At 62.9% G+C, this 57671-nt stretch carries 47 protein-coding genes and 1 tRNA gene (2 of these 48 cut by a window edge); 24 read left to right on the top strand and 24 right to left on the bottom strand.

The window, feature by feature from the left end; translation table 11 throughout:
• Both OGV19_RS06740 and OGV19_RS06735 read right to left on the bottom strand, forming a co-directional pair.
• On the bottom strand, positions 1 to 1794 hold the 5' portion of the coding sequence (locus OGV19_RS06740) for a DNA polymerase II (protein WP_264312660.1). 567 nt of this gene lie to the left of the window's left edge; only the first 1794 of its 2361 coding nucleotides appear in the window; its start codon is at positions 1792 to 1794; its stop codon lies off the left edge, out of view.
• Positions 1795 to 1841: 47 nt separating this feature from the next.
• A complete protein-coding gene (locus tag OGV19_RS06735; RefSeq protein WP_264312659.1) occupies positions 1842 to 3032 on the bottom strand; it encodes an MFS transporter in 1191 nt (396 codons plus the stop codon).
• 120 nt (positions 3033 to 3152) lie between these two features.
• Here OGV19_RS06735 and OGV19_RS06730 point away from each other — a divergent pair, with 120 nt between their 5' ends.
• A complete protein-coding gene (locus OGV19_RS06730) occupies positions 3153 to 4058 on the top strand; it encodes a LysR family transcriptional regulator (protein ID WP_264312658.1) in 906 nt (301 codons plus the stop codon).
• Here the strand turns inward: OGV19_RS06730 and OGV19_RS06725 are convergent.
• A complete protein-coding gene (locus OGV19_RS06725; RefSeq protein WP_264312657.1) occupies positions 4043 to 4963 on the bottom strand; it encodes a LysR substrate-binding domain-containing protein in 921 nt (306 codons plus the stop codon). The two genes, OGV19_RS06730 and OGV19_RS06725, sit on opposite strands and share 16 nt — an antisense overlap.
• Before the next feature lie 160 nt (positions 4964 to 5123).
• Between OGV19_RS06725 and OGV19_RS06720 the strand changes: the two genes are divergently transcribed.
• From OGV19_RS06720 to OGV19_RS06690, 7 genes are all read left to right on the top strand, one after another.
• Entirely contained in the window at positions 5124 to 5900 is a 777-nt protein-coding gene (locus OGV19_RS06720; RefSeq protein WP_264312656.1) for a YqcI/YcgG family protein, read from the top strand.
• A 2-nt stretch (positions 5901 to 5902) separates the two neighbouring features.
• A complete protein-coding gene (locus OGV19_RS06715; protein ID WP_264312655.1) occupies positions 5903 to 6529 on the top strand; it encodes a LysE family translocator in 627 nt (208 codons plus the stop codon).
• 25 nt (positions 6530 to 6554) lie between these two features.
• Positions 6555 to 7649, top strand: coding sequence for a hypothetical protein (locus tag OGV19_RS06710; RefSeq protein WP_264312654.1), 1095 nt, complete (start codon positions 6555 to 6557; stop codon positions 7647 to 7649).
• A gap of 150 nt (positions 7650 to 7799) precedes the next feature.
• Entirely contained in the window at positions 7800 to 8501 is a 702-nt protein-coding gene (locus OGV19_RS06705) for a sel1 repeat family protein (protein WP_264312653.1), read from the top strand.
• Between the two features lie 102 nt (positions 8502 to 8603).
• Positions 8604 to 9305 carry an AzlC family ABC transporter permease gene (locus tag OGV19_RS06700; protein ID WP_264312652.1) on the top strand — a complete coding sequence of 234 codons (702 nt, stop codon included), beginning with the start codon at positions 8604 to 8606 and terminating at the stop codon, positions 9303 to 9305.
• Positions 9302 to 9616 carry a branched-chain amino acid transport AzlD family protein gene (locus OGV19_RS06695; protein WP_264312651.1) on the top strand — a complete coding sequence of 105 codons (315 nt, stop codon included), beginning with the start codon at positions 9302 to 9304 and terminating at the stop codon, positions 9614 to 9616. The genes OGV19_RS06700 and OGV19_RS06695 overlap by 4 nt, the downstream gene beginning before the upstream one ends.
• On the top strand, positions 9613 to 10515 hold the full coding sequence (locus OGV19_RS06690; protein ID WP_264312650.1) for an AraC family transcriptional regulator: 903 nt from the start codon (positions 9613 to 9615) through the stop codon (positions 10513 to 10515). Before OGV19_RS06695 ends, OGV19_RS06690 begins: the two co-directional genes overlap by 4 nt.
• Before the next feature lie 75 nt (positions 10516 to 10590).
• On the opposite strand, the gene OGV19_RS06685 is transcribed toward OGV19_RS06690, so the two are convergent.
• On the bottom strand, positions 10591 to 11805 hold the full coding sequence (locus OGV19_RS06685; protein ID WP_264312649.1) for an MFS transporter: 1215 nt from the start codon (positions 11803 to 11805) through the stop codon (positions 10591 to 10593).
• Between the two features lie 524 nt (positions 11806 to 12329).
• Between OGV19_RS06685 and OGV19_RS06680 the strand changes: the two genes are divergently transcribed.
• Positions 12330 to 12557 (top strand): hypothetical protein, encoded by a 228-nt coding sequence (locus tag OGV19_RS06680; protein ID WP_027593874.1) that lies wholly within the window; start codon positions 12330 to 12332, stop codon positions 12555 to 12557.
• A 35-nt stretch (positions 12558 to 12592) separates the two neighbouring features.
• Here OGV19_RS06680 and OGV19_RS06675 read toward each other — a convergent pair whose 3' ends face one another.
• From OGV19_RS06675 to OGV19_RS06655, 5 genes are all read right to left on the bottom strand, one after another.
• Complete coding sequence (locus OGV19_RS06675) at positions 12593 to 13081, bottom strand: copper chaperone PCu(A)C (RefSeq protein WP_264312648.1); 489 nt, start codon at positions 13079 to 13081, stop codon at positions 12593 to 12595.
• Positions 13081 to 13689: an SCO family protein gene (locus OGV19_RS06670; RefSeq protein WP_264312647.1), complete on the bottom strand. Its 609-nt coding sequence runs from the start codon at positions 13687 to 13689 to the stop codon at positions 13081 to 13083. Before OGV19_RS06670 ends, OGV19_RS06675 begins: the two co-directional genes overlap by 1 nt.
• A 246-nt stretch (positions 13690 to 13935) precedes the next feature.
• Positions 13936 to 14520 carry a Fe-S biogenesis protein NfuA gene (gene nfuA / locus OGV19_RS06665; protein ID WP_264312646.1) on the bottom strand — a complete coding sequence of 195 codons (585 nt, stop codon included), beginning with the start codon at positions 14518 to 14520 and terminating at the stop codon, positions 13936 to 13938.
• Between the two features lie 58 nt (positions 14521 to 14578).
• Positions 14579 to 15613, bottom strand: coding sequence for an acyltransferase family protein (locus tag OGV19_RS06660; protein WP_264312645.1), 1035 nt, complete (start codon positions 15611 to 15613; stop codon positions 14579 to 14581).
• Positions 15614 to 15803: 190 nt separating this feature from the next.
• The gene (locus OGV19_RS06655) at positions 15804 to 18104 is read right to left on the bottom strand and encodes a fatty acid cis/trans isomerase (RefSeq protein ID WP_264313898.1); all 2301 of its coding nucleotides are present in this window, start codon (positions 18102 to 18104) and stop codon (positions 15804 to 15806) included.
• Positions 18105 to 18270: 166 nt separating this feature from the next.
• Between OGV19_RS06655 and metH the strand changes: the two genes are divergently transcribed.
• Positions 18271 to 21978 (top strand): methionine synthase, encoded by a 3708-nt coding sequence (gene metH / locus OGV19_RS06650; RefSeq protein ID WP_264312644.1) that lies wholly within the window; start codon positions 18271 to 18273, stop codon positions 21976 to 21978.
• Between the two features lie 171 nt (positions 21979 to 22149).
• Positions 22150 to 22368 carry a DUF2970 domain-containing protein gene (locus tag OGV19_RS06645; RefSeq protein ID WP_264312643.1) on the top strand — a complete coding sequence of 73 codons (219 nt, stop codon included), beginning with the start codon at positions 22150 to 22152 and terminating at the stop codon, positions 22366 to 22368.
• Positions 22369 to 22668: 300 nt separating this feature from the next.
• Here OGV19_RS06645 and OGV19_RS06640 read toward each other — a convergent pair whose 3' ends face one another.
• The gene (locus OGV19_RS06640) at positions 22669 to 23745 is read right to left on the bottom strand and encodes an ABC transporter substrate-binding protein (protein ID WP_264312642.1); all 1077 of its coding nucleotides are present in this window, start codon (positions 23743 to 23745) and stop codon (positions 22669 to 22671) included.
• Between the two features lie 214 nt (positions 23746 to 23959).
• Between OGV19_RS06640 and OGV19_RS06635 the strand changes: the two genes are divergently transcribed.
• Complete coding sequence (locus OGV19_RS06635; protein ID WP_264312641.1) at positions 23960 to 25612, top strand: nitrite/sulfite reductase; 1653 nt, start codon at positions 23960 to 23962, stop codon at positions 25610 to 25612.
• Entirely contained in the window at positions 25596 to 26090 is a 495-nt protein-coding gene (locus OGV19_RS06630; RefSeq protein ID WP_264312640.1) for a DUF934 domain-containing protein, read from the top strand. Before OGV19_RS06635 ends, OGV19_RS06630 begins: the two co-directional genes overlap by 17 nt.
• Positions 26091 to 26139: 49 nt before the next feature.
• Here the strand turns inward: OGV19_RS06630 and OGV19_RS06625 are convergent, their stop codons facing one another.
• Both OGV19_RS06625 and OGV19_RS06620 read right to left on the bottom strand, forming a co-directional pair.
• The gene (locus OGV19_RS06625) at positions 26140 to 31200 is read right to left on the bottom strand and encodes an NEL-type E3 ubiquitin ligase domain-containing protein (RefSeq protein ID WP_264312639.1); all 5061 of its coding nucleotides are present in this window, start codon (positions 31198 to 31200) and stop codon (positions 26140 to 26142) included.
• 69 nt (positions 31201 to 31269) lie between these two features.
• Entirely contained in the window at positions 31270 to 35319 is a 4050-nt protein-coding gene (locus OGV19_RS06620) for a leucine-rich repeat domain-containing protein (protein ID WP_264312638.1), read from the bottom strand.
• Positions 35320 to 35582: 263 nt separating this feature from the next.
• On the opposite strand from OGV19_RS06620, the gene dkgB reads away from it, so the two are divergent.
• Both dkgB and OGV19_RS06610 read left to right on the top strand, forming a co-directional pair.
• A complete protein-coding gene (gene dkgB / locus OGV19_RS06615; RefSeq protein ID WP_264312637.1) occupies positions 35583 to 36386 on the top strand; it encodes a 2,5-didehydrogluconate reductase DkgB in 804 nt (267 codons plus the stop codon).
• A 184-nt stretch (positions 36387 to 36570) separates the two neighbouring features.
• Complete coding sequence (locus OGV19_RS06610) at positions 36571 to 37035, top strand: nuclear transport factor 2 family protein (protein ID WP_264312636.1); 465 nt, start codon at positions 36571 to 36573, stop codon at positions 37033 to 37035.
• A gap of 13 nt (positions 37036 to 37048) precedes the next feature.
• On the opposite strand, the gene OGV19_RS06605 is transcribed toward OGV19_RS06610, so the two are convergent.
• Positions 37049 to 38404, bottom strand: coding sequence for a sensor histidine kinase (locus tag OGV19_RS06605; protein ID WP_264312635.1), 1356 nt, complete (start codon positions 38402 to 38404; stop codon positions 37049 to 37051).
• A complete protein-coding gene (locus OGV19_RS06600; RefSeq protein ID WP_264312634.1) occupies positions 38401 to 39111 on the bottom strand; it encodes a response regulator in 711 nt (236 codons plus the stop codon). Before OGV19_RS06600 ends, OGV19_RS06605 begins: the two co-directional genes overlap by 4 nt.
• A gap of 168 nt (positions 39112 to 39279) precedes the next feature.
• Between OGV19_RS06600 and OGV19_RS06595 the strand changes: the two genes are divergently transcribed.
• On the top strand, positions 39280 to 40059 hold the full coding sequence (locus OGV19_RS06595) for an MlaA family lipoprotein (RefSeq protein ID WP_264312633.1): 780 nt from the start codon (positions 39280 to 39282) through the stop codon (positions 40057 to 40059).
• Positions 40052 to 40288, top strand: coding sequence for a hypothetical protein (locus OGV19_RS06590; protein WP_264312632.1), 237 nt, complete (start codon positions 40052 to 40054; stop codon positions 40286 to 40288). The genes OGV19_RS06595 and OGV19_RS06590 overlap by 8 nt, the downstream gene beginning before the upstream one ends.
• A 9-nt stretch (positions 40289 to 40297) precedes the next feature.
• Here OGV19_RS06590 and OGV19_RS06585 read toward each other — a convergent pair whose 3' ends face one another.
• On the bottom strand, positions 40298 to 40585 hold the full coding sequence (locus tag OGV19_RS06585) for a DUF3303 domain-containing protein (protein ID WP_264312631.1): 288 nt from the start codon (positions 40583 to 40585) through the stop codon (positions 40298 to 40300).
• 271 nt (positions 40586 to 40856) lie between these two features.
• On the opposite strand from OGV19_RS06585, the gene OGV19_RS06580 reads away from it, so the two are divergent.
• Together OGV19_RS06580 and OGV19_RS06575 are read left to right on the top strand one after the other, a co-directional pair.
• The gene (locus OGV19_RS06580) at positions 40857 to 42092 is read left to right on the top strand and encodes an MFS transporter (protein ID WP_264312630.1); all 1236 of its coding nucleotides are present in this window, start codon (positions 40857 to 40859) and stop codon (positions 42090 to 42092) included.
• A gap of 36 nt (positions 42093 to 42128) precedes the next feature.
• Entirely contained in the window at positions 42129 to 42902 is a 774-nt protein-coding gene (locus OGV19_RS06575) for an AraC family transcriptional regulator (protein WP_264312629.1), read from the top strand.
• Positions 42903 to 42909: 7 nt separating this feature from the next.
• On the opposite strand, the gene OGV19_RS06570 is transcribed toward OGV19_RS06575, so the two are convergent.
• On the bottom strand, positions 42910 to 43875 hold the full coding sequence (locus tag OGV19_RS06570) for an ABC transporter substrate-binding protein (protein WP_264312628.1): 966 nt from the start codon (positions 43873 to 43875) through the stop codon (positions 42910 to 42912).
• 212 nt (positions 43876 to 44087) lie between these two features.
• Between OGV19_RS06570 and OGV19_RS06565 the strand changes: the two genes are divergently transcribed.
• Positions 44088 to 45236: a M14 family metallopeptidase gene (locus OGV19_RS06565; protein WP_264312627.1), complete on the top strand. Its 1149-nt coding sequence runs from the start codon at positions 44088 to 44090 to the stop codon at positions 45234 to 45236.
• A 136-nt stretch (positions 45237 to 45372) separates the two neighbouring features.
• Here OGV19_RS06565 and OGV19_RS06560 read toward each other — a convergent pair whose 3' ends face one another.
• The 7 genes from OGV19_RS06560 to OGV19_RS06530 all read right to left on the bottom strand — a co-directional run bounded on the left by OGV19_RS06560 (position 45373) and on the right by OGV19_RS06530 (position 51711).
• The gene (locus tag OGV19_RS06560) at positions 45373 to 46341 is read right to left on the bottom strand and encodes a Csu type fimbrial protein (RefSeq protein ID WP_264312626.1); all 969 of its coding nucleotides are present in this window, start codon (positions 46339 to 46341) and stop codon (positions 45373 to 45375) included.
• Complete coding sequence (locus OGV19_RS06555; RefSeq protein ID WP_264313897.1) at positions 46338 to 48581, bottom strand: fimbria/pilus outer membrane usher protein; 2244 nt, start codon at positions 48579 to 48581, stop codon at positions 46338 to 46340. The genes OGV19_RS06560 and OGV19_RS06555 overlap by 4 nt, the downstream gene beginning before the upstream one ends.
• A gap of 162 nt (positions 48582 to 48743) precedes the next feature.
• A complete protein-coding gene (locus OGV19_RS06550) occupies positions 48744 to 49520 on the bottom strand; it encodes a fimbrial biogenesis chaperone (protein ID WP_264312625.1) in 777 nt (258 codons plus the stop codon).
• A gap of 39 nt (positions 49521 to 49559) precedes the next feature.
• Complete coding sequence (locus OGV19_RS06545) at positions 49560 to 50063, bottom strand: Csu type fimbrial protein (RefSeq protein WP_264312624.1); 504 nt, start codon at positions 50061 to 50063, stop codon at positions 49560 to 49562.
• A gap of 3 nt (positions 50064 to 50066) precedes the next feature.
• Positions 50067 to 50600, bottom strand: a complete 534-nt coding sequence (locus tag OGV19_RS06540) for a Csu type fimbrial protein (protein ID WP_264312623.1) — start codon at positions 50598 to 50600, stop codon at positions 50067 to 50069.
• A gap of 18 nt (positions 50601 to 50618) precedes the next feature.
• Positions 50619 to 51155, bottom strand: a complete 537-nt coding sequence (locus OGV19_RS06535; protein WP_264312622.1) for a Csu type fimbrial protein — start codon at positions 51153 to 51155, stop codon at positions 50619 to 50621.
• A gap of 28 nt (positions 51156 to 51183) precedes the next feature.
• The gene (locus OGV19_RS06530; RefSeq protein ID WP_264312621.1) at positions 51184 to 51711 is read right to left on the bottom strand and encodes a Csu type fimbrial protein; all 528 of its coding nucleotides are present in this window, start codon (positions 51709 to 51711) and stop codon (positions 51184 to 51186) included.
• A gap of 293 nt (positions 51712 to 52004) precedes the next feature.
• Between OGV19_RS06530 and OGV19_RS06525 the strand changes: the two genes are divergently transcribed.
• The 3 genes from OGV19_RS06525 to OGV19_RS06515 are packed head-to-tail and all read left to right on the top strand — an operon-like array spanning position 52005 to position 57133.
• A complete protein-coding gene (locus OGV19_RS06525) occupies positions 52005 to 54254 on the top strand; it encodes an ATP-binding protein (protein ID WP_264312620.1) in 2250 nt (749 codons plus the stop codon).
• 15 nt (positions 54255 to 54269) lie between these two features.
• Positions 54270 to 54731 (top strand): response regulator, encoded by a 462-nt coding sequence (locus tag OGV19_RS06520; RefSeq protein ID WP_264312619.1) that lies wholly within the window; start codon positions 54270 to 54272, stop codon positions 54729 to 54731.
• A 14-nt stretch (positions 54732 to 54745) separates the two neighbouring features.
• Entirely contained in the window at positions 54746 to 57133 is a 2388-nt protein-coding gene (locus OGV19_RS06515) for a PAS domain-containing hybrid sensor histidine kinase/response regulator (protein ID WP_264312618.1), read from the top strand.
• Positions 57134 to 57240: 107 nt separating this feature from the next.
• Here the strand turns inward: OGV19_RS06515 and OGV19_RS06510 are convergent.
• Positions 57241 to 57315: transfer RNA gene (locus OGV19_RS06510), tRNA-Gln, on the bottom strand.
• A 309-nt stretch (positions 57316 to 57624) separates the two neighbouring features.
• On the opposite strand from OGV19_RS06510, the gene zapE reads away from it, so the two are divergent.
• Positions 57625 to 57671, top strand: the start of a protein-coding gene (zapE, locus tag OGV19_RS06505) for a cell division protein ZapE (protein ID WP_264312617.1). The gene runs 1039 nt beyond the window's last position; the window shows 47 of its 1086 coding nt (coding positions 1-47); the start codon lies at positions 57625 to 57627; its stop codon lies beyond the right edge, outside the window.

Raw genomic sequence — 57671 nt, 5'->3', positions numbered from 1 at the left:
GGTTTCGAACTGCAACTCAAGGGCGCTCTCCAGGCCCATGGAGTCGTGCAGATGTTGGCGCCACCAGAGGTTGACCTCTGCCACCAGCTCACGGCCTATGCGCGCTGCGGCGTCCTCGTCATGGGCGCCCTTGAGCCAGACGAAGGTAGAGTCGGTATCGCCGTAGATCACATCAAAGCCACGCGCTTCGATCAGCTCACGGGTCTGGCGCATGATCTGGTGCCCACGCAGGGTGATCGACGATGCCAGGCGCGGGTCGAAGAAGCGGCAGCCACTGGAGCCCAGAACGCCGTAGAAGGCGTTCATGATGATTTTCAGTGCCTGCGACAGCGGCGCGTTACCCGCGCGTTTGGCCGCCTCCCTGCCTTGCCACACACGTTCGACGATCGCTGGCAGGCAGTGCCGGCTGCGCGAGAAGCGCCCACCCCGAAAACCTGCCACCGAATGTTGGTCATCGGGCTGGCGCAGGCCTTCGGCCAACCCTACCGGGTCGATCAGGAAGGTACGGATGATCGAGGGGTACAGGCTCTTGTAGTCCAGCACCAGTACCGAATCGTAGAGACCGGGGCGTGAGTCCATGACGAAGCCACCGGGGCTGGCCTCGTCGGGGCGGCTGCCGAGATTGGGTGCGACAAAGCCCAGGCGGTGCATCTGCGGCATGTACAAATGGCAGAACGCCGCCACCGAGCCACCGCTTCGGTCCACGGCCAACCCGGTGACGGAGGCACGTTCGAGCAAAAAGTCGAGCAGCCGGGTATGGGCGAATATGCGCGTGACCAGTTCGCAGTCCTTGAGGTTGTAAAGCGCCAGCGACGGCTTGTCCTCGGCGAACATGCGGTTGATTTCGTCCATGCGCTGATAAGGCGTGCTGATGGCCTTGCCCTCGCCCAGCAGCGTCTGGGCAACGTTCTCCAGGCTGAACGAGGGGAAGCTCCAGGTGGCCGAACGCAGTGCTTCGATGCCATCGATCAGCAGCCGCCCAGGGGCATCGGCAAACACATGGCCACCGCTGGCGTGAGCGCGCAGGGTCATGAGCGCACCCTTGCGCCCTATGGCCAAAGGCACCTGCAGTTGCCTGGCGTGCTCGTGTAACAGACGCAGGTCGAACTGCACCAGGTTCCAGCCGATGATCGCATCCGGATCGTGCCGGGCCATCCATTGGTTGAGGCATTCGAGCAGCGCGGCACGGTCGTCGCAGTACTGCAGGTCGAAGTCCACGGCGCTGCTGTCACCGTTTGCCGGGCCAAGCATGTACACCTGGCGCTGGCCGCAGCCTTCAAGGGCAATACTGTAGAGCTCACCGCGCTCGCTGGTCTCGATATCCAGCGACACAAGACGCAGTGGCGGACGGTAATCCGGCAGTGGCTTGAGCTGGGCATCGCAGACCACGCCATGGGCATCCGGCTGGCCGGTGAACTGCACGGGGGCCGTGATGAAGCGCTCCATCAGATAGCGTTCGGGGGGGCGGATGTCCGCTTCGTAAACCTCGACGCCGGCGTTGCGCAAGCGTTGCTCCAGTTGCATCAATTGACGATGCTGGCGGCAGTACAGGCCCAGCACCGGGCGTTGATCGAAATCGCGCAGTTGCAAGGGTTTGAGCTCGACACCCGGCTCGTTGGCCAGCAGCACCCGAGCATGCGCGGCGTGCGCCTGAGGGATGAACGCCACCGAGACCTGCGGCGCCAGGCGAAGTTGACGCGGCCCCTGGTCCGTAGCCAGCCACAACTCCACGCACGTGCCTTCGGGTGTGTCATGCCAATGCCGGGTCAGGACAAAGCCCTGCTGCAAATCCACCGCGTCGACCTCTGATCGTCAATTGTGCCTAATGCGACGATTCTACTCTAGCGCGAGCCTGCCACGAACCCGCTACGCCGCCCTGCCCAGGCGAATAGCCACGCCAGGCCAATCAGCACCAGCGCCACAGGGCCAAACCACGCCACACCAGCCCCCGTCAGCAGCAGCCCGCCAATGATCCCCCCCAAGGCGATAGCACTGTTCCACACCGTCACCAGCATCGACTGCGCCACATCACCACCCTCGCCCGCCGTGTCCGCGCAGGCCGTCTGCAGTAACGTCGGCGCGCCACCGTAGGTCAGGCCCCACAGTGCGATGCTCAGGTACATCGCCCAGGAGGACGCCTGCCCCAGCACCAGCGTGGCCAGGGCAAAACCGGCAAGGCTGAGCAAGACCAGCGTGCGCAGATGCCGATCGATCAACAGCCCGACCAGCCCGATACCCGCCAGCGCCGACAGGCCGAATACCATCAACACCTGACCGATTTCAGCTGCCATCCCCGCCGCCGCCAGCAGCGGCACGATGTAGGTATAAAGAATGTTGTGGCCGAGGATCCAGCTCATGATCACCAGCAGCACCAGCGCCACGCCGGGTGTACGCAACACTTGCAACGCCGCGGGGCGTTTGCCCGCCGCCTGCCCCGGATAGTCCGGTACCGCGCGCAACACCCACACCACCAGCAACAGCGCCGCCAGGGTGACCACGACAAAGGTGGCACGCCACCCCAGCAATGCCCCAAGCCAGGTAGCTATGGGCAAGCCGAGGGACAAGGCTAGCGGCTGCCCCAGCATGGCCACTGCCATCGCCCGCCCCTGCAAGGCCACCGGCACCATGCGCCGGGCATGGCCGGCGATCAGCCCCCAGGCCAGGCCGGCCGCGGCACCGGTAAAAAAGCGCAGCACCAGGGTAAGGGCGTTGGACGACGACAACGTTGTCAACCCGTTGAACAGCACGAAGCCACCGATTGCCATCAGCAGTGCGCGACGGCGATACCACCCCTGGGTCAGGGTCACCAGCGGGATGGCCGTCAACAACGAGCCCAGTGCGTAGGCCGTGACCCATTGGCCAGCCATGGCCTGACTGATGTGCATGCCACCGGCGATCTGGTCCAGTAAACCGGCGGGAAGGATTTCGCTGAGGATGGCGATGAAGCCGGTCATGGCCAGCGCCAGCAGGCCACTCAGGGGCAAGCGCTCGGTGCGCTCATCCAGTAGTGGTGCGGATGAAGTCTGGGACATTGCGGAAGGCCTTGAAAGGGGAAATCGAGGCCGACAGTGTGCATGGCAGCGGCATTGCGGAAAAAGATGGTTACAATGCCGCTCACTCCGGACATCAGCGTCCGCAATCGGGAGCGCCTCATGGACAGCCTCAGCGGCTTCGTGGTCTTCAACCGGGTTGCCGAAACCCGCAGTTTCGTCGCCGCCGGCCAGTCGCTGGGCATCACCGCCTCGGCCGTGGGCAAGCGGGTGGCGCGGCTGGAAAGCCGCCTGGGTGTGCGCCTGTTCCATCGCAGCACGCGCAGCATCACCCTGACCGCCGAAGGCACGCTGTTTCTTGAGCGCAGCCGGCGCATCCTAGCCGAAATAGAAGCGACCGAGCAGGCACTGTCCCAGGCCAGCGAAACCCCGCGTGGTCGCCTGCGCGTGAGCCTGCCGCAGGTCACCGGGTTGGTGATGCCGGCACTTGCCGACTTCATGGCGCTGTACCCCGAGGTAGAACTGGACCTGGAGTTCACCGACCGCATGGTGGATATCGTCGGAGAGGGTTTCGATGTGGTGATGCGCGGTGGCCAGCCGGTGGACTCGCGCCTCAATGCCAAGTTTCTCGGCCACTTCCAGCATCACCTGGTGGCATCACCCGAGTACTTGCGCGAGCGTGGCGCCCCCAGCCACCCCCGTGAGCTGAGCGCGCACACTTGCCTGCACTACCGCTTCCCCAGCAGTGGCAAGCTGGAGAACTGGCCGCTACGCCAGGAGCACCCCGACCAGGGCTATGACATCCCCATTTCGATGGTGTGCAACCACGTCGAGACACGCATCTGCTTTGCCCTCAACCACCGCGGCATCACCTGCCTGCCAGACTTCAGCGTGCGCCGCGAGCTGGCTGCCGGTTCGCTGGTAAGCGTGCTCGGCAGCTTCATGGAGCGGCGTGGCAGCTTCTACCTGCTGTGGCCGTCGGGGCGACAGGTTCCCCCCAAGCTGCGGGTGTTCATCGACTTCATGCTCGAACGGGTATCCACCGGCAGCCCTCAGCCGTACAAGTAGTTGATGTCCTTGTAGGCCAGCGGCGGTACCTGGCTGATCAGAAAATCACGCAACTTGTGCATCTGCCGCGCCTTGGGGCTGGATTTGAGCCAGGTCATGTAATAACCGTCGCCGGTGGCCACCGCGTACTTGAAGGGTGTCACCAGCCGCCCTGCCGACAGGTCGGAGCTGGCCAGCACCAAGTCCACCACCGAGATGCCCAAGCCCTGCTGGGCCGCCGAGATCCCCTGGTCGAGGGTATCGAAAACCTGCCCCTGATCGATGCTGATATCCAGTGCGTCCATACGCGCCAGCCAGCGTCGCCAGTCGCGCCGGTCCGGGGACGGGTGCAGGAACTCGCACTGGCGCAGGTCCGCCAGGCCTGGCTGGGCATGCGCCATGTAATCGGGGTGGCACACCGGGATCAGCCACTCATCGAACAGCTTGAAGCTTTCGACGTCGGCGGGGAAACGGCCGTTGGCCAACAAGATGGCGCAGTCGTAGGGCTCCGAATAGAAGTCCACGCTGTCGATGTCCATCCATACGCTCGACAGTTGCACGCTGCTGCTGTCGTCGATCTTCTTGAACCCGTCCAGGGCCCTGAGCAACCAGCGCATGGTCAGCGTGGACGGCGCTTTCAGACGCACCCCGTAACGATCCTGACGCAACAATGCGCAGGCGTTCTCGATGATCTTGAAGCCGACCTTGAGCTCCTGTGAGAGCAGGCGCCCGTGCTCGGTCAGGCTGAGTTTCGGCCCACGACGCTCGAACAAGTCGCAGCCGAACATGGCCTCGAGGGTCTTGATGTGGTGGCTGACGGCCCCTTGGGTCAGCACCAGTTCCTCGGCCGCACGGGTAAAGGAGCCATAACGAGAGGCCACCTCGAAAGCACGCAGGGCGTGCAAGGCCTGTATCCGTTCCGACATGGCGACGTCCGAAGCATGAGTGAGACTAATAGTAGGTCATAGTTCCACGCGTTTTACAACGTTAAGTCTGTCTCAGAAAATGCAGGTAAACAATAAAGATATCCAACGATTCTGCCTGCATATGACTGGAACGTTACTTAATTAAACGCCTGGGGAAATCATGTTTACGGGTTATGGAAACTGCTATCGCCTGGATGCGCTAGAGCTGGCCGCTGAACATGTGCGGAACACGCAACACTGGACCTACAAAACCATACAGCATTTTCGCGGTATTCTCGCCAACCCCGATTTTCCGTGCCTGTTCGGCCGCAAAGCGGTTGCCAGCGAGACGTGCCACATTCTCTTCGCCCGCGCCGAGCAACTGGCCGATGACATCGCTCAGGGCCTGGCCGACTACGTGCGCACCATCGCGCCGATTCCGCTCAAGCAGCGCATCGGCAGCCCGCTGGTGGTGTTTCTCGAAACCGCTACCGAATGCACCCTCGCCGAGCAGCAGGCCCTGGCCTGGAAAGTCCTGCGTGGCGTCCATGCACGCGACCCACACCCTTGGCCGCAGGCGATACCGACCGACCCTGACAACACCGGATGGTCGTTCTGCTACGCCGGCATGCCGCTGTTCATCAACATGAACTTCCCCGGCCACCGGCAGATGAAAAGCCGCAACCTGGGCCAACACATCACCTTCGTCATCAACCCTCGGGAAAACTTCGATGAGGTGGCCAATGCCAGCACCGAAAGTGGCAAGCGCATCCGTGCCCGCATCCGCGAGCGCGTGGCCCATTACAACGACGGCGTCATGCCCGACACCCTTGGCGCGTTCGGCGATGCCGACAACTACGAGTGGAAGCAGTACCAGTTGCAAGAGGCGGGCTCGCTGAACCCATCGCGCTGCCCATTCCACGCCCACGTAACACCCGACACATTGATCGAGAACTGACCGTGAATACCGCACTGACCGCCACCTACGCACTGACCGTTCTGCTGCTGATCGCCACCCCTGGCCCGGTAGTGGCACTGATCGTAAACACCGCCGCCGCCTCCGGCTCGCGCAAGGCCATGTTCACTGCCGTCGGTACCAACTGGGCATCGCTGGTACTGATTGGCGCCGCGGCCTGGATCATCCTGACCAGCGCGGCCATCGACAAGGCCTGGCTCAGCGGCATGAGCCTGCTGGGTTGCCTGTTCATCGGCTACATCGCCGTGGGCACCCTCAGGGAAGCCCTGCAGGCGCCAACGCCGGAGGCTGCGAGCGAGGCACCGCGGCCTGGGCGTGGCGGCCTGCTGCAAGGCTTCATGGTGGGCATCTCCAACCCCAAGGACATCATCTTCTTCATCGCCTTTTTCCCTCAGTTCATCCAGATCACCGAATCGTTCGGCAAGAGCATGGTGGTGCTGTCGCTGCTGTGGGTGGCCATCGATTTCGCCGTGCTCAGCCTGTACATCTTCGCCATCGGCAAGATCGCCTCGCAACGCAGCAACCGCCTGATCAGCCTGGCGTCGGGCGTCGCCCTGCTGCTGATTAGTGCGGGCGGGCTGCTCTACAACCTCAAGGAACTGGCGGCCTGAGCCGCAAGCATCGCTCGGAGAGCCCATGAAAACGACCGACACCACCACGTATGCTCCGGGCCCTCCTTCGCCGCTGCAACAGGACTATCAGCGCTTTCTGTTGCTGGGCAACCGCCGTGCGCCACACACCTTGCATGTACACGAGAGCGGCTATCGCTCCGGCACCATCAACACCGATGCCCTTGGCCTGCGTTACAGCCATTGCGCCGGCAAGCGTTTCTCGGCGGCCGAGCGCGGCGCGGCGCCGCGCATCAACCTGCTGGTAGGGGGCTCTACTGCGCTGGGTATCGGCGCCAGCAGCGACGAGCACACAGTGGCTTCGCACCTGTCGATGCTGACCGGTGAGGTCTGGCTGAGCCTGGCCGGCTGTGGGCTCAATGCCGGCCAGGAGCTGCTGATGTTCCTTACCCACCAACACCGGCTCGGCCAGCTCGGCCATGTGGTGGTACTCAGCGGCCTCAATACGCTGGCCCATGAAGCCCTGTGCGAAGTCCTCACCAGCCCCCACGAGCCGCTGCACGCCATGGCCTTGCAGAACACGCTGAACAGCTTCAGCGAGGGCATGCCGCCAGCTACGGCCCCGCGCCGGCAATCACTCTGGCGACGTCTCGGCCAAGCCCTGACCGCGCGCCCTCCCGTAGCGCCTGCCGCCAAGCCGTTGTCACCCCCTGAAAAGCGATTGGCCCGCGCGGCCGACAACATCGGCCGCACCTTGCGCCAGTGGGAGCGTCTGCTGGCAGACAGCCATGCCACCCTGACCTTCATACTCCAGCCACTGCTGCCCTGGTGCCGGGAAACCTTGCCAGCGGGTGAACAGGCCATGCTGATGGGGCTGGAGTCGCAGTCGGCGAACTTCGACCGCTTGCTGGACGGGGTGTTTGACAGCCAGTTGCACACCGCCTTCTTTCGCCGCATCAAAAGCCAGGCGGACCCGGTCCCCTGCTACGACATGAACAGCATGCTCAGCAGCTCGCCGGTCTTCGGCGCTGACCTGTTCGTCGACCGTCTGCACTTCAACGACCTGGGCAACAATGCCCTGGCCAAGGTCATCACTGCCAAGCTTGGCCTGGCCCAGGAAAAACACGCTCAGCGCAAGGTCGCACCCATCAAGCTCGTCTGACAGTTGCCCGCTGCTCTTCCGGCGAGGCCCCTTGGGTGGCTAGAATACGTCGTCGTTCCGATCCGCCTGAGGCGCACGTGTACCTGTCATGAACATCGAAGCCGTCCATCAAGCACTGGCTGCCTGCCATGACGGCGCCGCTCACGAGGCATGCCTGTGAGTCGCGCGGTCATCCTGCCCCCGCTGTTGATTGCACTGATGCCGCTGGCCGCGCAGGCGCTCGACGCACGCATCGACCCTCATGCCGACCTGCTCTACCGCCAGGCCCTGCCGCTACTCGAACAGGCCGACAGCCTGGACGACGGCGCCAGTTCACTGCGCACTGCCGTGGGTAGCGATCCGGAGCTCACCCGCCAGGGCCAAGCCCTGGCCCACACCTTGCCCACCGCTGTGGCACTGCTGAAAAAATCAGTGGCCCTGGGCCACCCCGTGGCGCAATACCGGCTTGCGCTTTACTACATGACCTACTTGCCCGTCGGGCAAATCCCGGACGCCGCCTGCCCCTTGCTGGTCGCCAGCCTCAAGCAGGGCTTCGCGGCACCGGCTCCGGCCATCGCCACCTGGTGCTCGCCCTACAATGCCAGCGCGGAGTATCGCGCAACGCTGGAGGCGATTCCGAGCATGGCCACCCAGTACGCCCCTTACTACCCGCAACCGGCCCCGCGACTGGCCTGCAGCCGCAGCCAGCCGCAGGGCCTGGAAATGCAGTGGGGGCGTCAGCGCGACTACCAGGCCGAGGTGTACCGGTCGCTGGCAGATCTGGACACTCAGCATCGCCAGACCTTGCTGCAGAAGGCGGTGGAGATCAACGGGTGCGTGACAGCGCAACGCAGGTTGACCAGCCATCGATAGCGACATTCGTCCCGGCCAAGCGCCAAACCAGCAAGATCGTTCAAGCCATCACCCGCCCCACTCTGGCATGCTGCCCAACCGAGTACACGCGTTGCAGCCACCATGCCAGATAGCCCACACATCGCCCGCCAAGCCTTTCTTCACGGCGCCATCGCCATTCTCCCGCTTTCCCTGGCCGTCGCCCCCTGGGGCCTGCTGGCAGGCTCCATGGCCATCGAAGCCAACCTGAGCGCCTGGCAAGGCCAAGGGCTTTCGGCCATCGTTTTCGCCGGTGCCGCGCAACTGGTGGCGATCGGCATGCTCAAGGGCGGTGCCAACCTGGCGTCGATCCTGCTCACCACCTTGCTGCTGACGTCCCAGCACCTGCTCTACGGCCTGTCCATGCGCCCGGTGCTGTCCAACCAGCCGCTGCGCTGGCGGTTAGGCCTGGGCTTCTTGTTGACCGACGAATTCTTCGCCCTGACCAGCCACTATGACCAACAGCAGTTCAATCGCTGGTATGCCCTGGGCGTGGGCCTGACGTTCTATATCGCCTGGAACCTGTTCACGTTGGCAGGCATTGTCCTTGGCCAGAACATTCCGCACCTCGACCAGCTGGGCCTGGACTTTTCCATTGTCGCCACTTTCGTCGCCCTGATCGCGCCGCTGGTGCGCAACCTCGCCACGGTGGTGTGCGTGGCGGTGTCGCTGTTCTGCTCGGTACTGTTCAGTGCCTGGCACTGGGAAACCGCCCTGGTGGCTGCCGGCCTGCTTGGCATGAGCGCCGGTTTCATTTGCCAGAAATGCGTTGGAGGCCGTGCATGACCTGGTTGCTGATATTCGCCATGGGCGCCATCGTGTTTCTCAATCGCTATGCGTTTCTTGAGCCCCGCCTGCCCTTGCGCCTGAGCTCCAATGCCCGGCAGTTTCTGGGGTTCGCGGTGCCGGGCATGCTCACCGCCATCTGCGGGCCAATCATCTTCATGCCTGAGCACCAACTGAACCTGAGCCTGCTCAACCCTTATCTGCTAGGTTCGGTGGTAGCCGTGGCCCTGGTGCTGTTGACCCGTAGCGTGTTGCTGAGCATGCTGGTGAGCATGTTGATCTTCTTCCTCCTGCGCAGCTGGCTGGCATGACCACGCCCCTGCGCGAGCAGACCCACCTGTGGCAGGCGCCGGCGCTGGGCGACGTTGAAATGCTGCACGCACGGTATTTTCAGCAGCGCTTCGCCCCGCATGTACACGAAGGCTATGTCTTCACCGTGATCGAGTCCGGCGCCCAGCGCTTCTGGCATCGCGGCAGCGAGCACCTGGCCCCGGTCGGCAGCATGGTGCTGATCAACCCCGACGAACTGCACACCGGCGCCACTGCCCACGAAGCGGGCTGGCGCTATCGCGGCTTCTACCCGGAGCATGAACGGGTCACCGGCGTGCTCGAAGAGCTGGAACTGGGCCGCCACGGCATGCCCATCTTCAAGGACAGTGTGATCCAGGACCCGGCCCTGGCCCTGGCCTTCAGCCAGCTGCACCAGCTGTCCGAATCTGCTGCCAGCGCCCTGGAGCAGCAGACGGCTTGGCGCCATGCCGTGCTGGTCCTGGTGCAACGCCATGGGCAATGCGCCGAGCCCACCGCACCCGGCCATGAACCCCTGGCGGTGGCCCGCGCCCGCGAACTGCTGGAGAGCCAACTGGCCGACCCACCCTCGCTTGAAGCCCTGGCGGCGGCAGTCAACCTGTCGCCCTTCCACTTCGCCCGGGTATTTCGCCAGGCCACCGGCCTGCCGCCCCATGCCTGGCTCAAGCAACGGCGCCTGGCCCGCGCCCGTGAGTTTCTGAAACGCGGCCAGGTGGCTTCAGAGGTGGCGTTTGCGCTTGGCTTTGCGGACCAGAGCCACTTGAGCCGGCAGTTCAAGCAGGCTTATGGGGTGACACCTGGGGCCTATCGCCAGGCATGTCTTCAGGTAGCTTTGCCTGTCAGGTTTTTCACCACGCAAGCTCCAGCTGTTGCGGGTTCAGATCCTTGCGTCGAATCCTGACGGCGATACCTGGGGCTGTAGTCCCAACGCAGGGGCTTCGGCACCCTCCCGACCAGTTGCTCGAGCCTTTCCAGGCTAACTTTGCCCTTTACGATGGCCAGCGCTCTTCAGTGTCCAGCGCAACGGTGCGATAAACAGCATCAGTGTCATCCAAAGGAAGGTCGCCGGCCCCGCCAGTACAAAGACAAAACAGGCAACTAGCCCTGAAGCAGCATCCCCGAGGACGGCAGTGAAGTAGTACAAGGAAAAATTTCTGCCGACTTCACGGTCCTTCGACAGGCATTGAATGTTGGTCACGATAGCGATATCGACGAATGCACCGACAAAGCCGACGATGAACAGGATCACCAAGAACAGCACGTCACTGAACTGAAGCAGGACAGCCGCCAAGAAAAACAGTGCGCCGTACAACGCCCAATAACGGAGTACCTGTTGCGCGGTGGTCCGCTTGTTGAAGCGGGTATACAGGAGACTTCCCAGCACAGTACCTGCCGCTAGCAGTGATAAAACGTACCCTACTGCAGCCTCGGAAGCGAAATGTTCAAGCACCGAAGCGGGCAGGATGAACCGAATGACCGAGGTGGCGAACATCGCGCAAATCGTGGTGCAGCAGATGACAGCGAACAACGGTGCATTGCTGGCCCTGAGCTTGTTCACACTACTAGCAGCATCTCGCACCACAGACCGCACATCGAAGACCTGGCGCGGGCTCGACCTACCCGGGGCCAGAGTAGCGATACTGAACGCCGATACCACCAGGCATGCAGCAAAGAAAAGAAAGGCCGCCTCACGGGAAAGCAACAACACACCTGCAGAGAACACCAACGGCCCGATGATCGAGGCGGCATCCTCAACCACCTGGATAGCGCTGTTGACCGAAGGCAGCCTTTCTTTTTCCACGATATCGGGGAAATAGGCACGAAACGTCGGTACATAAAGACAGTCTAGCGCCGTCATAATCATCGCCAAACCAATCAACGCAACTAACGCGGGCGTGGACAGGCTGAACAACGCGAAAAAGGACAGTGCCAAGATGCTTTTCGTCACTTCCACCAGCAACAACGTACGTTTTCTATTGCAGTTATCCGCCAGCCAGCCACCCATGGGTGAAAACACCGCACTGGGCAGATAACGAAAGAAGTACACCATCCCGATCAACAAGAGATCGGCCTCGGTAACCGATACGATCGCCACTGCAAAAGCAGCCTCGAAAGCGAACTCGCCACACTTGGAAGCTCCGTATCCAACCGCAAGCGTTCGCGTTCCGCTGTTAAGATTCAACGCTTGCATGTAGATGCTTCTCCTCAGCTGGCGACATAAATCAGCCCATGCTCAGTGATGTCGCGTCCAGGGGCAGCACGCCTGCTGGAGTAAGCCCGAGGCCTGCAAGACGCACTGACATCGGTAATACTCCAAATGGTCTTCGCCTAAGCAAGCGCTATCTAAATCCCAATCAACCCAAAACACAACACTCAGCTTGTAACAACACCTGAACAGAGCCACACAAACACTTACAACAACGAAACGCCCTACGCAAAACAACCAAAAGCAAAGAACTCTCTATCAACTTTCAAGCGGGCGGAACAGCCCACTCAAACAAGCGAGCAACACTGCCAAACTCAAGCTCAATCCAGACGATGTGCGGCGCACAGATATCGAATTTTAAACGTTTAGTTTAAAACTCACGAAAAGTAACTAATGATTACTTCACCCGCAGATCGAGGCATCTGCGCGCACTCCAATCGGCTTGAAAAGCAGCCTGAGCCCAGAAAACCGTCTGCTACACTGACAGGGCTGAATTGGAGGATCCTGCCATGTCCGAAAGAGAGCTCACCACCCTCATATCGCTGATGAACCAGCGCCAAGCCTGCCTGAGCAGTGCCTGCAAGGAGATTGCCGACTGGATCGACCGGCAGGGCGATGTGCCCGCCGCCGGCAAGATCCGCGCGAGTCTCAAGGCCCTGGAGGCCGACGAAGCCCAGGTACGCAAGACCTTGACGTCGTTGACCCTCGACAGGCCGCTGCCACGCTTTCGCAGCTGAATCAAAGGGGGCCGCGTTGCGCGGCCCCAGGTGAATCAGTGATTCATGTGCATGTGGTCATGCCCACCGCCAGCCTCGGCGTTGAGCGGACGTACTGGCGCCTGCACCTGCAGCGTTTCCTTGCCGCCCTTGGCATCTTCGATGACCAGGGTCAGTGGCACCTGCTCGCCTTCCTTCACCTGCTGCTTCAACCCCATCAACATGACGTGTAAGCCGTTCGGGTCCAGGGTCACTGGTTTGCCTGCGGGCAACTCGACGGCCTTGACCTCACGCATGCCCATCACGTCGCCGTTCATGGTCATTTCATGTACCTGTACGGTCTTGGCCACGGACGACTCAACCCCTACCAGCTTGCTGTCGCTGCTGGCCGTGAGGGTCATGAAGGCACCGGTGGACTGCTGGTGCGGCACGCTGGCTCGGACCCAGGCATCACTGACAGTGGTCTGGGCCAGGGCTGGCAAGGCCAGGCCCAGCAGGGCGATGGCGGCCAGGCCGCGCTTGATCGGTTGCAGTGAAACAGCCATTAGCAAATCTCCATCAGGGTGACCAGGTCTTCGGCGCATTCCTTGGCGTTCAGGGAATGGCCCAGGCTCAGGCGCAAAGTGCCACGTGTGTCGTAGACGTAGCTGGTGGACGAATGAGAGATGGTATAGGTGTCACCGGCCGGGACCTTTTCGTAGAACACCTTGAATTCCTTGGCCACCTCGGCGATTTCCTCGGGGGTGCCGGTCAGCGCGGTGAACGACGGGTCGAACGCCTTGACGTAGGCATCGAGGACTTCGGGGGTGTCGCGCTCTGGGTCCAGGGTGATGAACACCACCTGGAACAGGTCACGGTCACGGCCCTTGAGCAGCTGTCTGATTTGCGCCGCCCGCGCCAGCGTGGTCGGGCAGACCGCCGGGCACTGGGTGAAGCCGAAGAAGATCATCGGCATGCTGCCGTAGAAGCTCGACAGGGTACGCGGGTTGCCTTGGGGGTCCTTGAGATTGAACTTGCGCCCAAGGATTTCGTTGCTCATGTTCTTGCCGTGCTTGAACTCGAGACCCCGGGCCGGGCTGCAGCCGGCCAGCAGGCCGAGCCCGAGAACGCCCATCCCGGCGACAACCGCGCGCCGGGTATATAGATCATTCATGGAACTATCCTTTACAGGCCATCCTTTACAGGAAAGGTGCCGACCCTGGGGAGGGGCCGGTTGAAAAACCGGGGCATTCTGGCATGACACCCCAAGTGCTTCTACCCGACGAAGGCGGTGATGGCCTGCAGCCCTTTGAATACGGGCTGCGGCCTGTTGTCGCAGGGGTTGAATCCGTAACAGTTTGTTGCTAAGGAAGCGGCGAACAGTGTCTGTAGGAGCGGCCTTGCCGGGGCGCTCCTACAATCAGTAGTAGGCGTTTTCCTTCTGGGTGTGGTCGGTCACGTCGCGCACACCTTTAAGCTCTGGGATACGTTCGAGCAGGGTGCGCTCGATGCCTTCGCGCAGTGTCACGTCGGCCTGGCCGCAGCCCTGGCAACCACCACCGAACTGCAGCACGGCGATACCGTCGTCGACCACGTCCACCAGGCTCACCTGCCCGCCATGGCTGGCCAGACCGGGGTTGATCTCGGTCTGCAGGTAGTAGTTGATACGCTCGTTGATCGGGCTGTCCTCGTTGACCATCGGCACCTTGGCGTTCGGTGCCTTGATGGTCAGCTGGCCGCCCATGCGGTCGGTGGCGTAATCGACCAGCGCGTCCTCAAGGAAGGGGACGCTGACTGCATCGAGGTAGGCGGTGAAGCTCTTCAGACCCACGGCGGTGTCGTCAGGCTTCTCTTCGCCCGGCTTGCAGTAGGCAATGCACGTCTCTGCGTACTGGGTGCCTGGCTGGGTGATGAAAATGCGGATGCCGATGCCGGGCGTATTCTGCTTGGAGAGCAGATCGGCCAGGTAATCATGGGCGGCGTCGGTAATGGTTATAGCGCTCATGGAAGTTCCTCACAGACTTGCGGCCAAGTGTACGCCAACCTGGCCCTTGTACAAAGTCCTAGTATTTGACTCGGGAAAGCGCGTAATCCGGGGCCTGCCCCCGTGGTGCCGCCAGCCAGGCCTGCATTCGCCGGTACAGGCCGCGCTCCAGCCAGTGGTAGCTGAACCACGACATTAGTCCAATGGACGGCACGCACAGGGCAAACACCAGATACGGGTTAAGGTGCAGCCGCTGGCTGGCGAACCAGCCGGCATACAGCACCAGCACGTGGATCAGGTACACCGAATACGAACAATCGCCCAGTGCCTTGAGCAGTCGGTTGCCCGCGAATAGGGGCTCCAGGGAGACAAAGGCGAGTACCACCAGCGCGCTCGGCAGGCCCCAGTGCAGCAGCCGCTGGGAGGCGTCCAGGTGGTAAAGGGCATACCCCGCCACGGCGAGCAACGCCAGGGGCATGCAAATGCCCTGGCGAATCAGGCCTCGGTGATACAGCACTCCCAGGCCGATGCCCAGCAGGAACTCGTAGATGATGTCGTTGTTGTAGAAATGACTGAGCACACCCAGCCGGCCCAGCACTTCACTCACCAGCAGCAGCGCGACGCTGACCAGCAGTAACTGATGGCGCTGGCGGACCAGGAATGCCAAGCCGAACAGCAGGTAGAAAAACATCTCGAAGTTCAGCGTCCAGCCCACGTTCAAGGTGGGATAGAGCCCATATCCACCGGGGTTTTCCGCTGGCACGAACACTAGCGACAGCAACAGGTGATGCCAGTCGAATTCCTGGTGCGGCATCCAGCGGCTGGCCGCCAGCAGCAGGCCCGCCATGACCAAGGTGTAGAACCAGTACGCCGGGACGATGCGCAATAACCGGTTAAGCAGGAACTGCCGAGGCTCGATGGCTTTGTCACGGGTGGAGAGGTAGATCACCAGGCCGCTGATGACGAAGAAGATATCGACGCCGACGGCGCCCCGGTCAGTCAGCAGTTGGCCAATCGGCCCACTGGCCTTGAAGTCGAAAAAGATCTGCATGAAATGGTGGCAGACCACCACCCAGGCGGCGAACGCCCGCAGTGCCTGAAGCGAATACAGCATGAAATACCCTGCGATTGCCGGTGCATTGAGGCCTCGGCGAGCGCTTCGCACTCGTTCGCGGGCAAGCCCGCCCCCACAGGGACTGCACAAAACCTGTGGGGGCGGGCTTGCCCGCGATGGGCTGCAAAGCAGCCCCCGGACCACCCACCGTTTCCGACCGCAGGTATTTCAGAAAGGTCAGCCTGACCGATCAGAGGTTCTCGTAGCGGTTCATGTCCAACACGCCCGCTTCCACCGGCTGGGTCTCCTTGATGAAGGTATTCAGGTCATGGAAGTACTGCCAGAACTGCGGATGACTACGGCGCACACCCCAGCGCATGACGATGCGCTCGAACTTGCCGGCGTCATCACGCGCATACTCCATGTCCTCGACAAATTCCGGCACATCCTTGGTTGGAATGTTGAAGATGAAGTTGGGGTAGCTGCTGAGCACACCTGGGTACAAGGTCAGGGTGTCCAGCCCCGGCTGGTATCGGACGGCCTCGCCCAGCAGGAAGGCGACGTTGCTGTGCGCGCGGTTGCGCAGCAAGCTGTACACCTGGCGCTGACCGCCCTGCCCTTCGATGCGCAGCAGGGTCGCTTCAGGCAACTGGTTGATGACCTTGAGCCCGGCAGCCGGGCGCGACACCAGGCGGCTGAGCGACTGCTCGGCATTGCGGAACTCTTCGCTCATCTGCGGCCGCGAACAGTAGGCGCCTTGGCAGCGGTTGATCGGATCGGGCGCTGCATTCAGGCTGCCGGTGCGCTGCAACAGCTTGAGGCCGAAGTCGCGCTTGGGGTTGCCTGGGTCGAGCTTGATGCCGCTCGGGGTGTCGGTGTCGATGTCTTCGTAGTCGAGCCACATCTTCACCTTGCCACTGTTCTGGTACCAGTCGCTGAGGATCGCGCTGCGCTGATCAGCCGGCATCAGGCGCAGGAAGTTGACCTCGGCGCCGTTGCGGATCAAGTCGAAGTACAGGCGTGTCTGCAACTGGTGCGAGACGTTGCCGAATACATCGAAGTTGACCGCCAACTGGTAGTAGGTGCGTTCGAGCAACGGGTAATCGAACAACCACACGGTGAGCGGCACATCGCCGATCAGGCCCTTGCTAACCGCGGCGCTGTCGAAGTGGCGGAAAATGCTCAGCAGCGCATTGTCGTTACCGGCCCACAACGTCGACCAGCCCGGCGCCGGCATGTCGGCATAGGCTTCGCGGCGCAATTTTTCGTACGCGTTGCGCTTGTCGCGGTAGGCATGCCAGAGGCTCAACACACTGCCCACGTCATCGATCTGCCCCGGCATGGCCAGCAGCGGGGTGGCCTCGCCACGGTACTGGGCATCGGTGATGTAGCGATCATGGGCCGGTTCCTGGAAGAGCGCCCAGAAGTTGTCGCGAATCACGTCGGTTGCAATCTGCCCACGGCACACCGGGCCTCGGATGAAGGTGCGCACGAAGTACTCGGCGTTGTCCAGCATGAACTGGTAACGCGCCACCGCAGGGATCGCCTCGAACGTTTCGAAGGGGTTGGCCCGGTGCCGTGGGCCGTAGCCTGGCAACGCGGCGGCATGCCAGTCACCTGCGTAGAACAGCTGTTTCACCCGCTTGAGCTTCTGCGGCCCCATCGGGTAGGTGATGTGCGTCTTGTGCACGATCACACCTTGCACCGGAATCAGCCGGTAATAGAAGTCGGTGCCTGGTGGGTCGTTGGGACGACGGGTGGCGATCAGATCGACGGGCTGGCCACTGGGCGTGCGCGAACGCACCCACTGGAAGAAGTGGCCCTGCTCCCCACCAACAAAGTAGATATGCGCAAGGAACAGGTGTTCGTATAGCCAGCGCCCAACCAGGGCTTCGGTGGAGCCCGGGCGGTTCAGCAGCTCTTCCCAATCGGCAATCTGCTTGGCCTCGGCCGCACTGGCCTGGATCGGCTGGTACTCCACCGGTGCACCCGCAGCCAGCCAGCGTTGCAGCGTGCTGTACTCCTGGTCGGTCAGGCCGGTGACCGCCAGCGGCATGCCCTCTTTGGGGTGCGCGCCCGCGTAGGCGTCGAACTCATGGGGCAACGGGCACATGTTGTTGCGGTTAATTCCCAGGACGATGTCCTCGGGCAGCTTGGCATTGGGCGTGAGCGGCGTCTTGTGCCCCAGTTCGAGCATGCGCGCCATCAGCGCCGCCTGGCTGCCCTGGCTGTCGAGCACCGAGTAGAAGCCCTTCTTGCGCCACTCGCCCTCGCTGTGGGCGTCGTAGAACAGCCGCGTGGTGGGCACCGCCGTGCTCCGGTCGCCCTGGTACACCGGCACCTTGGTGGCTCCGCGCACGGCGCCCTCGGGGCTTTCCAGCTTGAGCTGGCAGGCAGCGTCGTTACAGGCGTGGCAGGCCACGCATTTCTCGGTGAAGATCGGTTGAATATCCCGGGTGTAGGAAATGGCCGGGCTCGACTGGGGGGCTTGCGCAAACGCTACGCCGCTGATGAGCAGGGCGAAGACGCCGGCAAGGATACGATGCACCATGTGCGAAAAGTCCTGGTTCTTGAAAGCCATCACGATTGCCTGGTCGGGCCTGGGTGCCTGTGCGTCAACATGAGCAAAATTCATGCAAATGGGCGATACGCCTAAAAACCGCGCAGCTTTGTTATGATTCGGCACCTTCTGATATTCGCCCGACCAGGTAGTTCCTATGTCCGACCGCAGCGCTCGTCTCCAAGCACTCCAGCACGCACTCAAAGAGCGCATCCTGATCCTCGACGGCGGCATGGGTACTATGATCCAAAGTTATCGCCTCGAGGAACACGACTATCGTGGCACGCGCTTCGCCGATTGGCCAAGCGATGTGAAAGGTAACAACGATCTGTTGCTGCTCAGCCGCCCCGATGTCATCGCCGCCATCGAGAAAGCCTACCTGGACGCTGGCGCCGATATTCTTGAAACCAACACCTTCAACGCCACGCAGATTTCCCAGGCCGACTACGGCATGGAGTCGCTGGTCTACGAGCTTAACGTCGAAGGCGCGCGCATTGCCCGCCAGGTGGCCGATGCCAAGACCCTGGAGACGCCGGACAAACCGCGCTTCGTCGCCGGCGTGCTTGGCCCGACCAGCCGCACCTGCTCGATCTCCCCGGACGTCAACGACCCCAGCTACCGCAACGTCACCTTCGACGAGCTGGTAGAAAACTACGTCGAGGCCACCCGTGGTCTGATCGAGGGCGGTGCCGACCTGATCCTGATCGAAACCATTTTCGACACCCTCAACGCCAAGGCGGCGATCTTCGCCGTGCAACAGGTGTTCGAGGATGACCAGGTCGAACTGCCGATCATGATCTCCGGCACCATCACCGACGCCTCGGGCCGTACCCTGTCGGGCCAGACCACCGAGGCCTTCTGGAACTCGGTACGCCACGCCAAGCCGATTTCCGTGGGCCTGAACTGCGCCCTGGGCGCCAAAGACCTGCGCCCGTACCTGGAAGAGCTGTCGACCAAGGCCGACACCCACGTCTCGGCGCACCCCAACGCCGGCCTGCCGAATGCCTTCGGTGAATACGACGAGACCCCGGCCGAAATGGCCGCAGTGGTCGAGGAGTTCGCCGCCAGTGGCTTCCTCAACATCATCGGCGGCTGCTGCGGCACCACGCCTGGGCACATCCAGGCCATCGCCGAAGCCGTGGCCAAGTACAAACCCCGCGAAATCCCGGAAATCGCCAAGGCCTGCCGCCTGTCCGGCCTGGAGCCGTTCACCATCGACCGGCAGTCGCTGTTCGTCAACGTTGGCGAGCGTACCAACATCACCGGTTCCGCCAAATTCGCCCGGCTGATCCGCGAAGAGAACTACACCGAAGCCCTGGAGGTCGCCCTGCAGCAGGTCGAGGCCGGCGCCCAGGTGATCGACATCAACATGGACGAAGGGATGCTCGACTCCCAGGCCGCCATGGTCCGTTTCCTCAACATGATCGCCGGCGAGCCGGACATCTCCCGCGTGCCGATCATGATCGACTCCTCCAAGTGGGAAGTGATCGAGGCGGGCCTGAAGTGCATCCAGGGCAAGGGCATCGTCAACTCGATCTCCATGAAGGAAGGCGTCGAGCAGTTCAAGCACCACGCCCGCCTGTGCAAGCGCTACGGCGCCGCCGTGGTGGTGATGGCCTTCGACGAGGTTGGCCAGGCCGATACCGCCGCGCGCAAGAAGGAAATCTGCAAGCGCAGCTACGACATCCTGGTCAACGAAGTCGGCTTCCCGCCGGAAGACATCATCTTCGACCCAAACATCTTCGCCGTCGCCACCGGCATCGAAGAGCACAACAACTATGCCGTCGACTTCATCGAAGCCTGCGCCTACATCCGCGACCACCTGCCCCACGCCTTGAGCTCGGGCGGTGTGTCCAACGTGTCGTTCTCGTTCCGCGGCAACAACCCGGTGCGTGAAGCGATCCACTCGGTGTTCCTGTTCCACGCCATCCGCAACGGCCTGACCATGGGCATCGTCAACGCCGGCCAGCTGGAGATCTACGACGAGATCCCGGCCGACCTGCGCACCAAGGTCGAGGACGTGGTGCTCAACCGCACCCCGGAAGGCACCGATGCACTGCTGGCCATCGCCGATGACTACAGAGGCGGCGGCGCCACCAAGGAAGTCGAGAACGAGGCCTGGCGCTCGCTGCCGGTTGGCAAGCGCCTTGAGCATGCCCTGGTCAAGGGCATCACGGCGCACATCGTCGAAGACACCGAAGAGTGCCGCCAGCAGTGCGCACGCCCGATCGAAGTCATCGAAGGCCCGCTGATGAGCGGCATGAACGTGGTCGGCGACCTGTTCGGTGCCGGCAAGATGTTCTTGCCGCAGGTGGTCAAGTCAGCGCGCGTGATGAAGCAGGCCGTGGCGCACCTGATCCCGTTCATCGAAGCTGAAAAAGGCGACAAGCCAGAGGCCAAGGGCAAGATCCTGATGGCCACGGTCAAGGGCGACGTGCACGACATCGGCAAGAACATCGTCGGCGTGGTCCTGGGCTGTAACGGCTACGACATCGTCGACCTTGGCGTGATGGTGCCGGCAGAGAAGATCCTGCAGACCGCCCGCGACCAGAAATGCGACATCATCGGCCTGTCCGGCCTGATCACCCCGTCGCTGGACGAAATGGTCCACGTTGCACGCGAAATGCAGCGCCAGGGTTTCAACCTGCCGCTGATGATCGGTGGCGCGACTACCTCCAAGGCCCACACGGCGGTGAAGATCGAGCCCAAGTACAGCAATGACGCGGTGATCTACGTCACCGACGCTTCGCGGGCTGTCGGCGTGGCGACCCAGTTGCTGTCCAAGGAACTCAAACCCGGCTTCGTCGAAAAGACCCGTCAGGACTACGTCGAAGTCCGCGAACGTACCGCCAACCGCAGCGCCCGTACCGAGCGCCTGAGCTACGCCAAGGCGATCGCGGCCAAGCCACAGTACGACTGGGCCGGCTACCAGCCAGCGGTGCCCTCCTTCACCGGCGTCAAGGTGCTGGAAGACATCGACCTGCGTACCCTGGCCGAATACATCGACTGGACGCCTTTCTTCATCTCCTGGGACCTGGCCGGCAAGTTCCCGCGCATCCTCACCGACGAAGTGGTCGGCGAGGCCGCTACGTCGCTGTACAAGGACGCCCGCGAGATGCTCGACAAACTGATCGACGAGAAGCTGATCAGTGCCCGCGCCGTGTTCGGCTTCTGGCCGGCCAACCAGGTCGCCGATGACGACATCGAAGTCTATGGCGACGACGGCCAGACCCTGGCCACCTTGCACCACCTGCGCCAGCAGACCATCAAGCCCGACAACAAACCGAACTGGTCGCTGGCCGACTTCGTCGCACCCAAAGACAGCGGCGTTACCGACTACGTTGGCGGCTTCATCACCACCGCCGGCATCGGTGCCGAGGAAGTGGCCAAGGCTTATCAGGACAAGGGCGACGACTACAGCTCGATCATGGTCAAGGCCCTGGCCGACCGCCTGGCCGAGGCCTGCGCCGAGTGGCTGCACGAGCAGGTGCGTAAAGAACACTGGGGCTATGCCCGTGACGAGCATCTGGACAACGAGGCGTTGATCAAGGAGCAGTACAGCGGTATCCGCCCTGCCCCAGGCTACCCGGCCTGCCCGGACCATACCGAGAAAGAAACCCTGTTCCGCCTGCTCGATGGCACGGCCATTGGTGAGACGGGCCCGAGCGGCGTGTTCCTGACCGAGCACTTTGCGATGTTCCCGGCGGCGGCGGTCAGTGGCTGGTACTTTGCTCACCCGCAGGCGCAGTACTTTGCCGTGGGCAAGGTCGACAAGGACCAGATCGACAGCTACAGCGCGCGCAAAGGCCAGGAGGTCAGCGTGAGCGAGCGCTGGTTGGCGCCTAACCTTGGGTACGACAACTAAGTTTTATTGGCTATACCGGCCTCTTCGCGGGGCAAGCCCGCTCCCACCGGAGCCCCACTGCTCTTGAAGCCTGTGGGGTACCTGTGGGAGCGGGCTTGCCCCGCGAAGAGGCCAACATCATCACCATTGCCTACACTGTCCGTGATTGCCTCCGACTACCCAGGAGCACCCATGGACGACTCAAGCCAAGGCAAGCCCCCTACCTTCTGGCAAATGCTGCACAGCATCCTCGCCGCCGCCTTTGGTGTGCAAAGCGGCAAGAACCGCGCACGCGACTTCACCCACGGCAAAGCCAGCCACTTCATTGTCATGGGCACGGTGTTCACCCTGCTATTTATTCTGGTATTGATCGGCTTGGTGCAACTGGCCATGCACCTGACCGCCCGCTGATGCTCAATGCCTGAATGAAAACGCCTGCGGGAGTCCATCCCACAGGCGCCTTGGCTGCATCACGGTCTGAATGGAAGTCTACTGGTGGCTGACCCAATACACGGCGGTAACGACCACCAGGACGATCAAGCAAAGAATCGCCCAGGCATCGACACTGCTGTCAGCTTTGCGGACCTTGGTTGAGTTTCCCATTGCATTGCCTCTTGTTGTGGTTATGGGAATGCACTTCACCTCCAGCAGTTAAGACGAGCAATGCCCTTTCCTCAAGCAAGGTTTTTCGCCATTCGACGGGCCGAAAGGTCAATACTCCACAGGCGACGTCAGAAAGGGGTACTGAAAACTGGATGGGCGACCTTGAGCGCTGTAGCGTCGAAAGTCGATGCCATAGTCGTCACGTTCGAGCAATCTAAGCCAACGTCGCGCCTTGTCCGGGTCGATCGACTGCAACACCGGGACACTGTGCTCACGCAGCCCATCCCGATTGATTTGCAGCCCCTGCGCATCGTCCTTGAGCATGATCATCGCCCACCCCCCCAAGGTAAAATGCCCGCCCATGAGCACACCCAGGCGCCCGTCAATACGCGCCCGCAACGCCTCGGGCGAACTGTTGACGGCGCTGAACACGGCATCGCGCCCCGGCATGCGCCCAGCGGCCTCGAACGCCTGCATGGCGCCGAAGGCCATCTCATCGTTGGCCGACCACACAAGCTTGGTATCCGGGTAGCGCTCCAACAGCACACGCGCCTGCTCGAAGGCGCGCTCACGGTTCCAGCCACCGTACACCACCGTGCGCAAGCGGACCTGGGGGAAATCGGCCAAGGCGCGGCGCATGCCCGCTTCACGCAGTTGCGACGCGGGGGTGGTCTTCACTCCGGCAAAGGCTACAAGGTCCACCGGTTCGTTGCCGGGCGGCAGCAAGGCGACCATCTCGTGCAGCATCTGGTAACCGGCTTGTTCATCGTTGGTGGTCAGCGTGCCCAGTACCTGAGCATATTTCTCTGGCTGGGCCTCGACGCTCTGCGCCTGGCTGGCGGTCAAACCGTTGTTGACCAGAAACAGCTTCACCCCGGTGCCCTGCGATAGGCGGATGATTTCCGGCGCCACATACTGCTCGTTGACCAGCACCAGGTAGTCTGGGCGCTGCGGGCCCTTGAGCAGCGCCCGTGCCTGGCTCAGTGCCCGCTCGGCACTGCGCTCGCTGTATTCCACCCGCAGCGTCAACCCCAGGTCGTCGGCTGCGGCCTGCATGAAGCGTGAATAGCTGACCCAGAATGTCTCATTGGACAGGCCTGGGTTGAGGAACACGACTGAAGCTGCCTGCGCATTGGCTGCCAAAGGCAAGCTCAGGCACAAGCTTTGGCACAGCGCCTTGAGCATGCGGTTACACCCCTGCAACAAACCCGCGAGTATAAACCCACGGCACCTCAGGGCGAACAAATGCCAGTCAGTCTCACTTAGTTCGTTTGGTTCTTTTCATATGCAAAAACATCACTTTAGCGCATAAACACACTCTGATATCGTTCCCCAGCTCCGAACCGGAGTGCGCGGCCGTGCGCGCGAATAGCTGCATGCAGCCTGAGACAGGACTTTTATGTACGTATACGACGAGTACGATCAGCGGATCATCGAGGACCGCGTCAAGCAGTTCCGTGATCAGACCCGCCGCTACCTGGCCGGGGAGCTGAGCGAAGAAGAATTCCGCCCTCTGCGCCTGCAGAACGGCCTTTATATCCAACGTTTCGCCCCGATGCTGCGCGTCGCCGTGCCGTATGGCCAGCTGAACGCCCGCCAGGTCCGCACACTGGCCAAGATCGCTCGCGACTACGACAAGGGCTACGCCCACATTTCCACCCGCCAGAACGTGCAGTACAACTGGCCGGCGCTGGAAGACATCCCGGACATCCTTGCCGAGCTGGCCACCGTGCAGATGCACGCGATCCAGACCAGCGGCAACTGCCTGCGCAACACCACCACCGACCAGTTCGCCGGTGTTGCCGCAGACGAGCTGATCGACCCGCGCCCATGGTGCGAGATCGTCCGTCAGTGGACCACCTTCCACCCAGAATTCGCCTACCTGCCGCGTAAATTCAAGATCGCCATCAACGGCTCGAAGGAAGACCGCGCCGCCATCGAAGTGCACGATATTGGCCTGGAGCCAGTGCGCAACGAAGCGGGCGAACTGGGCTTCCGCGTGCTGGTCGGCGGCGGCCTGGGGCGTACCCCGGTGGTTGGCTCGTTCATCAACGAGTTCCTGCCTTGGCAGGACCTGATCAGCTACCTGGACGCCATCCTGCGCGTGTACAACCGTTACGGTCGCCGTGACAACAAGTACAAGGCGCGGATCAAGATCCTGGTCAAGGCGCTGACGCCTGAAGTGTTCGCCGAGAAGGTCGAGGCCGAAATGGTCCACCTGCGTGGCGGCAGCAGCACCCTGACCGAAGATGAAGTACAGCGCGTTTCGCGCCACTTCATCGACCCGGACTACCTGGCCCTGGACAATGTGGATTACAGCGCCCAGGACGCCGAAGCCCCAGGCTTCGCCCGCTGGCGCTCGCGCAACACCCGCGCCCACAAGCGCCCTGGCTATGTGGCCGTGACCCTGTCACTCAAGCCCACCGGCGTTGCCCCAGGCGACCTGACCGACAAGCAGCTGGACGCCGTGGCGGACCTTGCCGAACGCTACAGCTTCGGTTTCCTGCGTACTTCGCACGAACAGAACATCATCCTGGCCGACGTCGAGCAGCGCCAGCTGCACGCCCTGTGGCTGGAGCTGCGCGAAGGTGGTTTCGCCACGCCGAACATCGGCCTGCTGACCGACATCATCTGCTGCCCGGGTGGCGACTACTGCTCGCTGGCCAACGCCAAGTCGATCCCGATCGCCGAATCCATCCAGCGCCGCTTTGACGACCTGGACTACCTGTTCGACATCGGCGAAATCGACCTGAACATCTCCGGTTGCATGAACGCCTGCGGCCACCACCACGTGGGCCACATCGGCATCCTCGGTGTGGACAAGAAAGGCGAGGAGTTCTACCAGGTGTCCCTGGGCGGCAACGCTGCACGTGACGCGAGCCTGGGCAAGATCCTCGGCCCGTCCTTTGCCCAGGACGCCATGGCCGATGTGATTGAAAAGCTGATCGCCGTGTACGTTGAACAGCGTACCGAGGAAGAGCGTTTCATCGACACCTACCAGCGTATCGGCATCGACCCCTTCAAGGAACGCGTCTATGCAGCGAATCATTAAGAACAACCAGATCGTCGACGAAACCTGGCACCTGCTGCCCAAGGAAACCTCGTTCGACGAGTTGACCAACTGCGACGACTACATCGTCCCGCTGCAACTGTGGCGCGACCATGCCCACGTGCTCAAGGCCCGCGACGGCGGCCTTGGCATCTGGCTGGACAGCGACGAAGAAGCGGAAGAGATCGGCGATGATGTTCAGCACTTCCAGGTCATCGCCCTGAACTTCCCGGCCTTCACCGACGGGCGCAACTACTCCAATGCGCGCCTGCTGCGTGACCGCTACAAGTTCACCGGCGAGCTGCGCGCCATTGGCGACGTGCTGCGCGACCAGCTGTTCTTCATGGCCCGCTGCGGTTTTGATGCATTCGCAATCCGTGCCGACAAGGACCCGGAAGACGCGCTGCAGAGCCTGAAGGACTTCTCGGTGACCTACCAGGGCGCCACCGACCAGCCGCTGCCGCTGTTCCGCCGCCGCTGATCGTTACGCTGCATGGCCCACCGCCCGGTGGGCCATGTCCTTTTTAGCCTCAGCCCCTACGACCCCGTGGTTTCCTCTGCGCGGGCGGCATCTGTTGCTCAGCCACCCTCTCCCGCTCTGCCATCAACCGCGCCAGCGCCTCTCGAATTCGCCCCATAACAGCCTCGCTCAGCTGATTGTGCTCAAGATTGACCGTATCCGGATGTGCCTCCACCCAGCTCAACGCTTCATCGGTCAGCACCCCAATTCGGTTACCGCGCAAGTCGACGATCAACTCGGGATAGCGTTGCAGTAGAGCCAGAGGAAAACTGCGCATGCCCGTCGCTCGTAATGACAAAAATTGCAGGTGTATGTTGTAGCGCAACTGCGGCAATGCACCCAGCGGGTTTCCTTCAAGGCTGAGAATTTCCAGCCTGGCGAACCATTCCAGGCGTAATTGGCCTTGCGCATCCAAGGTGATAGCGTTGTCCTGCAGGTACAGCTGGGTCAACCGGCTCAGCTGACTCAAATGCTCCGGGACAACCTGCAAACGGTTCGCACCCAGGTTTAGAATGCGCAACTGGGCGAGATTGCCGAGCGTGCTGGGCACTGTACCCAGCAGGTTGCCGCGCAGCTGCAGGTTCTCAAGGTTTGCCAACTGCCCGATACGATCATCCAAGCCCGCGATCTGGTTAAAGGACAGATCCAGGCTGGTCAGTTGAGCCAACTGCTCGACACCGTCAGGCATCTGCTCCAGTTGATTACCACTGAGATCCAGATCGGTCAGTTGAGTCAAGTGTTCCAGCCCGCTGACCGTTTCGAGCCGGTTTCCCCCCAGGGTCAACCGGCGCAGTTGTGGTAGATGTTCCAACCCATTCAGGTGAGCGATCCGATTCCCCGACAGGTCCACATCCTCCAGATTGGGAAATCGACGCAAGAAATCGGCATCGACAACCGAAAGTTGCTGATTGCGTAATGACAAGGCGCGTAACCGTTCAAACATGATGCCTGAGGGAAGCCCTGGCAACGAGCTGATGGCCGAGCCAACACTGGACGAGCCCAGAGAGGGGCCCTCCTCGCGGTAATTGGACTGCCAAAACGCCCGCAGGACGTCTGCAATATGAGATCGAGCATCATGTTCCGGGTCACCGGGCAGCCCGCGCCAAGTGTCCAGGCTCATCTCAAGGCGCCTCGACAAATGAGCATAGGCGCGGGTACCCGGGCCATGGGGCGGTTCGAGCCGATACCATGTCCAAGCGTTGCCACGGGCCAAGCTCAGCCTCAGTGCCTGCTCCTCTTCCTTGCGCTGCTCGACGAGGCGGTCAGCGTCACCTTCCGGCATTTGCCCTGTCGCCGGGTCTACAGCCAATGCAGCTAGCCGATCAGCGTACGCCTGCCGAACGGCCGAAAACTGATCGGCATAGGCGACCCGCACATGATCGTGCCAGAACGCTTGTTGTGCCAGGTACTGGCTGAGTGCCTCGGAGTTCTCGGCGTCGTACACCGCAGCTTCGGCTGCGATCAGGTCATCAGCCGTCACTTGTTCGACGTGCCTGAAACTCATGTACGTGGGCTGGCCATAAATGCCCAGTGGCTCTGCAAGCTGAACGCGGAAGGCCAAAAAAACTTCGCTTGGATTGAAGGGTACAGCGCGCAAGCGCAAGGCTTCGATGTGCTGCGCTGCATAGCGGTTGACCTGGTCTAGCCTGAACAGCTCACGCCCCAGGCTACGCAACGCCCGTTCCAGCGCCCTGCCCCGCAGGCCGTCTGTACGTAATGCCACCTGAAGGCTGATGATCAGTGCATCAAGATCAATGCCGCGTTGTGGTACAGCGGCCTGCCGGAAAATGGCCCGACGGATATGCGCATGGTGGTACATGGCATTGAGCAATTCCCCCACCCGCCGGCGCATCTCGGCAGGTTGAAGTGCAGAGGCCTCGGAGGGCCACAACGCCTCAAGAAATGCAAAGAAGCCATCGCTGCCAGCTTCCTGCTCAAGCGCCTGCCACTGGCTACGCCGGTGTGCAGCCTCCTCATCGCTCAACCCGTCGAACCACGGCTCATCGGCCTGCGCGCGCGGCGCCACAGGCTCGATGGCCAACCGTTCGCGCGCTTCGGCTGATAACGGGTTGCCCTGCAAACGCACGCGGTCTGGGTTAGCGCGCAACAAACCAGCCTGCACTTCGCTGATATCGACGATACGGTTATCGCGCAGGTCGATCAGCTCCAGTTGCGTGTACGCGCTGGTATCGGGTATTGATACCAGCCTGTTCGACGACAGGTCCAGATGCCGCACGTTGGGGAAACGGGCGAGAAAACCCTGATCGACCGCGGTGAGTTCGAGGCTGCTCAAGGTCAGCGTGGTCACGCGCTCGAAGCGTACCGACTCGGGCAATGCCGGCAGTGTGCCCAGGCGTGTCCCGTCCAGTATCAGCGCAAGATTGCCGTGCGTATCGCGAACGCGCCGTTGCCAGGCATGGCGAATGCGCCGGGCAATGCGCGCGCGTCTGATCAGTTGGATGGGCCCGGAGGATTGCCGAAGCCACGCCCCTAACGCCTGATCCAAGGCGCGCAAGTCGTCACACAGCCGCAGGTAATGGTTCCAGGGGGGCCGTCCAAGGCTGCGGGCTTCAGCGACGAAATGCACCATGGCATTCTCGTCAACGTCAGGAAACAGCCGCTGAACACCGCGCCGTAATGCGCGGTTACTGCTTTCGCCTCGCCCACTCAACGGGTAGCCCAGGCGACCGTCCCCCAACCTTACCGGCGGCCGGAAGCCCAGCCCGATCGGCGCCATAGCCAATAAAGAGGCGACCTTGTCGCGTTGCTCGCTGGCCCATTGCGAGAGGTGATCGGCCAACGCTTGCGGAGAATCCCCGGCATTGCCCAATGCCCTCTTCTGCCACGGGTCCAGCTGCAACAGCAATGCCTGGAACAGGCTGTCGTCGGCCTTGGCCGACGGCATCGGCTGGCCCTCTGCATCCAGAGCCTGATAACCCTCGTCCGTTTTGAGCACGGTACGCACTTCACTGGCCTCTTGCGGCCCTATCCAGGCTGTTCGTTCGCCCAAGCGCGTCCCCTTGCGCATTTCTATCCGCAACCCGCGCCAGGGCGCGCGCTCCGCGATCAGGTCCAAGGCCAATTGCTCGGTATCCCGGTTGATTGCAGCGCTTTGCAGCAGACCCGCGCACGCACGGTCCAAGCGTGCATCGCGCAGATACCAGCGCGCCTGCTCAGCCAAGGCCAGCGGTACTCGCTGACGCGCTTGCAACTGCTCGACGAGCCCCTCGGCGCTGTGTTCGAGAATTTCACGTGCCCCGTTGACGGACAGCCCGGGGAAGTCCCGGCAAAGCTGCGCTTCAGCGTCCGATGGCAAAGGCTGCTGCGCCTGCAGATGACGCTCAAAACCCTCGTCTTGCAGCCACGGCAATTCAGCGTGTAACTGCTGCCTTTGCACGGCGTCTTTCAAACGCGCCGGAGACGGGGCCTGTTCCACGTGCAGACGGCGCAGCTGGTCCTCGTTGAAGCCCGTGGCGCGCATCACGGTGTGCACAGCCTGCTGATCCAGCTGTGTCCATTGAGGGTCAAGATCCTGCAGCAGCTCGACACTGCCATGCCATTCATGGGGCATCTCAAGCCCATGCTGCCCGGCACCGGCAGCGATATGGCCTGGCAAATAGGGGTCGCACAGCCTCAACGCCCCCTCATCCGTGTGCACAGGCACCAAGTCATCGACCCGTGCGGCTCGTGCCAGACGGTGCGATGCTGCGCCAGCGCCTACGTTGATAGCGGTCATTACCACGGTCTCGGCAACCGCATACACATGTTCCAACGCGCCCTGACGGTCACCCAGATACCAATCGGCATAACCCTCATAGACCTCATCCGCCACCTGCAGCGCAGTAATACCCAATAGCGGCAACGCCAGCACAGGTAGCGCGAAACTTGCCAGGCCCAATGCATCGAGCGCAAAACTCAGGTAGAAATGCAGGCGCCTGTCACGCACCTGCGCATCCACTTCTGCAGTAGGCACCGCATGCACCTTGGCATTGTCCAGCAAGGTGTCGATCTGCTGCTTGCGCAAGTGTTCGAACAGCGGCACGTCGATGGCTTCATGACGCCCATCAAGCTGGACCGGGACATCCAGGCCGCTGGCTTTCAACGCCTTGTCCAAGGCACGCGTGTAGGTTTCCAGGTCGCGGGCGCCGATAAACCGCTGAAAGAACTCGACGTAGCCTGGCAAGCGAAACTGCTTGCCCAGGGTCACGTACAAGACGTCCCAGGATGGGTACCAGGTCAAGGGGCCTTGAGGGTCATCGGGGATCCAGCACAAGACCCCCTCTAACGCCGCACCGGTTGCCCCCTGATGGGTGACTTCAAACGCCACTGCACCGCGCACCCACTGGCCGAATACGCGCAGTTGCATTGGGCGCAACCCCGGCACCGAAGAAGCACCCGGGGTAAACAGGGCAAACAGCGGAGCACAATGCGCGTAGGCGTGCCGCGGGATTTCCCCGTTGACCAGGGACAGCTTCAGCGCCGCCTCCAGGCTTGCGCGAAACCCTTCCTCAACCAGCGCCTCGAGTTGTCGGCCAGCCTCCCCGTTCGGCACCAGTTGCGCCCGCAGGTAGGACTGATACTGGCCACCCAGGTCAAGCGAGCGACACAGCGTGAAGAAAGCCTTGGGAGAAAGGGCACACGCCTGCCCGGTCGCATCCAGCACGGCGGTGCCCGGCAAGATCGCGCTGGCGAGTGTTTCGCCTTCAGTGAAGTTGTGCAGGGCCGACTGCAACAGGCTGTGCTGGTAGATCCGCTCTTTGATGCCATCCGGGATGTGAGCAATGTGTGAAGGGAAACGCTGCAACGTCCTGCGTCGCAAGTTGGCCTGGCGCACATCGAGCGTCAGCTGATGTTGCGTTTGCAAAGCGTTTTGCAACAACGGGGCAGCAAAGACATCCAGCGGCGTGATCTGCGCCAGCCAGCTGTGCAACTGCTGCTGTACCTGCTGTTGCCGTCGCTGGCTCTCATGCAGGCTGTAGAGGGTTTCCGGCGAGGCCTTGGTCAACCAGCCAGGCAGGCGACTGGCAACCAAAGCATCGGTGGAATCGTCGGGGAAAGGCGAGTTCTGCATCGCAGGCTCCTCAAGGCTGAAGCCGCGATTGCACCACTGCACAGCGGGGCGCTTGCGGTAACTATTGCGTCAGCCCCGTTGGCTCAGCGTGTCAAACTGCATGCGCGCCGCCCGCCAACGCGCCAGCACCTCCTCATCAAGGGGATTGTTGTTCAAATTGAGTCGGTTGGGGTGTTGCCGAATCCAGCCCAATGCCCGCTCGCTCAGCTCGACTATCAGATTGTCGGCAAGATTCACATACACGCCCACATGGCGCTCCAGAAATGCCAGGGGAAATTCGCTCAGCCCTGTCGAGCGAAGCGACAGATGAAGCAGGTGGTCGAGGTTGCGCAGTGGCGGAATCATGCCAATAGGGTTGCCATTCAAGCTGAGCGTTCGCAAGGCGCTGAAGGCTTCCAGCCGTTGGCCACCTGGCGCATCGATGATGATCTGGTTGTCAGCCAGGTACAGCTCGACCAGCTGCCGCAGCCGTTCCAGGCCCTCGGGTATGGCCGTGAGGCGATTGCCGCGCAAGTTGAGGATTCTCAAGCCCGTCAAATTGCTCAGCGCCGCTGGTACACGCGTCAATCTGTTCTCTGCCAGGTGCAACTGCAACAGCCTGCTCAGCCCGCCCACGGTGTCCGGCAGGTCGGTAAGGCGATTACCGGCAAGGTTCAACTGGGTCAGGCCAACCATGTGCTCAATACCCGCTGGCAGTGATGTGAACTGGTTGTTGCTCACATTCAGGTACTGCAGCCGCACGAGCCTGCGAATCTGCTCGGGAAGGGCTGACAACAGGTTGTCACTCAAGTCCAGTTGCGTCAGCAGCGTAAGGCCCTGTACACCGTCAAGCGCAGTTAGGCGGTTGCGCCGCAGGTCCAGGCGCGTGAGCCGGGTGAGGGTTGCCAAGCCGGGTATGGCAGTGAGCTGGTTGTCGTTCAAGGCCAGCTGGGTCAATGACGACAGGTGCTGCACCTCATCCAGGGTAGCCAGCCGGTTGTGCTGCAGATCCAGGCTGATCAAGCGGTGCAGGTCACCCAAGCCAGGCACTGCGGTCAGTTTGTTGCCACTGAGTTGCAAGCTTCGCAAATGGCTGAAACGGCCAAGGAAATCGCTCTGGAGCGAGGTCAATCCGACATTGCTCAAGCACAAGCGTTGCAGGTGCCCGAAGTGAAGACCTGGCGGCAACATGGGCAAATTCCCTACCGGGTCATTGCGCACCACCAACGCTTCCACCCCGCCCGGGCCGTAGAAGTCAGGCTGCCATGCCTCGCGGATCAGTTGCCCGACACGCTGGCGGCGATGGTAGTTTTCAGCCGTGGCTTGCCCCCGCCAGGCACGCAGGCTGAGGTCGAGCCGCTCCACCTGCCTGGCCAGTTCACTGAACGCCGTCCAGATCGTCCGCCCAGGCCTCTGCGCCAGTTGCAGGGCCAGCCACATCACGTCCTGTGCTGGGCGGTGCGGGAACAACTGGTGCAGCCCGGCGCGAATGGACTGGCGGGCCTGCAGGTCCGCCGTGGTGACAACCTGGCCGCGTAGCGGGCGCGAGGCATCGCCACCACTCAGTGGGTAGCCCAGCCGACCATCGCCAAGGCGCACCGGCGGGCGTATCGCACCCTCTACCGGGGCCATGCCAAGCAGTGTTGCAACGCGCTCCCGTTGCTCGCCAGCCCGAATGGCCAAGGCATGACCGAGCTGCTCTGCCGCTCGCCCCCCCTCACCCAGCCTCTGCTTCTGTGCCTCATCAAGGTGCCACCACAGTGCCTGGACCACGCTGTCGTTTTCGCTCGCTGAGGGCAGCGTCACCCCCGCCGTGTCCAAAGCCTGGTAGCCCTGGCCACGCTTGACGATGTACTTCACTCGGGTGGCATCTTGTGCTCCGGACTGGGCCAGCAGATCACCGCTCAAGCGCTCGCTGCGCAGCTCGACCCGCTCGGTTTGCGCCCACGGTGCCACATCAGCAGTCAAGCCCAGCGCCAGCCGCTCGGTGTCAGCATTCACCGCCGCCGCCTGATAGAACCCCGCGCAGGCGCGATCCAGGCGGCTGTCACGCAACAACCAGCGTGCTTCGCTGGCCAATGCCAGGGGCACACGCTGGCTGCTATTCATGGCGTCGACCACATCAGGCCCAGCACGCAAGGTAATTTCCCGCGCGCAGCGCGGTGTAAGGCCGGGGAAGTCGCGTTTCAACACACGCTCTGCTGCCCCTGTGGGGCTCTGCAGCCCACTCAAGTGCAGCTCAAATGCGGCGCCGTGCAACTCAGGGTGCTGAGCATGTAACTGGTAGCGCTGCAAGGCATCCTGCAACCGTGCCGGCGCCGGTGCATGATCCAGGTGCAAGCGACGCAGACGCCCTTCATCGAAGCCGGTTATGCGCATCACACGCTCGGCCGTCAGCGGGTCGAGCGTCGCCCAGGCACTGTTCAAACGTTGCATCAGTTGCGTCGCACCCTGCCAATGCTGTGGGCTTTCCAACTGATGGGTCCAGCCGCCCTCGCCATTGTCGTCGAGCCAAGGTGAATAGGCCTGCGCCCTGCTGGGGTGGCGGATGCGCAAGCCCGCCCCTTGAGCATCCTCAACAACCTGGTAGGTCGCCAGGTGGGTGCGTAAACGGCTCTGCCCGGCCACTACGGCACGCTCGCCAACGGCCAGCCCCTGGTCGGGCAGCGCATAGCCTGGCAAGGCTGCATCGATCAGCCGCAGCTCGTGGCGCTCGGTCATTATCGGCAGCAGCGCATCCACGTAGGCAGAGCGTTCGATCAAGCGCCCGGCGACCACACCGATCGACGCCAATGCGACCCCCGCTGCCAGGTTTTCAGCAACGCACCACAGGTGGTTCAGCGCACCCTCGCGATCACCGAGCTGCCAGTCGGCATAGCCTTCATAGACCTCGTCCGTGATCTGCAGCGCAGCGATGCCCAGCAGAGGCAGGCCAAGTGCGGGTACGAACAGGCTGGCCAACCCCAACAGGTCAAACCCTGCACTGGCATAGTCGCTCATGCGCCGCTCGCGCTCTGCCTGGCTGGCCTTGGCGGTGGGCGTGGCCAACACGCACGCATCGTCAAGCAGCGTGTCGAGGCGCACCTGACGAACGTGCTGAAACAGCGGCCCTGCGATCGCGTGGCTGCGGCCATCGAGCTGGAGGGGCGGGCCGCCCGCTCTGGCTTGCAACAAGCGGTGCAGGGTGAGGCTGAAGGCGCACCGATCACGCTCGCTGATAAACCGCTGAATAAAGGAGGGATAGCCATTCGTCCGGCACCGTTGGCCCAGGTTGCGCCACAGATCATCCCAGGAATCAAAACGCCGCAGCGCCCCCTGAACATCATCAGGCACCCACAGCACGACCCCCTCAAGCGGCGCGCTCGACCGCCCCTCTCGGCGCGCCTCGAACGCCACTACCCCGCGCAGCAACTTGCCCAGCACCCGCAGCTCGAATGGCTTCAATCGGGTGGTGTCGGCGGCCACCACGGCGACTTTCGAGATAACCGGAAGGTACTGCAAGTACGTGCGTTCATCGATGTCACCCCTGGCGGCTGCCAGGCGCACGTCAGCCTCAAGGTTGACGCGCGCACCTTCTTCGAGCAGCGATGCGACCTGCGTGCCCTCATACCCCGGCGCAAGCAGGATCGACTCAAGATGGCCCTGGTACTGCCCCCCGACATCCACGCTTCGGCAAAGCGCAATGTAGGTTTCCGGGCTCAGCACCTGCACCGCTCCTTGAGCGTCCACGATTACCTGGGTTTGCAGCGCGCCTGCGGGCGGGGTGTGCTGTTCGGCGAAGTTGTGCAGCGCCGCGGCCAGCAACGTCACGTCGCTGACCTCGCTCAGCGCCTGGCCCAGCCCGCCAGGAACTGCGGAGGATGCGGGAATGAGGGTCGTGTGGCGCAGCTTCGCCTGACGCACATCAAGCCCAGGCATCTGCCGTTCGCTCAAGGCCTGGTCAAGCAACGTCTTGGCAAAGGTATCCAATGGGGTAATGCGGGAGAACAGCGCTGCCAGCCGGTGCTGGATGCGTTGCTGCTGCTGCAGACTTGCCCGCAACGTACCAAGTCGGTCGAGGGACGCCGTGCCCAGCCAGGTGGGTAATCGGCTTGCGATCAGGGTGTCGGTCAGATTGGGTTGCAGCGTTGGGGCAGTCATTGGCGGCTTTTCCGGTTGGGAATTCAGCCCGCAGCTAAACAGTGTTGCACTGCGCAGCTGCAGTACTTATGTCAACCAGGGCATGAGCGCGCGCCTCGATCACGGTCATCCCATCCATTCGTGACTACACGTCAAATGACCTTCGCCCAGACTCGCCTTAATCATTTCAGTTGAAACCCGCACACTGATCCTCACTCGAACAGGTATCGAAGCACGCTACCGTCCGTCATTCGATCCCCGCCTCACTCAACAGGAGCACATTCATGAGCATTCCCGTTTTCGGCCTGGGCACCTTCCGCCTCACCGGCCAAGCCGTCATCGATTCGGTCAAGTCGGCCCTGGCACTGGGCTACCGCGTCATCGACACCGCGCAGATCTACAAGAACGAAGCCGAAGTAGGCCAGGCCATTGCCGAAAGCGGCGTACCGCGCAGCGAGCTGTTCATCACCACCAAGATCTGGGTCGACAACTACGCGGCCGACAAGCTGATCCCCAGCCTGCGCGAAAGCCTGACCAAACTGCGCACCGATTACGTCGACCTGTTGCTCATCCACTGGCCGGCACCGGGCAATGGTGTCGAGCTGACCGAGTACATGCAAGCTTTGGCTCAAGCCAAAAAACTGGGCCTGACCCGGCAGATTGGTATTTCCAACTTCAACATCGAGCTGACCCGCCAGGCCATCGACGTGGTCGGCAAAGGTGAGATCGCCACTAACCAGATCGAGCTCAGCCCCTACCTGCAGAACCGCGAGCTGGCTGCCTTCCTAAAGGATCAAGGCATTACCGTCACCTCCTACATGACCCTGGCCTATGGCAAGGTGCTGAAGGACCCGGTGCTGGTCGAAATCGCCGCCAAGCATAAAGCCACCGTCGCCCAGGTAGCCCTGGCGTGGGCCATGCAGCTGGGCTACGCAGTGATCCCGTCCTCGACCAAGCGCGAAAACCTGGCCAGCAACCTGCTCGCCCGCGACCTGCGCCTGGACGCCGACGACCTCGCACGCATCGCCTCGCTTGAACGCAACGGCCGCGAAGTCAGCCCAGATGGTCTGGCGCCAGTCTGGGACTGATCAGCCCTCGAACCTTTGCGCTGGGTGCCGGCTTGCCGGCCCCACAACGTCAGCGACGCGATTGCGACCTCCCACAGCACCATTGTTCCGCCCACCGTAATTATGAAGTGCCGGGCATGCCCATTCCCCGCACCGCCCTCCATGACTACGCTCCTAGGTGTAAACCACCTGAGGAGTCCCTACGATGCCCCGCCCACCGCTGCCCCCCTTCACCCGCGAAACCGCCATCGAAAAGGTCCGTCTCGCCGAAGACGGCTGGAACAGCCGCGACGCCGCCAAGGTGGCGCTCGCCTACACGCCCGATACCGTGTGGCGTAACCGTGTCGAGTTCCCCCGTGGCCGTGACCAGGTGGAGGCCTTTCTGAGACGCAAGTGGAACCATGAGCTGGAGTACCGCCTGATCAAGGAGCTGTGGGCCTTCACCGGCAACCGAATTGCCGTGCGTTACGCCTACGAGTACCACGATGACAGCGGCCAGTGGTTCCGTGCTTATGGGAATGAGAACTGGGAATTCGCCGAAGACGGCCTGATGCAGAACCGCCATTCGAGTATCAATGAGCAACCGATAGCCGAAGCCGAGCGCAAGTTCCACTGGCCCTTGGGCCGGCGCCCGGACGATCACCCCGGCCTCAGTGACCTGGGGCTCTGATCGCCACGGCCGGTCAACCGGCAGGCAGCGTGACCCTGACCTCGAGCCCGCCGCCCTGGCGGTTGCTCAGGGTCACGCTACCGCCCTGTTCAAGAACGATGGCACGCGCCGCTGGCAAGCCCAGGCCGACCCCGCCAGTGTCCTTGTTGCGCGAGCCTTCGATGCGGTAGAACGGCTCGAAAACGCGTTCCTGCAGAGGCTCCGCGATGCCCGGCCCTCGGTCAAGGACACGGATGACGATCTGCTCGTCAGTGACCTCCAGCAGCACCGTCGGCTCACCGCCATATTTCACGGCATTGTCGATCAGGTTCACCACTACCCGCTTGATGCCAATGGGCCGGCCAACATAGACGCAGCGGCGCGGGCCGCTGAGGCTGATGTCCATGCCCGCATCCTTGAAATCATCCACCACCGTCAACAGCAGTTCACCCAGGTCAAACGCGGTGGTCGGCTCCAGCCGCGCATCATCACGGAAAAACTGCAAAGCGGCGTCAACCATCGCCTGCATCTCGTCCACGTCCTTGAACAACTTGGCCTGCAGCTCGCCATCCTCGATGAACTCGGCGCGCAAGCGCATGCGGGTCAATGGCGCGCGCAGGTCGTGGGAGATCGCCGCGAGCATTTGCGTACGGTCATCGAGAAAATGCTTGAGCTGGGCCTGAGTGGCGTTGAACGCAAGGATGGCCTGGCGCAGGTCATAGGGGCCGACCACGGGAATCGGTGGCGCATTGAAGTCCTTGCCAAAGCGCCGCGCCCCTTCGGCGAAACGTTCCAAGGGCTGGGCCAGATAACGCGTGGCGAACAACGCGAGCGCCAGGCTGGAAGCGATCATCAGCGCCAGGATGATCAGGTTGCGCGGCAGTTCATCCAGCCCCCAGCTGCGGTCGATGGCGCGATACAGCAACCACGACCCGTCCGTCAGCTCGATCAGCAGGGCGTAACCGCGCGGCTGCGCCTGGGCGGGCAAATCGGACGGCCCGAAGACCTCGATCTGCGCATCCGCGCGCTTCAACAGGGCGCGCAATGTCGGCGCGCCCTCGCGAAATTCGCTGTCGGCCAGTGCCGGCAACCCGGCTTCGCCACGCTGGCGCAGCCATTGCACGCTGTACGACGCATCCCCCGCCGCACGGGCCAGGGCCTGCCGCTGCGTGGCAGGCGCGGCGTCGATGATACGGGCGACCGAGGCGACCTTCTCGATCAGGCCGCTTTCCAGCAACGGAGGTTGCGCCCATACGCTGAGCAGCACACTGAACACCCACTTGAGCAACAGCAGGCTGAGCATGGCCGCCAGGGTAGTGAGGGCGATCCAGCGGGCGATGGTGACGCGTGGCCGAGGCAGAGCCTTGCGCGCCCAGGCAAGCGGGCTCATTGCTTGGTCACATTGGCGCTGAACAGATAGCCGACGTTGCGCAAGGTGCGGATCAACGGTTCGTTGCCGTCATCGCGCTCAAGCTTGCGCCGCAGCCGGCTTACCTGCACATCGATGCTGCGGTCGTAGGCTTCGTGCGCTTCGCCACGGGCCAGGTCCAGCAGTTGCTGACGGCTGAGCACGCGCCTTGGGTGCTCGACAAACACCAGCAACAGCTCAAACTCGCCGTTGGACAACGGGATCATCACGCCCTCCGGCGAGCGCAGTTCACGGCGCAGCACTTCCAGCTGCCAGCCAGAGAACTCGAGTACCCCGCGCGGCGTGGAGGCTGGGCTGCTCACATTTTCGCCTGCCCGGCGCAACACCGCTCGCACCCTGGCCAGCAACTCACGGGCCGCGAACGGCTTGGTCAGGTAGTCGTCCGCGCCCAGCTCCAAGCCGACCACGCGGTCGCTCAGTTCGCCCATGGCAGTGAGCATGATCACCGCCACTTTGTACTCGGCCCGCAAGCGCTGGCAAAGCACCAGGCCACTGTCGCCTGGCAACATGACATCAAGAATGACCAGGTCCGGTACCCGACGTTCGAGTGCCTGCCAAAGGCCTTGGCCATCACTGGCCACATCGACCTCATAACCGTGTTGACGGAGAAACTTCTGCAGCAGGTCGAGTACTTCGACATCATCGTCGACAATCAGCAAATGGCTCACACCAGGGCACCGCGAACAGAGGGAGTAAAGGCTTACTTTAAGGCCATCCCAAGGCTGCCGTCATATATTTCAACCCGGAAACAAAGTGTCAGCCGGGCAATAATCCAGACATTCCCAGGCAATCAACCGGCCACACCATCGGCGCCAGTTCTTGTCAGGAATGTGCCCATGCCCACCCGCCTCTATGCCTGGTTTTCAGCCCGCAACGCCCTACTCGCCTTGTCACTGCTCGCAGCCGGAGGCTGTAGCCAGCGGCCACCTGCCAGTGCCTGTGGCCCTGTGGCCTATCAGCTCAGCGACCCGGTCGAACCCGCCAACCGCGCCGTGTTTGCCTTCAACCGAAGTGTCGATGATTATCTGCTGGCACCGGTCGCCCGTGGCTACAGCGCATTGCCTGATTTCACCCAGCAGGGCGTGCACAACTTCGCGGCCAACTTCGGCGAGCCCAAAGTCCTGGTCAATGACCTGCTGCAAGGCAATGGCGAGCGGGCGATGACCAGCCTCACGCGTTTCATCTTCAACACGACCCTGGGCGTGGCAGGCCTGATCGATGTGTCCGGGAAGATGGGGCTGGCCCGACACACGTCGGACTTTGGCCAGACCTTCGGCGTGTGGAACATTGCCGACGGCCCGATCGTCGAGCTGCCGTTACTGGGCACGCACAACCTGCGGGATGCGACCGGCAAGGTGCTGGACTTGGCGATCGACCCGTTCGGCGACAACAGCGATACGATCGATACCCTGGGCAATGTGGCAATGGCAGGCGGTGTGGTAGATGGCCGCGCCGAAGCGCTGCCGGTGACCGACACCTTGCGCATCCTGCCTGATTACTACCTGGCCGTGCGCGACTACACCGCCCAGCAGCGGGCCGAACGGGTCGCCGAGGGCAAGGCAGGCGCGCCTGGCAAACGGCCGGCGAGCTGCCAAGGCGTGCAAAACGATGAATGATACCCAGGCCCCGGTGGTGCTGTTCAGACGCCTGCAGAATGACACCCGGCAACAGTTGCTGCACGAGCTTGAAGCACGCGTGTCCGATGATGGCCGACACCTGATCGTGAGCCGTTATCGCGAACGGTACGGCGATGCTGCACAGCGCCACGAAGTACACCGCCGGGTACCCATCGCAACGCTGCTGAAGTGGATGGCCCGCGAAGGCAGGCGACACGAGCCATCCTGAGGGCGGGTTTCAGAGCGTCATCTTGCTGACTGCAGCCAGCAGCAAGGGCGCCATCTGTTCGTCGGTCATCGCCGGACAGACCTGCATCTGCATCAGGTCGGTCCAATCCAATGTCCATTCCAGCACGGGGTTCAGGTCGTCGCCTTCAACCACGGCAAACCCCTGCAACTGCCCCACGGCATACCAGCGGCCCAGTACTTTCAGGCTGGCGGGCGCGGCGCCGCCGTTCTTGGCGAAACGGGCCATGACCGCATTGCGGTTTTCCGGGGCGATGGTCCAGTGAATGATGAAAAGCATGTGGCACCTCCCAGTTGCTCGGCACCTGTGCGTTACGCTCGCCCTGGGGTACCGCGGCCAGCGGTGAGTGAATGCGCCATGTTTAGGCATAGCAGTGCTGCGGCGGTTTGCGCGGTTGGCCGTCGGAACCGCCGTGGCCGTCAATGACGCGGCGATCCTTGATGTCCGAAACGCGCTAGTGAGTGCCTGTTCGACGTGAGACAGACAAAAGCACCGCTGGCTATCCTCCGCCTGCAATGCCTTGCTATCACTCGACAAAAGAGCCTCGCTTATGACGACTTCTGCCGCCACCTTGGCCTCCTCCACCGCGCCCGCCGACCCGCCGCAAGGGTTTCTCGTCCGCATCGTCGGCGCCGCTGCCTTCGCCCATTTGCTCAACGACCTGATCCAGGCCGTGCTGCCGTCGATCTACCCGTTGCTCAAGAGCGACTTCTCACTGAGCTTCGCGCAAATCGGCTGGATTGCCCTGGTCTACCAGGTCACCGCCTCGCTGCTGCAGCCCTGGGTTGGCCTGTACACCGACAAACACCCGCAACCCTACCTGTTGCCTGCCGGCATGCTGGTCACCCTGGTGGGCATCGGCCTGCTCGCCTTCGCGGACAGCTACCAAATGCTGCTGGTGGCCGCTGCCGTGGTCGGTGTCGGTTCAGCGACCTTCCACCCTGAAGCCTCCCGCGTGGCCAGGATGGCATCCGGCGGACGCTTCGGCACGGCGCAGTCGACGTTCCAGGTCGGTGGCAACACCGGCTCGGCCATCGGCCCCTTGCTGACCGCGGCCATCGTCATCCCACACGGCCAGTCCGCCATTGCTTGGTTCATGCTGGCCGCCGCACTGGCCGTGTGTGTGCTGCTGCGCGTCACCGGCTGGAGCATCCGCCACGGCCAGACCCAGCTCAAGCGCTTTGCCGGCCAACAGGCACCCGGGCTGTCACGCGGCGCCATGTGGCGCGCGGTGGGCGTGATCGCGCTGCTGATGTTCGCCAAGTTCGTCTATATCGCCTCGTTCACCAATTACTTCACCTTCTACCTCATCGAGCATTTCGGCCTGAGCGTGCAGCAAAGCCAGCTTTACCTGTTCGTGTTCCTCGCCGCCGTGGCCCTGGGCACCTTCGCCGGTGGCCCGGTCGGGGATCGCATCGGGCGCAAGGCGGTGATCTGGGTCTCGTTCCTCGGCGTTGCGCCCTTCGCCCTCGCCCTGCCGTACGCCAACCTGGCCTGGACAGCGGTGCTGGCAGTTGCCATCGGCCTGGTGATGTCCTCGGCTTTCGCAGCGCTGGTGGTGTATGCCCAGGAAGCGGTGCCAGGTCGAGTCGGCATGGTCTCGGGGGTGATGTTCGGCCTGATGTTCGGCATCAGCGGCATTGGTGCCGCTGGGCTCGGAGAGCTGGCGGACCTGCATGGCATCGAATGGGTCTACCAGGCGATCTCGTTCCTGCCGCTGCTGGGGCTGGCCACGGCGCTGCTGCCGGCGACCCGCTCGAAAGCCCGCCCCGCCACCTGCTGCTAAAATGGCCGCGCTAGCCTGCGTTGGCACGAGGTCGTGATGGTCAAACCGTTGAATGAAATGCTGGTGGAGGTGGATCAGTGGACCTGGGAGGTGGGTAGCCGTGCGACCGACTACCCGCCAGACTGGTTCATCGCGCCGCACTCACATGCCAAGCATCAACTGATCTATGCCATCAAAGGTTTGATGATCGTCGAATCCGACTGCGAGCGCTGGACGGTGCCACCCAGCCGCGGCATCTGGATGCCTTGCGGCCAGGTGCACGCCATCCGCTGTGTGGGCGACGTGAAGATGCGCAGCGTGTTCGTGCGCACGGATGCCGCGGCAAACCTGCCGCTGCAGAGCAAGGCCATCAGTATTTCGCCCTTGCTCACCGAGTTGATCAAGGCGTCCGTGGGCTTCATCGCGCCGTTCGCCGAAGACTCACGCGAAGCCAGGATCATGCGCCTGATCCTCGACGAGATCTGCGTGCTGCCAACCTTGCCGCTGAAGTTGTCGCAGCCCAGCGACAAGCGCCTGCAGACCATCTGCGCGACCCTGCAAGCACGGCCCGACGACCCCTCGACCGTCGCCGACTGGGGCATCCACCTGGGGGTGGACGAGAAGACCATCCAGCGCCTGTTCCGCAAGGAGACCGGCATGACCTTCGGCCAATGGCGCCAGCAGGCGCGGCTGATGCAAGCGCTGGAGCGGATCGCCCTGGGCGAGCGCATCATCGATGTCGCCGGCACGCTCGGCTACGACAGCCCGAGCGCTTTCGCCAGCATGTTCAAGCGCCAGTTCGGCACCACACCGAGCCAGTTCTTCAAGTAGCGGGTGCTCAGCGTTGAGCAGCCAGCGCCTCGGCAGAAGGCACCTTGAAGCCGCTGGCGAAGGTTGGCGCGACATCCAGCCGTTGGCTCATCAGGCCGTGAGCCTGGTAGAAGTCGGCGGTTTCCTGTTGCTCGGCGATGGTCTTGGCGTCGATGGCCTGCCAGCGCAGTTGACGGCGCTCGAACTGCAGGCGCGCGGCGTCTTCAGGGAAGCCGATGATAGCTGCGAGGGTTTTCGAATAGCTGTCCAGGTGTTGATAGGCCCACACCTGGGCGCCGGCCAGACGCGCAAGGTAGTCCTGCAGCGCGGCGCGCCGTGGCGCATCCTCCAGCGCTTTGTCGGTGGCCGCGAGGAAGCTGTTGCCGCTGGACAGGCCACGCCCATTGACCAGCACCCGGCCCTGCCCGCTCACCTGCGAGAGTGCCGTGTAGGGCTCCCAGGTCGACCAGGCGTCCACCGAGCCATTGGCCAAGGCGATCTTGGCATCGACCGGGCCAAGGAAGCGGAACTCGACGTCTTTTTCCGTCAGGCCGACCTGGTCCAGCGCCTTGAGCGCCAGGTGGTGGCCAATCGACCCTCGCCCCGTGGCGATGCGCTTGCCCTTGAGGTCGGCGGCACTGCTGAACGGGGCGTCCGGGTTCACCAGCAGCGCGGTGCCGTACGGGTCTGACTTGTCGACGGCAACGGCCTTGACCGGCGCCCCCGAGGCGAGCACAAACAGCAACGGTGCATCACCGATGATGCCCGCGTCGATCGCCCCGGCATTCAGTGCCTCGGCCAAGGGCGCAGCAGCGGGGAACTCGGCCCACTGAATGTCGTATGGCAGGTCACGCAAGGCATCGGCGGCCTCTAGCTGAGCACGCATGTTGCCTTTCTGGTCACCGATACGCAGGGTCAGGCGGTCGGCGGCCAATGCCTGGGTCGCCAGCAACGTGCTGGCGGCGATGATCAAGAGTCGGGATCGAATGGACATCCACTGCTCCTCGCAGGTCCTGGAAAACCACGACTGTAGCGGCTGCCAATCAATAAATAAAAGTGATTTTAGTAATAACCTAATATGCAAACCAAAGAGCTCGCGACCTACTGCTAGCCCCTCGACACCTGGCGCAACAGCCCACCTGCATCACTCAAGCCCGCAACCGGTGTACAGTAACCCCACAACAATGCCCGTCAAGGAGCCCGGCGATGACCGTGACGCTGTCCCCCCTGCAGATCGACTGCGATTTCGATTCCGGCAACATCCAGGTCCTGGATGCCAGCAACCCTGCCCAGGTACACCTGGCCATCCGGCCAGACTCCAACAGCGGCCACTTCCAGTGGTTTCACTTCAAGGTCAGCGGGCTCACGCCTGGGCAGGCCCATCGCTTCAGCCTGGATAATGCCTTCGAATCCTCCTACCAGAACGCCTGGGCCGGGTACAACGCCGTGGCCTCCTACGACCAGCAAACCTGGTTCCGCGTACCCAGCCAGTTCGATGGCAAAGCCTTGTCATTCGAAGTGAAGGCTGAAAAGGATCAGATCTGGTTCGCCTACTTCGAGCCCTACCCTCGCGCCCGCCACAACCAACTGATCGAGCGTGCAAGGCAAATCCCCGGTGTCGAGCTGCTGGCCAACGGCCGTAGCGTGCAGGGGCGCGACATCCCCTTGCTGCGGGCCGGTAATGGCGCACCCGGCAAGCGCAAACTATGGCTGATCGCCCAGCAGCATCCGGGCGAACACATGGCCGAGTGGTTCATGGAAGGCGTGATCGACTGCCTGCAAGCCAACGAAGAGGAGGTGCGGCAACTGCTGGAAAAAGCCGACCTGTACCTGATCCCCAACATGAACCCGGACGGCGCCTTCCTCGGGCATCTGCGCACCAACTTCAAGGGCAAGGACCTCAACCGCGCCTGGCAGGACGCCAGCGTCGAATTCAGCCCAGAGGTGTTCTTTGCCCAGGCGCAGATGAAACAACATGGGGTGGATGCGTTCATCGATGTGCATGGGGATGAAGAAATCCCGCATGTGTTCACGGCAGCATGTGAAGGCAATCCGGGCTACACGCCCCGCTTGGCCAAACTGGAAGCGCAATTCCGTAGCACGCTGTGCGGCGTAACGCGGGACTTCCAGACGGTGCATGGCTACACGCGCGATGAACCAGGGCAGGCGAACACGACCTTGGCCTGCAATGCCGTGGGCATGGCCCATGACTGCCTGTCACTGACGCTGGAGATGCCGTTCAAGGACCATGACGATGCGCCTGATCCGGTTGCCGGATGGTCGGGGGCGCGGTCGAAGGCACTGGCGGGGGCGGTGCTGGAGACGTTGCTGAATATGGTTGACGATCTGCGTTGATCTTCTAGGCCTCTTCGCGGGCAAGCCCGCTCCCACAGGTGAGCCGCTTGTCTGCCACAGGTGAACCACTTTTCTGCAGCCAGTGGTTCACCTGTGGGAGCGGGCTTGCCCGCGAAGAGGCCGGCACAGAACAACGCTAGAACTGCACATCCAACGTCACATTGTCGGTATAGGTCGCCGCCGGCGGTGTGGCCTGGTCGGTGTAGACCTTGGCGTTGTAGTTGAACACCTGGCTGCCCGCGCCGGTCCCCGCCCCAGGGTTGATATCGGCATCACTGCTCGACCGCCGGGCACCGGTGACCGAGCCCCAGCGCACCGCACTGGCGCTCTTGAAGATATCGTAGGCCAGGTAGTTGTTGGCTGCGGACTTCATTCTGCGCCGCCCGCCCGACACGTTCTGCCCGTCATCCAGCCCCACCGTGTAGCTGGTGCCTTTGGTACAAATAAGGCTCACCCCCTGGTTCACCGTGGCGAATCCGGACACCACCGGTGCACTGCCGAAGCTGATAGTGGGTGTGGTGATCTGGCAGTCGTTGCTTACCGTCAAGCTGACCGTGAGGGGCTGAGTGCCGGCGCTGTTGTCTTTGCCAATGCACAAACCGCCAATGCCTATCCCTTCGCAGTAGTTCCAGGCCCAGCTGACGCTCAGCGTCTCCTCGTAAAGCCCCGCCGCGACGTTACTGTTGATTTGCGTACGCATGTAAATCGGCACCGCCTTGGGCGTACCGTTGAGCAGCCCCAGCAGGTCGAGGATACCGTTACGGGCGAAGTCGTAAGCCACGCCACGGGTAATCGGGTAGTTGGTGCTGCTGTCGGCATACAGCGTGTAGGGAATGACGTCACCGGTGGGGCCGACCAAACCACCGGTGGCCGGCAGAATAGTTGCTTTGAAGGTATCGCCGGTACCGAGCACGTTGAGCACCGAGCCGTTGCATTGCAACCCCGAATTGCTGCTGGAGGCGGTCTGTACCGTGCTGCGCACCAGGGTCGAGCTGATGGTGCCAAACGCCGCGGGCGAGGTTGGCACCGACGTGCACTTGGCCCACACCGTACCTGCCGGCAGCAGCAACGCGCACGCCCACAACCCTCGCTGCCAGGCCCTCATCGGCACACCAACGGGCCAATCAAGGGGACCGAGCCCGTGCCTTCGGGCAAGTCGAATTCGACCTGGCAATGCCCGCCGCCTTCCAGCTCCACCTGCAAGCGGTTGTGCGGCGACAGGTTCTCCAGGTACACCAGCCCATCCCAGCCGACGACCGCCAGGCTGCCGCTTTGCTCATGGGTCACGCGGCTGCCGAGCTTGATCACCTGCTGGTTGCCATCCACCAGTTCGATGCTCGCCGCCAGCACCCGCTTGAGTGGGAACTCCAGCAGGTAGCCGCTGCCCCGGCGCACCGCCACGCGTTGTTCCACCTCCGGCGCCAGGATGTCGGGCGGCAGGTCCATCGGGTCGATTTCATACTTGCCCCGGTAGTAGCCGCTGCTGTACGGCACCAGCAGGTGGCCGCCGCTGTCGGTGCGGCCGATCTGCTGGTTCTCGTAGCGCACCGGCACATCGGCATAGCCGTTGGTACTGACCACCACGAAGGCGTCGTCGATGCGGTTGGCCGCGAACACCCCGGCGTCCATCCACACCAGCGAGCCGCTGGCGTCTGCCCAACGGGTCATCGCGCCACTGCTGCCATACACACCGGCCTGCAACTGCACCGACTGCAGGCGCCAGGTGACATCGGCCTGGCGATAGACATCGCGGTTGCCACCGGTGGCGTAACCCAGGTTGTAACCCACACCACCACCCACCGGCACCGCACGGCTGTAGTTGACCCGCTGCAGGTCCTCGCCTTCCTTGCTGCGCTCCGCACTCAACGCCAGGGTGCCATTGAAGTCGAACGGCATGACCAGTTGCGCCTGCACGGCCCACTGGCTATCACCGACTTCGCGGTTGGCCGACAGGTAGATGCTGCTGTTGCCCCACAGCGATTTGCTCCAACTCAGGTTGATCAGGCGCGTGCGCGAATCGTCTGCGGCGCGTACATCGAAGTAGCCGGCACCGAGGCTGCCGTATTCGTTGAGGTTGAGGCTGACGGTGACTTGCTCGCTGCGTTGGCTCAACTGCATGTCGGGGCTGTCGACCCGCGACAGGTCGGCATAGTCGCCATGGCGCTGCAGGCGCTGGTAGCTGAAACCGATGCGCTGACTGTTGTACTGGTAGCCGAGCGCGACTTGATGGCCCTTCTCGCCCTCGAACTGGCTCTGCGCCAAGGCCGCATTGAGCACCCCGAAGTTGCCCACGCGCATGTTGCCACCCAGGCCGCCCAGCAACAGCGATTCGGCGGTTTCGACGTGGCTTTCGAGGGTAAAGCTGTCGCTGAGGCCGTAGCGCAGGCTACCCGAGGCGACGCCTGGGCCGTAGCTGAAATCGCGCACCGCATAGTCGCGGCGCAGGCTACCGGCAGCCACCGAAAAGTCCGACAGGCCTTTTTGCAGCAGGCTGCTGGTGACATAGAACGGCAGCGTAGTCGACACCTGCCGGCCAAGGGCGTCAGTGGTCACCACCACCGCCTCGCCGGCGCCGTTGATGAACGGCACGTTGGTCAGGGTGTAAGGGCCTGGCTGCAATTCGGTGGTGCTGGACTTGTAACCGTTGATAAACAAGTCGAGCGAGGTGGGTACGGCCGCTTCACCGGCGAAGGCGGGCAACGGATAGGTGACCAGGTCCGGGCGGGCAGCAAAGTCGCGCGACAGTTGCAGGCCGCCGACCCGCACCGAGCCGGTCCAGGGCAAGGCGCCGGTGACGAAATCACCGGCTTCATAGCTGAGCAGCCGTTGTTCATCGGTGAAGCGCCAGGTGCTGTCGTAACGCAGGAAACCCTGGCGCGTCTGGTCGGCCTGCGCGCCATTGAACGACTGGCGCCACTGACCGGTGCTGGAGAACGTACCCCAGCCGTCGAACAGGCGCAGTTCGTTCCAGGCTGCCAGGTAGGTGCCTCCCTCATCGGTATCGTTGAGGTACAGGTCGTAGTTGAACAAGACGCCGAAGCTGCTGCGCGCATCGCTGGCAGGGTACAGGTTGCGATCGCCGACCTGTTGGCCCGGCAGCCAGGCCGGTGGCACCTGCAGCAACAAGCGCTGGTTCTGGCTGTCGTAGTCGGTGTGCAGGCCTGGCACCTCATCCAGGGCCAGTTCGCCTTGGGGGTCACCCGGCAGGCTGATACCTGCAGCGCGCAGCACATCACTGCCCAGGTACAGGTGCCCGGCCCGTTGCTGCACGGGGACCAGCTCAGCCTTGGGCATCTGGTTCACCATCAGGTCGAGGTACAGCGTGGCGTCGGCGTTGACGGACATCTCCGTGGGCGGCGGCGGCAAGTCGTCGGCCAGCACCAGGCCGGGGCCGAACAGGGCCAGCCCCAGGCACCAGCGGCGCGTCGTCGCCGACAGCCATTTCACACACGGTTTCCAACCATTGCCGGGTCCTCCCTGGCCCCTGCCCTTCATTCAGCCGCCGACTCATTGGCCTTGGCGGATGGCATCCGCCGCATTCTGGCCATTGACCCGCCCCTTGAGCACACTGCCGGCGCTCGGCGCCAGCGGCGCAGGCCAACGCATGCTGGCACCGGGCAGCACATAGCCCAGCAGGCCTTCGGCCAACGGTTTGCTCTGGCTGCCCTGCTGCACCACCATATCGGTCAGGCGCGCGTGCACCGGGCCGGTGTTGCGCAGCTCCACATAGGGCTTGCCCTGCACCGTCACCGCGCGCCAGCTCAGTTGCGGCTTGCCCACGCCCTCGGCGTTGCGCTTGCCTTCAGGGTCAGCCTTGCCCCACAACCCTTCGCCGTAGACGAACAGCGGCACCGAATAGCGCATCTGCAGGCGGATTGCGGCGGTGGCGCCCTGGCTGGCGCTGTCTGCCGGTATCGCGGGGGGGATTTCGTCGATGATGATGCGGTAGGCCTGTTCTTGGCCGGCGGGCGAGCTGCCGGTGCGCGTCAGGCGGATCAACTGCTTTTGCCCAGGGGCGATGTTGGCCACGGGCGGGCTGCCAATGATGTCGCGCTGCGGCTGAAACTGCTCCTGGTAATCCCCCTGGCGCCAGGCGAACACCCGCACTTGCAGGTTTGCCGGGGCGCTGCCACGGTTTTCCAGCCACAGTGCGCCGGCCTTCTGGTCGGCCTCCAGTACTGGGTCAATCGGCCAGATCAGCACCGAGGTGGCGGCCCCCGCCGGCAGGCTTGCCAGCAGCAACAACCCGATCAATCCACGCGCCCACTTCGCGCCTGCCCCCATGCCACTCTCCTTAGATTGATGTCATTTGTGCTGGCGGTATCACCAGGTCACCGTCACTTGCACTACATCGGTGTAGGTGCCTGCCGGCAGTGTGCCGGTCAACTGAACGCGGCCGTACACCGGTAATTTGATGGCCGTGGGGTCGGTGTAGCTGACCGCCACGCTCTGGCCGATGCCGAAGGCCTGGCTGTAGGCCGCATCGCGGTACAACTGGTAGGCCAGCACGTGCGTGCTCCCCGTACGTTTGAGGTTGCGGACACCGCTGGCGTTGTTCTGGCCGCCGTCCAGGCTCATGCTCAGCGCCACGCCCGGGGTGCACTGGAAGGTCACGGTGGCGCCCCCTAGCGAGGTGCTCAGGGTGCCGCTGGCCAGCGCGGACTGGGTGCCAAAGTCGAGCACGCCGTAGTTGGTCACGCCACCGACCACCAGGCATCCGGCGACGATCTGCGCAGCCACCTGGAAGGTACTGGTGGGCACCGCGCCCAGCGGCGTAGCCAGCAGCACACCGATACCCGTGAGGCCACCTGCGAGCCAACCGCGCATGGCTCAGAACGTCAGCTCGACCGCCACGGTGTCGGTGTACACCCCCGCCGGCAGGCCCGCCTTGCCCCGTGCCTGACCGTACAGGTTGACGCTCTGGGCCACGCCGGTACTGGTCGGCAAGGTGATGGTGGCGTCGATGACCAGTACCTGGGTGCGCCCGGTATCGGTGTAGAAGTCATACGGTACGAAGTTGCCGGCACCGTCGGCGAGTGCGCGTGTACCCCCGCTCGACTGGCCATCGTGGCTACCGGCCCGCACGCGGATCGCCGGGATGCTGCCCGCCGAGCACAGGATGCTCAGGGCGCTACCCGTGCCGCCTAGCACTTGAGCATTGGCGCTACTGAACAGGGCATCCTGGGTACCGAAGTTGAGGGTACCGAAGTTCAACCCTGAGCTCGCGGAACTGCCGTTGACCTGGCAGGCCGCGATCAGTGTCAGCGTCGAGGTGATGTTGCCGGTCACCGTGGCCGCCTGGGCCTGGGAGGCCAAGGCCAGGCCGAGGCCGGCGAGGATGCAGTGGGTGAGGTTCGTTCGCATCGGAGTCTCCTTGCGTGGTTACCAGTCCAGGGTCACTCTCAGGGTGTCGCGGTACAGCCCGGCAGGCAGCGCGCGCGGTTGCGCCACTACCACGCCGTAGATCGGAATCGGAATCTGCTGGGTGCTGCTGATGGTAAAGGCACGCGCCTGACCGATGCCGTAGCGGCTGTTGCCACCCGGGTCCACCGCCAGTTGATAAGGGATCAGTTCGCGGCCGTTGCTCAGGCGCCGCACACCGTCACCGCCATTCAGGCCACCGTTGATCCGCACATTGAAGGCCCGGACCTCGGGCGTACAACTGATCTGCAAGCTGCCCTCCCCGGCCACTTCGTCGACCCGGCTGCGCAGCGGCTGATCCCAGCTCGGGCCACGTTCGCCGAAGTCCATCAGGCCAGGGTTGCCCAGGGTCGCGGGCTGATCGGTGCCGCTGCTGATCTGGCAGGCCGCACTGATCACCAGCCGTGCCTGGATGAACCCGCTGGTGGTGCCATGGGCCGCCCCCCCGGGCAACAGCAGCGGGCCGAGCGTAAGCAGCAGGATCGAGGTGCGGTTCATGGCGTCGCGTCCTTGTGCATGGGTGTCCTTACCAGGTGACCGTGATCTTGAGCAGGTCGCCATACAGGCCTGCCTGAGGTACCCAGGCCAACGTGTCGATACGGGCGTACAACGGGAGTTCGATGGAACCGCTGCTCGGTACCCGCGCCGAGTGCGCAACATCGACCGCCAGCGGTTCGCGCCAGGCGGCGTCACGGTACAAGCGGTAAGGAATGGGCCGGGCTGTGGCGTCTTCGCTGGCCAAAAATCGCAGTTCACCTGCGCCGCCGTGCTGGCCGCCATCGACCCGCACCTGATAAGGCGTGTCGGGGTTGCATTCCAGGCGTGGCGGCCGCTGGCTGAACAGTGCACCGCTCAAAGGCGCGCCTGGGCCATCCAGCCGCGCAGCACTGCCCAGGTCGATCCGACCCAGCGCTTGTGCCCCGGCATCCGGCGTTTGGTTGACCAGCAGGCAGCCGCGCTGCACCAGCACCCGCACTTCAACGAGAAAGTCCGTGGCTACGGCACTGCCGCTAAACAACAGGCCCAACAACGCGGCCAAAAAGCGTTCCGTCACTTGATAATCCTTGTCGCTGTGTGCTGACCTGAGCGTAGCAGCGAGGTGGAATAACAGTGATGGCCTCAAGCCATTTTTTTGTATTAGCAATAAAGCGATAGCACGTACTTCAAGCCACGCCGACAGTTGCCAGGAAAAAATCTTCAACGTCAGCGAACCCCTCGTCGCACAGTGCCTCAAATGGCCATGAGCCGGCAAATCAGCCGACATTCTGGTACGGTGCAGACCAACCATCGTCCTGCACCAGACACAAGCGGCACACATGGACAGGCAGGACAGGAGCGTTTTCATTGATGACTGCAGACAAGCCACTCGCCGAGGCCTTAGAGCGCTGTGCCCAGGAGCCGATCCAGGTGCCTGGCAGCATTCAGCCCCACGGGTTTCTGCTGGTGCTGGATGAAACGGACCTGCATATCCTCCAGGCCAGCGAAAACGCCGAGCACTGGCTGGGCCTGCCAGCCACAGAACTGCTGGGCTGCCCATTTGCCGGCCTGGTCAGCGACACCTTCGACATGCGCGCGCACCTTGCGCGCCTGCCTGACGACGAGGGCTTTCCTTTTCATATCGGCGACGTGCGCCTGCGCCATGGCGCCCCCTGCAGTGACAGGCTGCGGGTGCTGGCCCACCGTCACGACCAGGTGCTGATCATCGAGTTCGAGCCCGTGCGCGTGCCTGCGGACCTTGCGGAACAAGGCGACTACTACCCGCTGGTGCGCAGCTTTGTCGGCAGCCTGCACCTGGCTGCCAGCCTTGAAGAGCTGCTGCAGCAGTCGGTGGAACAACTCAAGCGCATTACCGGGTTCGGCCGGGTCAAGGCGTACCGCTTCGATAGCGAAGGTAATGGTCAAGTGCTGGCCGAAGTGGCCGACCCAAGCTACCCCAGCTACCTGGGCCTGTGCTTCCCCGCCTCGGACATCCCGCGCCAGGCACGCGAGCTGTATCGGGTCAACCGTATCCGCGTGATCGAAGACGCCAACTACCAGCCCTCCAAGCTGCTGCCCGCCACCAACCCTCGCACCGGCAAGGCGCTGGACATGAGCTTCGCTGCACTGCGCAGCGTGTCGCCGGTGCACCTGCAATACATGCGCAACATGGGCACCCTGGCGTCAATGTCGCTGTCGATTGTGGTCGACGGGCAGCTGTGGGGGCTGGTGTCCTGCCACCACGCTCAACCGCGCCCGGTAGACCTGCGCACCCGCACCGCCTGCGAACTGCTGGCCAGCGTGTTGTCGCTGCAGATCGAATCGCGTGAGTCCCACGCCAGCACGCGCACATTGCTCGACCTGCGCCAGCACATCGTGCGATTGATCTCGTCGATGGCCGACCGCGACAGCGTCAGTGACGGCCTGCTCGACCTGCCCGACGTCCTGCTGCAGTTCGCCGGCGCCAGCGGCGCCGCGGTAATCTCGGCCGACCGCTGCGACCTGATCGGCAAGACACCACCGCAAGCGCAAGTCACGGCGCTGGTCCATTGGCTGGCCCGACGCGGTGAAGACACGGTGTTCCACAGCGACAACGTACGCCGCGACATCGACGAGCTGCCCGAACTGGCAGCCCATGTGGGTGGTGTGCTGGCGGTGGCTATCTCACAAATTCATTCGCACTACCTGCTGTGGTTCCGCCCAGAACACGTGCGCACCGTGAACTGGGCCGGGCAGCCGAGCAAACAGGTCGGCCCACAGGGCCAGCTGGACCCGCGGCACAGCTTCGAGCGCTGGCAGGAGGAGGTGCGCGGTTTTTGCCAGCCGTGGGACCCGTTGATCGTTGAAGGCGTGCTAGAGCTGCGCGCTGCCGTGCTCGGCATCGTCCTGCGCAAGGCCGAGGAGCTGGCGCAACTGGCCGGCGAACTGCGCCGCTCGAACAAGGAACTGGAGGCTTTCTCCTACAGTGTGTCCCACGACCTGCGTGCGCCCTTGCGGCATATCGCCGGTTACACCGAGCTGCTTGGCGAGATCGAGGGCCAAGGCTTGAGCGAGCGCGGCCGGCGCTTTTTGCAGCATATTGGCGAAGCCGCGCATTTTGCCGGCAGCCTGGTAGACAACCTGTTGAACTTCTCGCAAATGGGCCGCTCGGCCCTGCGCCTGTCGGATGTCGACCTCAATGCCTTGGTCGACGCCATTCGCACCGAGCTGGCACCGGACTACCAGGGCCGCGACATCGTCTGGGACATCGCCCCTTTGCCCAAGGTGATGGCCGACCCTGCATTCCTCAACCTGGCACTGCAAAACCTGATCAGCAATGCCATCAAGTACACCCGCGGCCGCGACCCCGCACGCATCACGATCCGCGCCCAGGAACACCAGGGCGAAGTCGAGGTGTGCATCCGCGACAACGGCGTGGGGTTCGACATGGCCTACGCCAACAAGCTGTTCGGCGTGTTCCAGCGCCTGCACCGCATGGAAGATTTCGAAGGCACCGGGATCGGCCTGGCAAGCGTGCGGCGTATCATAGAGCGCCATGACGGCCGCGTCTGGGCCGAAGGCCAGATCGACCAGGGCGCCAGTTTTCATTTCACCCTCCCGCGCCCCGCCGCGACTACATGAGGCCCCTGTACCATCATGCTCAAACCCATCCTGCTGGTAGAAGACAACCCCCGGGACCTGGAGCTGACGCTGCTGGCTCTGGAGCGCAGCCAGTTGGCCAACGAAGTCATCGTGCTGCGTGACGGCGCCGATGCGCTGGACTATCTGTTGCGCCGCAATGCCTATGCCGAACGCGACGGTGGCAACCCCGCCGTGCTGTTGCTGGACTTGAAATTGCCCAAGGTCGATGGCCTGGAAGTACTCAAGGCAGTACGCGCCACCCCTGACCTGCGCAGCATCCCGACGGTGATGCTGACGTCGTCGCGGGAGGAGCCCGACCTGCTGCGCGCCTACGAACTGGGGGTTAATGCCTACGTGGTCAAACCCGTGGAATTCAAGGAATTCGTCGCCGCCATCTCCGACCTGGGGGTATTCTGGGCCGTGCTCAACGAACCGCCACCCGGCTCGCTGCGTCTGACCCGCCGCGGCAGCAACTGAGGGCCACCGCCAAGATGCTGCCAACGCCGCTGAAACTGCTGATGGTCGAAGACAGCTCGATGGACGCCGAGCTGACCTTGCTGCGCCTGGAGCGCAGTGGGCTGCACGTCCAGTCGCACCTGGTGTTCGACCATGTCGGTGTCGAACACGCCCTGCGTGAGGCTCACTACGACCTGATCCTTTGCGACTGCGTGCTGCCCGGCTCGTCCGGTACCGACGTGCTGGCCATTGCCCAGCGCCTGGCGCCGGACACCCCGTTCATCTTCCTTTCCGGTATCTACGGCGAAGAGCACGCAGTGGAGATGATCCGCCTGGGTGCCACCGATTATGTACTGAAGAAAAACCTGCCACTGCTGCCCAAGGCCGTGCGCCGGGCGCTGACCGAAGTGCAGGAACGCCAGCGCAGGCGTCGCGCCGAAGAAGCGCTGGCAGATGTGGAAGCGCGCGCCCGCATCGCCATCGACGCCGCCGGCATGGGCACCTGGGACCTGCGCCCACAGGAAGGCCTGCTGCTGTGGGACGACCGCTGCAAGACCTTGTTCGGGCTGCCCACCAGCACCGAGATGACCCTGGACGTGTTCTTTGCCGGCATCTACCCCGAAGACCTGGCCATGGTCCACGACGCCGTGCAGCATGCCATGCGCCCCGAGAGCGACGGCCACTACCGGGTCGAGTTCCGTATCGCGCAACCCAACGGCCTGGAGCCCCGCTGGCTGCTCAGCAGCGGCCAGAGCCAGTTCGTCGATGGCCAATGCGTGCGCTTTTCCGGCGTACTGCAGGACATTCATGCCCAGCGCCAGGCGACCCAGGCCCTCAAGCAACTCAACGAGATGCTCGGTGAACGGGTCGAGCGCCGTACCCGTGAACGCGACCGCGCCTGGGAGCTGTCACAGGACTTGCTGGCGGTGCTGAACAAAGACCTGACCCCGGTTGCGCTCAACCCGGCCTGGGAAGCCAGCCTGGGCTTTTCTCGCGAGCGGCTGAGCCAGACCTCGCTGCTGCACCTGCTACCCGAGCCTGATCAGGCGCTGTTGCTCACCGAACTGGCCGCCCTCGCCCATGGCCGTACCAGCGCGCGCTTTGTCGGGCGCATCCTGCATGCCGGCGGTCAACAGCGCTGGCTGTCCTGGGTGGTGGTACCGGAGGACACCCTGTTGTATGTGGTGGCCCGCGACATCACCAGCGAGCGTGAGGCCGCGCTGGGGCTGGCCGAGGCCAACACCCGCCTGCGTGAACAAATCACCGAACGCGAACGTATCGAGGCAGCGCTGCAACAGATGCAGCGCCTGGAAGCGGTCGGCCAGCTGACCGCTGGTGTGGCTCACGACTTCAACAACCTGCTGACGGTCATCCTGACCGGTGCCAGCTTCCTTGAACGCGACCTCAACAAGGCCGACCTGGACAAAGCGCGCACGCGCCTCACGCACATCCGCGAAGCCGGCGAACGCGGTGCCAAGCTGACTTCGCAGCTATTGGCGTTCTCCCGCCGCCAACGCCTGGAACCGGTGCCACTGAACCTGAACCGGACCCTGGCCGGCCTTGAGGAGCTGCTGCGCCGCACCCTTGGCGGTAACGTTTCGGTGCGCCTGGACCTGGACCAGCACCTGTGGCAGGCACTGACCGATCCGACCCAGACCGAGATGATCATCCTCAACCTGGCGATCAATGCCCGCGATGCCATGCCGGACGGTGGCCAACTGACCCTCTACACCCGCAACACCCACATCGAGGCCCGCCCGCAGCGCCCGGAAGACCCTGACCCTGGCGAGTACGTGATGCTGAGCATCCGCGATACCGGCTGCGGCATGAGCGAAGACGTGTTGGCCAAAGTGTTCGAGCCGTTTTTCACCACCAAGGACATCGGCAAGGGCTCGGGGCTTGGCCTGGCCCAGGTGTTTGGCTTTGCCAAGCAGTCGGGCGGCGGCGTGCGTATCGATACCGAGCCTGGGCGCGGCACCCAGGTGGCGGTGTACCTGCCCGCGGTAAAGGGTGACGAGCAGAGCGAGCCGGTGGCGCACGTGGCTGGCCAGCCGATCGGCGACAATGGCCACAACCACACGGTGCTGCTGGTAGATGACGACCATCTGGTTCGCGACATGCTCGGCGATGTGCTGCGCCAGTATGGCTATCAGGTACGCCAGGCGCACAGTGGCGAGCAGGCCCTGGCGTTACTCGACGACGGCATTGACCTGCTGCTGACCGACTTCGCCATGCCCGAATTCAACGGCGCGCAATTGGCCTTGGCCGCTCGCGAGCGGCACCCGCGGTTGCCGGTGGTATTTCTGACGGGTTACGCAGAACTGGAAGGGCTGGAGTTGCCGGGTAGCCTGGTGATTCAGAAGCCGGTGCAGGCTGATGAACTGGCGCGGGTGCTGGGTGACTTGTTGGGCGCCCAGGTGTAGTTCCACTCGCCGGCTTGCCGGCGACGGGGTTACAAACGGCAGAAACGACAAAACTCAGCGCTTATCTTGCTAAGCACCGAGTAGAAATAAGTGTTTGATTCAGAAAATGGCAGGGGCGGCTGGATTCGAACCAACGCATGGCAGGATCAAAACCTGCTGCCTTACCGCTTGGCGACGCCCCTGTATCGGATGCAGCTAATGCTGCCCTGACAATTCCAACTGTGTGACAACTGGGTTGTTGTCTTGGAATGCGCGGCACTTTAACAACATTATTTGCGTCTGTGAACCCCCCGATGTAAAAAAAATGCTTTAAAACAGCAAGTTAGTCCCTTCCCCCGGGCAAGGCCGCAGCGCCAACCGGAACGTAAAGGCTGAATGCCAGCCGACCTATCTCGTCAGGCGATCATTGCCCCCTGCTTTCTCTATTGGTCAAAATGGCGCCCCTCGCGCAAGCTGCGCCCTGCACCGCCATCGACCAAGGAGCTATCGATTTGCCTGCCTGGATCCCTACCCCGCTGCGTCAGCTCGGCCAGCGCCT

It is taken from the genome of Pseudomonas putida (assembly GCF_025905425.1).
In the GTDB taxonomy this organism is placed as follows: domain Bacteria; phylum Pseudomonadota; class Gammaproteobacteria; order Pseudomonadales; family Pseudomonadaceae; genus Aquipseudomonas; species Aquipseudomonas putida_AF.
The sequence above is the reverse complement of the archived record's forward strand: the minus strand, read 5'-3'. Positions and strand labels throughout refer to the sequence as shown.

Coding starts and splice junctions, on each gene's coding strand:
- OGV19_RS06735 (WP_264312659.1), bottom strand. CDS start 3,032: ATGTCCCAGACTTCATCCGCACCACTACTGGATGAGCGCACCGAGCGC.
- OGV19_RS06730 (WP_264312658.1), top strand. CDS start 3,153: ATGGACAGCCTCAGCGGCTTCGTGGTCTTCAACCGGGTTGCCGAAACC.
- OGV19_RS06725 (WP_264312657.1), bottom strand. CDS start 4,963: ATGTCGGAACGGATACAGGCCTTGCACGCCCTGCGTGCTTTCGAGGTG.
- OGV19_RS06720 (WP_264312656.1), top strand. CDS start 5,124: ATGTTTACGGGTTATGGAAACTGCTATCGCCTGGATGCGCTAGAGCTG.
- OGV19_RS06710 (WP_264312654.1), top strand. CDS start 6,555: ATGAAAACGACCGACACCACCACGTATGCTCCGGGCCCTCCTTCGCCG.
- OGV19_RS06705 (WP_264312653.1), top strand. CDS start 7,800: ATGCCTGTGAGTCGCGCGGTCATCCTGCCCCCGCTGTTGATTGCACTG.
- OGV19_RS06700 (WP_264312652.1), top strand. CDS start 8,604: ATGCCAGATAGCCCACACATCGCCCGCCAAGCCTTTCTTCACGGCGCC.
- OGV19_RS06695 (WP_264312651.1), top strand. CDS start 9,302: ATGACCTGGTTGCTGATATTCGCCATGGGCGCCATCGTGTTTCTCAAT.
- OGV19_RS06690 (WP_264312650.1), top strand. CDS start 9,613: ATGACCACGCCCCTGCGCGAGCAGACCCACCTGTGGCAGGCGCCGGCG.
- OGV19_RS06685 (WP_264312649.1), bottom strand. CDS start 11,805: ATGCAAGCGTTGAATCTTAACAGCGGAACGCGAACGCTTGCGGTTGGA.
- OGV19_RS06680 (WP_027593874.1), top strand. CDS start 12,330: ATGTCCGAAAGAGAGCTCACCACCCTCATATCGCTGATGAACCAGCGC.
- OGV19_RS06675 (WP_264312648.1), bottom strand. CDS start 13,081: ATGGCTGTTTCACTGCAACCGATCAAGCGCGGCCTGGCCGCCATCGCC.
- OGV19_RS06670 (WP_264312647.1), bottom strand. CDS start 13,689: ATGAATGATCTATATACCCGGCGCGCGGTTGTCGCCGGGATGGGCGTT.
- nfuA (WP_264312646.1), bottom strand. CDS start 14,520: ATGAGCGCTATAACCATTACCGACGCCGCCCATGATTACCTGGCCGAT.
- OGV19_RS06660 (WP_264312645.1), bottom strand. CDS start 15,613: ATGCTGTATTCGCTTCAGGCACTGCGGGCGTTCGCCGCCTGGGTGGTG.
- OGV19_RS06655 (WP_264313898.1), bottom strand. CDS start 18,104: ATGGTGCATCGTATCCTTGCCGGCGTCTTCGCCCTGCTCATCAGCGGC.
- metH (WP_264312644.1), top strand. CDS start 18,271: ATGTCCGACCGCAGCGCTCGTCTCCAAGCACTCCAGCACGCACTCAAA.
- OGV19_RS06645 (WP_264312643.1), top strand. CDS start 22,150: ATGGACGACTCAAGCCAAGGCAAGCCCCCTACCTTCTGGCAAATGCTG.
- OGV19_RS06640 (WP_264312642.1), bottom strand. CDS start 23,745: ATGCTCAAGGCGCTGTGCCAAAGCTTGTGCCTGAGCTTGCCTTTGGCA.
- OGV19_RS06635 (WP_264312641.1), top strand. CDS start 23,960: ATGTACGTATACGACGAGTACGATCAGCGGATCATCGAGGACCGCGTC.
- OGV19_RS06630 (WP_264312640.1), top strand. CDS start 25,596: ATGCAGCGAATCATTAAGAACAACCAGATCGTCGACGAAACCTGGCAC.
- OGV19_RS06625 (WP_264312639.1), bottom strand. CDS start 31,200: ATGCAGAACTCGCCTTTCCCCGACGATTCCACCGATGCTTTGGTTGCC.
- OGV19_RS06620 (WP_264312638.1), bottom strand. CDS start 35,319: ATGACTGCCCCAACGCTGCAACCCAATCTGACCGACACCCTGATCGCA.
- dkgB (WP_264312637.1), top strand. CDS start 35,583: ATGAGCATTCCCGTTTTCGGCCTGGGCACCTTCCGCCTCACCGGCCAA.
- OGV19_RS06610 (WP_264312636.1), top strand. CDS start 36,571: ATGCCCCGCCCACCGCTGCCCCCCTTCACCCGCGAAACCGCCATCGAA.
- OGV19_RS06605 (WP_264312635.1), bottom strand. CDS start 38,404: ATGAGCCCGCTTGCCTGGGCGCGCAAGGCTCTGCCTCGGCCACGCGTC.
- OGV19_RS06595 (WP_264312633.1), top strand. CDS start 39,280: ATGCCCACCCGCCTCTATGCCTGGTTTTCAGCCCGCAACGCCCTACTC.
- OGV19_RS06590 (WP_264312632.1), top strand. CDS start 40,052: ATGAATGATACCCAGGCCCCGGTGGTGCTGTTCAGACGCCTGCAGAAT.
- OGV19_RS06585 (WP_264312631.1), bottom strand. CDS start 40,585: ATGCTTTTCATCATTCACTGGACCATCGCCCCGGAAAACCGCAATGCG.
- OGV19_RS06580 (WP_264312630.1), top strand. CDS start 40,857: ATGACGACTTCTGCCGCCACCTTGGCCTCCTCCACCGCGCCCGCCGAC.
- OGV19_RS06575 (WP_264312629.1), top strand. CDS start 42,129: ATGGTCAAACCGTTGAATGAAATGCTGGTGGAGGTGGATCAGTGGACC.
- OGV19_RS06570 (WP_264312628.1), bottom strand. CDS start 43,875: ATGTCCATTCGATCCCGACTCTTGATCATCGCCGCCAGCACGTTGCTG.
- OGV19_RS06565 (WP_264312627.1), top strand. CDS start 44,088: ATGACCGTGACGCTGTCCCCCCTGCAGATCGACTGCGATTTCGATTCC.
- OGV19_RS06560 (WP_264312626.1), bottom strand. CDS start 46,341: ATGAGGGCCTGGCAGCGAGGGTTGTGGGCGTGCGCGTTGCTGCTGCCG.
- OGV19_RS06555 (WP_264313897.1), bottom strand. CDS start 48,581: ATGTCCGTCAACGCCGACGCCACGCTGTACCTCGACCTGATGGTGAAC.
- OGV19_RS06550 (WP_264312625.1), bottom strand. CDS start 49,520: ATGGGGGCAGGCGCGAAGTGGGCGCGTGGATTGATCGGGTTGTTGCTG.
- OGV19_RS06545 (WP_264312624.1), bottom strand. CDS start 50,063: ATGCGCGGTTGGCTCGCAGGTGGCCTCACGGGTATCGGTGTGCTGCTG.
- OGV19_RS06540 (WP_264312623.1), bottom strand. CDS start 50,600: ATGCGAACGAACCTCACCCACTGCATCCTCGCCGGCCTCGGCCTGGCC.
- OGV19_RS06535 (WP_264312622.1), bottom strand. CDS start 51,155: ATGAACCGCACCTCGATCCTGCTGCTTACGCTCGGCCCGCTGCTGTTG.
- OGV19_RS06525 (WP_264312620.1), top strand. CDS start 52,005: ATGACTGCAGACAAGCCACTCGCCGAGGCCTTAGAGCGCTGTGCCCAG.
- OGV19_RS06520 (WP_264312619.1), top strand. CDS start 54,270: ATGCTCAAACCCATCCTGCTGGTAGAAGACAACCCCCGGGACCTGGAG.
- OGV19_RS06515 (WP_264312618.1), top strand. CDS start 54,746: ATGCTGCCAACGCCGCTGAAACTGCTGATGGTCGAAGACAGCTCGATG.